Below are 57671 nucleotides of genomic sequence, written 5' to 3'. Positions count from 1 at the left end.
GAAAAGACCCAATGAATCATTGGCTGCTTCAGCAACCTGAAAGGCTTCTTCGGCCCGAATCCTTCCTTCGGTGAACTCTCCAACCTCAGCAAGGCAGCGGATTAGCCAGTGACGGGAGACAACAAAAGGCAGGGTAGCCACGTTAAAGCGCTCATAGATCAGATCTCCTTGGAGGGACTCCACATTCTTCCTGAGAAATTCCATCGCCTGGGGATAGTTACCTAAGTTATAGTAGACTTGCCCCAGGAAGAGGTTCGTTGCAACCTGGAGTCCAAAATCCTGAAAGGTTGTAGCAATTGCGAGGGCGCGTTGGCCGGATTCGGCAGCTTGATCCAGCTTACCCCTCCACCAAAAATAGTGGGTCATGTAGCTAGAGACCCAACCCAACCTTCTCTGATCATCCAAAGTTTTAGCAAGAGTTTCCGCCTCGCGAAGGAAGTTGAGAATCTGTTCATATTTTCCAAGTGGAAAAAGCGCGTTCCGAAGGTCGAACCGGAGGTCGATGGCTTGTTCGAGCATGTCACGACTCTCTGGCAGATGCTGGAGAGCAACCAATGCCTGCTCGAAGCAGGATACTGCCTCCCGGTTGGCTGAGCGGGCAGCCGCTTTGGACCCCGCCTGACGGAAGTAGATCAAGGCTTTATCCCAAACCTCGCCCCGTTGTGCATGATACGCCAGTCGTTCCACGTTCTCATCCAGCCGATCGGATGACCGCGTTTCCAGGGCCCTCAAGATCTGGTTATGAAGTATCCGCCGTCGTTCTTGCAGCAAACTTCCATAGGCCACTTCGTGGGTCAAGGCATGCTTGAACGTGTATTCCAGATCCGGGAAGAGACTGGTCTCGTAGAGGAACTCGGCGGTTTGGAGGTGCAGGAGACCCCGACGCAGCGCTTCCTCCGGTAGCTCCGCAATGGCTTGAAGAAGCCAGAATTCTACATCCTTGCCAATCACAGCCGCACACTGGAGGAGATGCTTCTCCTCAGGGGGTAACCGATCAATCCGGGCGGCCAGCATCGCCTGGACGGTCCCCGGCATCTGAAGGGTTGGAAGCGCCTTCACCAGCCGATAGGCCCCTCTCTCCCCCACCAAAGCCTGGGTCTCTACCAACGTTCGAATACTCTCCTCCAGGAAGAAGGGGTTCCCCTCGGTCCGCTCCATCAAGGATGGTCGGAGGGGTTGCAGACTGGCATCGTTTCCCAGTAGAGCCTGGAGAAGTTCTTCGACGCTCTCAGAAGGTAAGGGATCCAGGCGGAGTTGGGTACAATAGGTCTTGCTCCCCCAACCATGCTGATACTCGGGACGATAGTTGACCAACAACAAAATCCGAGCCGTCGGCAGGCCCTCTATCAAGCTATCCAGGAAGGCTTGGGTCTCGGTATCGATCCAGTGCAGATCCTCAAAGACCAGCAACAGAGGCTGTATCTGGCTTTCCCTCAAAAGAAGGCGTTTGATAGCCTCTAAGGTCCGCTGACGACGTTGGGGAGGATCCAGTTGCTTCCAGGAGGTATCCTCCATCGGCACTCCCAGCAGCGACAGCAAGGCTGGTAAGGTCGGTCTCAACGCTTCATCCAGGGCCAGGATCTTACCCATAACTTTCTCTCGGATCCTTCGGACATCGTCCCGGTCCTCAATCTGAAAATAAGCCTTCAGGAGGTCAATCACCGGCAGGTAAGCCGTGGCTTTCCCATAGGAGACCGAGCTGCTTTCCAACCACAGCCAGCCTTTGGTTCGATGGGAACGGGTAAACTCATAGAACAGGCGGGACTTGCCGATACCGGGTTCTCCCACCAAAGCCACCACCTGACCTTGACCTCTACCTGCCTGCTCCAGAGCCTGTCGGAGGGTCTCCAGCTCCTGCTGTCGTCCCACGAAGCGGGTGAAACCCCGAGCTAAAGACGCTTGCAGACGTCTTCGGACAGGACCTGCACCCACCAGCTCGAACACCTCTACAGGGTCCTGGAGTCCCTTGACAAGAACCAGACCCAGGGATTTGACTTGAATAAAATCCTCGGCCAGCCGAAGGGTATTCATCGTCAGCCGGATCGTTCCAGGAGTGGCCAGTTGCTCCATGCGGGCTGCCAGATGGGTCGTTTGACCGATGGCCGAGTAGTCCATGTGGAGGTCGTTGCCGATGGTCCGCACCACCACTTCACCGCTGTTGAGACCCACCCGGATCTGCACCTCGATCCCGTGCTGGTAACGGACTTCTTCGGTATAGCGGCGGATGGCTTCTTGCATAGTCAGAGCTGCATAGCAGGCCCGGACTGCATGATCCTCATGGGCGAGGGGAGCCCCAAACAGGGCCATGATCCCATCCCCCAGAACCTGGTTCACCGTTCCCTCGTACCGGTGAACTGCCTCCATCATGGCGTGTAGGACCGGGTCCAGAAGCCTTCGAGCCTCTTCGGGATCGAGTCCCGCCAGCAGTTCCATGGAGCCTTTGATGTCGGCGAAGAGGATGGTGATCTGCTTACGTTCTCCTTCCAGGGCAGACCTGGACTGGAGGATCTTCTCAGCCAGGTGTTTCGGGGTGTAACGCTGGATCTGGGGTTCTGGGTGCAGAGGGACCTGACCTGTATCGGTTGTAGGGGCGACCTGGCGGGTTGCCCCTATTGCCAGACCTGCCCCACACTGGCCACAGAATTTGAACCCTGGGGGATTCTCAGCGCCGCACTGGGGACACGAAAGTCTCAGCTTTGTGCCGCACTCTCCACAGAAATTCATCGTGGGGGGATTTTCAAATCCACAACTTTCACAGTGCATAGGGATAATCTCGAAACCAGGGGATGTTTCTTACCCCTGAATTCAGCTTATTCTTTTCGAATAAGGTCCATTGCTTTCCTAGGGCTGACCAGTCTTCCGGTGAGTTGCTGTAAGGATAACCCCTGTTCCCTCATGGATTACTTCTCATCTCATGACTATTTAGGTTTAAGATAGGCCCCCTCCCCTCAAATGGAAACCCTTCCTTAAAAGAATTTTTGGAGCGGTGCCAAAGGGTATTGATTCCCCACCCGAATTTGCCTGTTGATCCCTTTCTTCCGTTGTAACTTCCCAGGTATACCCTTTGCTCTCCTTCCGCCTGCGTAGGGTTATATAAATCCCCTATAGGGGATGATTCACAGGGGCAACAGAGACAAGGCAAAAGTACGATCACCCAGGGGCTGGCGGAGTTTACAGTCGTCCTGAGACATGAATGGCCCAGAGCAGTCGGATTCCGAACAGGAGGGAGAGAATATAGGCGATCCAGCCGAGTATGGAGATACCCCAGATCAGGGGAGGAACCTGGAAACTCATCATAAGAGCGGAACCCAAAAAGAGGGCTGCGGTAATAACTCCAAATACCAGGCGGTTTACAAGCCGTTCCAGGCCTCGATGGTTTAAGTTGAGGTCAAATTCTCCGGTTCGGAGTTTTTGAATAACCTCGACCATGCCAGGTGGAACAGCCTGGACTACCCGCTCCAGGTCCCAATAGAGGCGTTGCATTTTTTGAAACTGGCGTCGGGGGGAGAGGTATCGGGAGAGCATACGCTGCTGGTAAGGTCGGATAACCGTCAGAAGATCAAATTGGGGATTTAATAAACGTCCCGTTCCCTCCATGACAATTAAGGTTTTTAAGAGCATGGCCAGACTGGCCGGAAGCAGGATTTGATGACGGCGAATGACTTCCGTCATCTCACGGAGTGCCTGACCCAGGTTAACCTTGTTGAGGGGTAAATTCCCATAGTAGGTGATAAAATCCAGGACATCGGCTTGAAGAGCGGCTTTATTGAGGTGAGGGGGAGGAGAACCTATTTTGGTAATAACAGAGACCAGCCGATTCCCACTTCCGGTGGCTACGGCCATCAAAAGGTCTTCCACATCTTCTCGCAGTTCATCGTCCAGACGACCGATCATGCCGAAATCAATTAAACCGATCACTCCCCCTTCGAGAATTAAAATATTCCCAGGATGAGGGTCTGCATGATAAAGGCCTTTGGTAAAGATCATTCGCAGAAAAATGTCAACACCCCGGAGCGCGAGCTGGGACAGATCTATTCCCATTTTTTCCAGGGCTTCCCTGTCGGAAAGTTTAACTCCGGAAAGAAATTCCATCGTCAGTACCCGGCTGGTGGTATACTCTGGAAAAACAGCGGGAATATGAACGGTTGGGTCATCGGCAAAGTCCTGGGCGAATAACTCCAGGTATCGAGCTTCTCTTTGAAAATCCAGTTCTCGAAGTAGGGTCCGTCGGAATTCATCGACCGTTGCCCGGGGTCTATAGGGGCGACTTTCTTCTATATATTTTTCGACTAAATCTGCCAAATCTGAAAGAATTTCAAGATCTACCTGGATTTTTTCTTGAATATTCTCTCGTTGTACCTTTACGACGACTTCTTCACCCGACTTCAAAAGAGCTCTATGAACCTGACTGATGGAAGCGGACGCCAAAGGAATCTCATCAAAATATTGGAAGAGATCCTGGATCGGTTGTTTTAGTTCGCTTTCTACAACCCGCCGAACCGATTCCATGGGATCGGGAGGTACCTGATCCTGAAGCAGGGTCAGTTCATCGGATTGAGCCACCCCAACTAAGTCAGGCCGAACACTGAGAATTTGCCCGAGTTTAATAAAGGTAGGCCCTAATTCTGTAAGAGCCATACGGACCTTTACTTCAAAGGGTAATTTCGCGATGTCCGGATTAACTCGCCGGGCCAGAATAGCTTGCGCAAAATCTAAATGGAGCCGATTAACCCATTCGGCCAGGCCATACTTAACCAGAACTCCCAGGATCTCCTGATATCGATGAAGATGATGATACGCTTGACGGATCTCTCTAATTTTCACGTTCCTATCCTCATCCCTGTAATAGAAATTTTAAACTTGTTTAAGAATAACCCTTATTTGCTTAGTTCAGATAATCCTCTAAACTTTTAGCGTCGGCCCGTTTTTTTAATCTAGATTTGGCCCGCTTTTCCAGTTGCCGAACTCTCTCTCGACTGAGATGTAACCGCTCCCCAATTTCCTCTAAGGTTAGAGGCCCTTCGCCATCAATTCCATAACGTAAGCGGAGGATCTTTGCTTCTCTGGGATCTAATTCGTCCAGGAGTCCCCGAAGCTCTTCAATGAAGGTTTGGTTAATAACAACTTCATCGGGAGCCAGATTATTCTTATTGGTTACAAAATTCATGAGGGTGATATTCTCATCCTCGAGGGTCGGGGCATCTAGAGATAAAGGCTTCTTTGAAAATTCCAGGATGGCCCGAACTTCATCTTCTGAGATGTCCATCTTATCCGCAATTTCCTTCGGAGTTGGCTCTTGCCCACCCTTTTCCTGAGAAAGCTCGCTATAAACCTTACCGACTTTCACCAAAAGTCCCCCTTGCTTTAAGGGTAATCGAATTGTACGGCCTTGTTCGGATAAAGCCCGCAAAATAGACTGCCGAATCCACCATACTGCGTAAGAGATAAACTTAACATTTTTCGAAGGGTCAAATCGTTTAGCGGCCTCAATTAACCCTAAATTTCCTTCATTGATTAAATCGGTCAGGGACAAACCACACCCCTGATAACCCTGAGCTACTTTTACCACAAATTTTAAATTCCCCTCTATTAATCGATTCAGAGCTTTCTGATCCCCCTTTTGAATCCTCTCGGCCAGTTCTCGCTCCTCCTCCCGGGTTGTGGTGGGGATTTTCCCGATTTCCTGGAGATAAAGCTTCAAGCTTTTATCCGTGGAAATCCCTGCCGCAAAATTATGCATATTTGAAGGTTTCATAATTATTTTTTTAAGGACGTAGGTATCCTATTTCCTCCTTTCCTAAGGATTTATAACCTTTTCGATCTTCCTTCTGCTTTCATAAAAGCAACGATAAAGAGAAGCGCGAACTATTAATATAAGTAAGGTGGGTTTTTTTGGCAAGGGGGAAAAAATCTTTTAAGCTATTTTATTTTATCCCTTCCCATTCATAAAGGAAAATAGGATCATTTACCCTAAACTGCAAAAAATTATAATATTTTTTAACTTGATAATGTTAGATTACCTGGTTATTCTACTTTCAGGTTCCATAGGGGGTAAATAATACCATTTACCTATTGGAATGGCAGGGAGGGTCGTAGGAATATTAAATGAAGGGTTAAAATCCTGTAGGAATCACCTGTTTATAATTACCCGGCTATCCACAGATGCTCCCCATGGAGCTGAAAAACCCTGCTGTAAGCATAGATTCTTTATTATTTCATTGCCGCTTTAAGTTTAGTTGGAAAAAATATGATGAAAAGTTGGAAAGTCCTTCTTAGCCTCATAATGATCCTTTTACTTGTCTGGTTCTTACAATCCGGAGAATGGAAACGCATTCAAGAAAGGAAAAGTTCGAAAGCTCCGCCTTTATCGGACTTAGATTTTATGAAAAAAACTCCCCAGGAGGGGACCCGGCAGAATACCCAAGAATCCGGAGTACCTCTGGAAAAGATCGAGGATCCGGCCACCGAAATTATTACCCGGGTGTACGAGTTGGTATCCCCTTCGGTTGTGAACATTATAGCTACCACCCTTGAAGTCAATTTCTTCTGGCAGGAAATAATCCCCCAACGGGGGCAGGGTTCCGGATTTATCATAGACCGAAGGGGATATATTCTCACGAATAATCATGTTGTAGCCGATGCTAAGCTTTTGGAAGTTACACTGATCGGAGGAAAGAAATTTAAGGCCACGTTAGTTGGAAGGGATCCCAGCACGGACATAGCCGTAATCAAGATACCGGAATCTGAGGTGCCCAGAGTTGCAGTAATCGGAGATTCCGACAAACTTCGGGTAGGAGAGCGGGTTATTGCCATCGGTAATCCCTTTGGATTGGAACATACGGTAACTTCCGGGATTATCAGTGCTTTAAACCGACAACTCCGCCTCTCCCAAGATTCCGAAATACATCGAATGATCCAGACCGATGCCTCCATCAATCCAGGAAACAGTGGAGGTCCTTTGATTAACGCCAGAGGGGAAGTAATTGGAATTAATACGGCTATTTTTTCTACCAGTGGAGGAGCCATGGGAATAGGATTTGCTATTCCCATTAATACGGCCAAGGAAGTCGCAGCCCAACTAATTATGAATCAGCGGGTGGTGCGACCCTGGATGGGCATTGTGGCTGGATTCGCCTTAACCCCTGAACTGGCTGAAGCCCTGGAGCTCCCGGTTCAAGAAGGGATTATGATCAGTCGGGTATCCCGAGACAGCCCGGCCGATAAAGCAGGACTTAAAGGAGCCAGTCGGGTGGTTATAGTAGGTAACATGAGGCTTCCTATCGGGGGGGATATTATCCTGGAGGTGGCCGGACAGAAAATATCCGGTGTAGAAGATTTAATTCGTACGATCCGGCAGCATAAGGTAGGGGAAACGATTCCTGTAGTTGTTATGCGGGGTAATGAAAAACTAACCGTTAAGGTAACTTTAGAGGAAAGTCCTGAAAATATTGAAGAGAGATAAAAGCCGGAACCAGGAAGAGAGAAGGGTATAAAGACCCGGAGATCCGAGAAAGGTCTCCGGGTCTTTATTCAGGGATTCTTACGAATAACCACATGTCGATTCCGACCCTCCCCTTCTGAAGAACTCTGCAAGCCAAATTTTGAAGCCAGTTGATGCTCGAATCTTCGGATATAACTGTTAGTGGGAGGCAGGTGAAGTTCGGTAAGAGCTAACCCCATAAATTCTATGATTTGCTTTTCTATCTGATCCAGTAATCTATCCTGCGAACTGGTCAAAACATTTAAAAGCCCGGCAGGAGGTTCTTTAGAATAATCAAACGCCGGAAAGTAATAGGGTTGTGATGGTTTTCCTTTTTTTCTCTCCACCAGCCTGTAAAGAATCCGGGGATTTTTCACCTCCGTCTTAGTGTAGGAAATGGAAAGAACCAAATCTCTTTTGTCCTGGATGAATTTATACAAATCTGGAAAATCTGATTCGGACAGATCGATGATCGCAAATTCTGGTTCATCGGTCTCCTTTTTACTCTGAAGTGTGGCTATCTTGTCGGAGACAATTCTATTTTCAAGAAGCTTCTTAAAAATTTCATTCCATCCCTCTGCCTGCACAGTTTACCTCCAAATGATAAAACTAAAATTAGAATGCCTATGCCAAGATAAGATATAAAAAAAGTGGGCCTAAAATTTGTATAGAAAATCTTATACCACGAACTTACACTATCCAGAGGAGAGTTGTCAAGGGGAATAGGGACTCCTGGGGGGAACATTTCAAAAGGAGAAAATTAACTTGACTTTTCATATGGGATAGAATAAAGGGATAGAGAATATCCGATAAGTGTTTAAGAGGGATCATGAAATGTTTACAGTGTCAATTTGATAACCCTCCTACCATGAAATTCTGTGGGGGGTGTGGAGCCAGGTTGGGATTTTTTTGTCCGCAATGTGGCGCTGAGAATCCACCTGCGTTTAAGTTTTGTGGACAATGTGGAACTCCACTGGAAAGTCCGGAGCCACGGAAAGAGAAGGTTTCTACCGAGAAGGACCCCATTTCTCACCTTCGGGAAGTAAAAATCAAGAATTACACTCCCCAACATCTGGCCAATAAAATCCTTACGGCGCGTTCGGCTCTAGAAGGGGAGCGCCGCCAGGTTACAGTCCTCTTTGCAGACATAGCCGGTTTTACGGCCCTTGCCGAGAAGTTGGATCCTGAGGTTGTTCATGAGATTATAGATCATTGCTTTGAGTTCATCACAGCCGAAGTTCATCGCTTCGAAGGAACGATTAACCAATACACTGGAGACGGCGTCATGGCGTTATTCGGTGCCCCTATTGCCCATGAGGATAGTCCACGTCGAGCAGTACATGCGGCACTGAGCATCCAACGGTCTATCCAGGACTTTTCCCAAGAACTTCAAGTACAGCGTGGATTTGGACTGCAAATGCGGATCGGATTGAACACAGGGATTGTAGTTGTAGGAAAGATTGGGGATGATCTTCGTATGGACTACACGGCGGTGGGGGATACGACGAATCTCGCAGCACGACTCCAGCAGATGGCACGCCCCGGAGGCGTATTTATCAGCGAGGTAACCTACAAGCTGGTCTCGAGCTTTTTCGAAACCTTGGATCTAGGCGAGGTTCAAGTAAAGGGGCATACAACTCCGGTAAGGGTTTTTGAGGTTATTCGGGCGCGAAGGCGGCGGACTCATTTTGCAGTGGTTGCAGAGCACGGAGTGACTCCCCTCACCGGGCGGGATTTGGAGTTGGCAACCCTTGAGGATCGATTCCAGCAGGTAAAAGGAGGACAAGGTCAAGTCGTCTTTATTGCCGGAGAGGCCGGCATCGGTAAATCTCGTCTTATCTTTGAACTTCGCCAAAAACTGGTTAAACAGGGTGAGCAGGTCACATGGCTGGAAGGACGATGTATTTCCTTTGGACAATCCATCCCGTTCCTTCCCCTGATGGATCAGCTTCGAGAGAACTTTGGTATTGAAGAGGGGGATGGTGAACCTGAAGTCATTGCTAAAGTAGAACAGGGCATGCGTCGCCTGAAAGAGCTGGAAACGCATATTCCCTATATTCGATATCTACTTTCGGTAGACCCGGGCGATTCGGCTATCCGGTCTATGGATCCCTTAACGCGCCGGAAGAAAATATTCGATGCCCTGCGGGCCCTCATCCTCCGAGGGACTAGCTTCCGCCCCATCGTCCTGGTTTTCGAAGATCTTCACTGGATCGATACCAGCACCGAAGAATATCTAAGTTTCCTCATGGATTCGGTGGCAGGGATCCCCCTGATGCTCATCCTGACCTATCGGGTTGGATATACCCCACCGTTCGGAAGCCGGAGTTTTCATACCACCTTAACACTTCATAATCTGTCAGAGGCGGAGGTACTGGCCATAGCCGGACATGTCCTTGGGACTCAACAGTTCCCGGAAGAGGTCAGGGCAGCCCTCATGGAAAAGACAGAGGGAGTTCCCCTCTTCGTTGAAGAAGTGACTAAAACCCTTCTGGATTTGGGTATCCTAAAACGGGAGAATGGAAGTTATCGCATGGTGAAGGGAATTACAGAGGTGAGCGTACCGGATACCATCCAGGGGATCATCATGGCCCGCTTAGACCGCCTGGGGGAGGATGGGAAACGTATCGTACAGCATGCTTCGGTGATCGGTCGGCAGTTTCTGGTACGTCTCCTGGAACGGATTTCCGGACTTACCAGTCAGCTGGAAGGGCTTCTGTCGGAATTGAAAGCCCTGGAAATCATCTATGAACAGGGATTCCTCACCGAGCCGGCCTATGTTTTCAAACATGCCGTAATTCAAGATGTGGCTTATAACAGTCTCTTAGTCAAGCGGCGGAAGGAACTCCATCGAGCGGTAGGATACGCCATCGAGGAATTATATCAAGACCGTCTGGAAGAGCATTATGAAGAGTTAGTTCATCATTTCTCCCAAGGGGAAGTCTGGGAGAAAGTCTTTCATTATGCCATTAAATCCGGAGGTAAAGCCAAGGTCATCTTCGCCAATCGAGAAGCCATCCATTTTTATACCTTGGCCCTGGAAGTCGCAAACCGATTAACTCTCCCACCGTCAAACGATCGGCTCATTAACTTATATGAGAACCGGGGGCAGGTTTATATCCTTTTGACGAATTACGAATCGGCTGTGGCGGATTTTGAAGCCATGCTGGAGCAGACTCGACACCTGGGGGACCGACATCGGGAAGGAGAAGCTCTTTGCCATTTGGCCCAAGCCCACTGGCTCCGATTCTCAGAAGCGGATCTGGGTCTTGTCCAACAGTACGCCCGGGAGGCCCAGGAAATCGCTCAGGAGACCGGAGATGACTTGATTCTAGCCCGAGGCCTCACCTCCCTCGCCCTTGTCGACCAGGCCCGGGGGCGGCTTTATGAAGGAGACAAAAAGTTCGAAAGATCCCTCGCCATCGCCCGAAATAAAGGTTATAAAGGGATTATGCCGGGTAATCTGGTTTGGATGGGTGCCCACGCCCAATGGCGAGGGGAATTTAGACGGGCTATTGAACTCTGCCAGGAAGGGGAACGTATCGCCCAGGAAGTCCATGACGGTTTTCAAGAACTTGCAGCCCTCTCCTTTCAGTGCCTGGCCCATGCCGGATTAGCGGAGTGGGATCTCGCCCTGGAGTGTCTAAACGAGGGAATGAAAAAAGCCAAGGAACGAAATAACAAGTTCATAATTGCTCGCCTGACCAATAGCCTGGGTTGGTTCTACAGCGAACTGGGAGACGTCGCCAGGGCAGTTGAGTACGATCAGATGGGCTATGAGCTGGGGCGTACCGCCAAAGTTTCCAATGCCGAAATCAGCTCCCTTATTAACCTGGGAATGGATTATATCCGTCTTGAACAACTCGATCGGGCTCGTACTTTAATGGAAGAAACGCTGGATCGGGTAGAACGCGAAGCCTTCGGCTCCCATCGCTGGCGGTGGAAAATCCGACTTTTAGTAGGATTGGGTCAATTGTGGAAGATGAAGCAAGAACCTGAGAAAGCCTTAAAACTCCTGAATCAAGGTCTTAAACTGGCTATAGATACGGGTTCTCGTAAGTATGTGACTGAAGCCAAAGGACTCCAGGGAGAGATCCTTCTGGCAAATGGACAGATAAAAGAAAGTTTCCGTGAACTTCAAGAAGCCTTAACCCTGGCTCAAGAGATGGCTTCCCCAACTCTCATTTGGCGCATTGCCCGATTACTGGGTCGGGCTTATATCCAACGCCATGATACAAATTCCGCCTCTGCCACTTATCAACTGGCCCTTAATACTATCACCACCCTGGCAGACCAGATCAGTAACAGGGAACTCCGGGAGGTTTTTCTTACTTCTTCGGAAGTAGCCTCTATTCGGGAGGATTTTATCCAGCTAGGAAAACAAGGGGCTTAACCTGTAACTTACTTTCCGTTACTCAGATGGAAACCTCAAAAAATGAATGGAAACTTAAGGGTTAAATTCTACCCTTTTCCCTTTCTAAGTCCGGAGATCCTCACCTGAATTTTCACCTTATCTAAAGGGTACAAAATTTGCGATCAAAACTACTTACCGATTACCTATTTCCATTAATGCGGCAAGAGGGAAGGATGGCCCGGTATTATCTAAAACAACTTTGAGATTCTAAGGAGGAAGTGCCATCTCTATTCCATCCCTTACACAGGAGGTTTTAAGAAAATGAAGCGTCTATCTTTCTGGATTTTTTCTCTCTGTATCACCCTGATCTGTATGATTTTCTATGGGAGGATGGCTGCAGAAGAAAAGAAAGACGATAAAAAAGGAAAAGAGCAGGTGATAGAGAAGAAAAATGGGAAGATTAGAAAATCTGACCTGGTTAAAGTCTCCATGGGATTTGAAGCAGGTATTCTGACCGATAAATTGACGTTTCCTACAGGAATCACCTTTGATGATCAGGGACAAATTTACGTAGCTGAGTCTGGAGCCTTCCCGGTGGCCAAACCTAAGGTATTAAAAATTAACCCGGACGGCTCTAAAGAGGAAATCAAAATTACGGGAATCGATCTGGATAATACCTTACTCGGGATTACTTACCACCAGGGTTATCTTTATTTATCTCATCGAGATAAAAACGATCTTGGGGTTATTTCTCGGATAACGTTGGATGGGCAGGGTGAAACGCTTATTGCAGGTCTCCCCAGTCAGGGGGATCATCACACCAGCAAAGTCGTTTTTGACAGGCAAGGACGGATGTACTTCGGACAGGGTACCGTGACCAATTCGGGCGTGGTTGGACCCGACAATGCTCAAAGGATGTGGCTTTCTAAACATCCTCAGGCTCACGATATTCCCTGTAAAGATATTGTTTTGACGGGCCAAAAGTTTACCAGCAGGAACCCCCTGACAAAGAGTCCTTACGATAAAGTAACGACCGGAGCTTTTCAACCCTTTGGTCAGGCTGGAGCCACCCGCATTCCAGGGCAACTAAAGTGTAATGGGGCCATCTATCGGGCTAACGCAGATGGGAGTGGTCTGGAAGTTTATGCCTGGGGATTTCGAAATCCATTTGCCATTGGATTCGACGCAAAAGGCCAGCTTTACGCTACTCAAAACGGCTTTGATTTCCGAGGAAGCCGTCCGATAAATAATGATCCCGACGTACTTCTTAAAGTAGAAGAAGGAAAATGGTACGGATGGCCGGACTTCAGCAGCACCCTCCTACCGATTACCGATCCCAGGTTTGGCGAAGCAGGTAAAATTCCCACCTTTCTCATCGACCATTCGGCCAGTGGGCTTCAAAGTCCTCAAAGGGATAAGAACTTAGTCGCCGTCTTTCCTTTGCATTCCTCAGCCGATCAATTCGACTTTGCGCCGGCAACCGGACCTTTTAGTAAATTCGCAGGGGACATGTTTGTTGCACTATTCGGGGATATGTTGCCCTTTACCCAGAGTACCAATCGGCACAAACAGGAGCATCAGGCCAAACCATCGTATTCAGGTGGTCAAGGAATCCAGGGTGGTCAAGGCCATCCGGCCAATCCAGAAAGCCAGGATCATCGGGATGAACAAAACCTGCAAGAACCTTCCCAAGGACATCCAGAAGATCAGGGTAAACAAAGACACCTGGAAGAAGAGGAATATCCCCATGCAGGATATAGCGTGATTCGGGTGGATTTTAAATCGGAAGAGATGATGCCTTTTGTCTCCAATGCAACCTTTAAACCCGCCTCTAGAAGTAACAGAGAAGGAGGTTTAGAGCGACCTATAGATGTCAAATTCGGACCCGATGGAGCCATGTACATTGTGGATTTTGGTGTACTTCAAATTACCGAACAGGGGATAAACCCTATCCCTCAAACAGGCGTAATCTGGAAGATAACGGCAGTGCAGAAAACAAATCCCTAAATCTCACCCGTCTACACATCTTCGGATAATTACGGGGTTTCTACATAGGGACAGGTTTGAAACCTGCCCCTACTTCGGGTTTTGATACCCGATGGGTATTACGTGCCCACCGTCTGCTGCCTGTTACTCTGCAAGAACAGCTCCAATTTATATATAGCCGTAATGGTGAGCTGATCTAAGATCATCTCTTCCTGAATCATTCTCCGAATCTCGGATAAGGTAAAAAGCTCGATCTGTATATCTTCTCCCCCTTCGGGATGACTGTTTCCTACCACCAGGTTTTCAACCAGGTAAACGTATCCTATTTGACTGCTATAACCAGGAGCTACGTAAAACCGACCCAGAGGAGTCCAGACCCTCCCCGTGATTCCCGTTTCCTCTTCCAGTTCCCGACGAGCCGCTATCTCCGGTCTTTCTCCCGGATCGGCTGTACCGGCTGGAAGATGAAAAGAATACTGCTGAATGGGGTAGCGATACTCCTTGAGAAAATAAATTTCACCGCTATCCTTCCGGGGAATCATAAGAACCGCCGCTCCTCTCTCCAAGACCCCATATACCCCTTCGGTCCCGTCGGGTCGGATAACCCTATCTTCTCGAATACGATACCAGGGATTCTCATAGGCAATTCTGGATCCCAGGGTTCTCCATTTTATACTCATGATCCTACTCCTCCCGCCAAAGACAAAAGTTGCTTCCACTGAACTTCGGTCACCGGCATTACCGAAAGACGCGGCAGTTTAACCAGTTCAAAATCTGCAAACTCAGGCCGGTTTTTTATCTCCACCAAGGATACTGACCGGGGTAACCGTTCCCTGGGTTTTACGTCGACCACCACAAGTTTCTGGTTCTGTCGGGATGGATCTGGATAAGGGTCGGAAATAATCTCGGCAATCCCTACCAAAGCCTTCTCATTTCCGGTATGGTATATAAAAGCTAGATCCCCCTGGCGAATCTGTCGCAGATACTTTAGGGCAAGATTGTTGGAAACCCCATCCCAGATAGTTTTTCCGTCCTTCTCGAGATCGTCGTAAGAATACTCATCAGGTTCTGTTTTTAAAAGCCAGTAATGAGCCAAGGTAACCCTCCTCCCTGGAGATTCAAAAATATAGATGAAATTCAGCCCTTTAAATTTAAAGCCAGTTTAAAAACAGCCTATCACTCGATTCCTACCTTAAAGATAGAACATCCGGGATCGTACGCAAGAAATATGTGAAAAATAGAGAAACCGCTTTGTAAAAGCCTCTCCTTGACGTACGGGTAAAAAAGCCGTACTGTTGTATTATAAACTTTGTTGGTAGGAGTGGGTTTCAAATTTATCGTTCCAATTGATAAAATAATACCGATGAATCAGACGAATTTGCCCCCTGAAAATCAGGATCCCCTTTATACGCCTACATCTTATTCTGAAATCTTACACCAGGCCGAACTTCCAGGACCTAAACAGGCTTTTTACCTGTTTGCTTTTTGTTTGATTTTTGTTGCTATGATCGGAAGTTTACTTCAAATCTGGCATCGCCAGATCGGTCTGATACTCACCGAGATTCTCTATATCTTCCTTCCGACTCTGGTCTATGCAAAAAGTTTACGGCTTAATTTCAGAAAAACCTTTCGACTGACCCCTATAAATTTTAAGACGGCCTGTATAACCGTTTTAATGACAGGAGCAGCCTTTATACTTATAGCCCAATTCGCCATTCTTCAGGAAAAGTTTATCCCTACTCCTCCAGAGTATGCAAGGTTTTTGGAGGAATTTCTGCTAAACTTTAAGGGTTTATCTTTAATTTGGGGTGTTCTTCTTCTGGCAGTTCTTCCGGGAATTTGTGAAGAAATGCTTTTTCGAGGATTTATTCTGAGTGGCTTCTTGAAAGGTTTTCACAGAGAAACAGCCGTAATCCTAACCGGGATCCTTTTTGGAATTATTCATTTAGATATTTATCGATTTATTCCCACCTCCCTATTGGGTATCCTCTTTGGTTATCTTGTTTTAAAGACCGGAAGCATTTTGACCGCTATGCTGGCCCATACAACCAATAATTCTATTATCTTGTTTCTTGCTCAAATAACCCCTCCTGAAGAGGTTCATATGGCGGTTGGAGAGCCAAAACAGATTCCTGTGCTCCTTCTATTAACCGCTGGTATCACCCTTGTGTTGAGTTTTCGTGCAATAGAACGAACCAAGCCAGTCTAGCGGACCTCACTTTAATTGAAAGACACAACGTAAAGAGGTATGAACGTGTATAATACCCGGTAAAAGTAACAGGTATAATAAGCTGGTATTGAAATGGGGTGTAAAGTAAGAATAGCTCCTTCCTTTCCTCCCCGCAGGTGGAGAGAGAAGGGAAGGGCCGCCTGGGTAAGGGCCATGCAGAATCGCTCCTCCCCAGGATACAACCTCTTCAGAGGGAATGGATAAGATACAATTTATTCCATCCAAATGGGTATAAGATCATGGCCATCATCCTTAAAAATATACGAAAAGTTTATAAGAATATCGTCGCAGTCGATGGAATTTCCCTGAATATCGAAGAAGGAACTGTTTTTGGACTGTTAGGACCCAATGGAGCCGGAAAAACTACCCTTGTGAAAATACTTACGACCATCACGACCCCAACTTCGGGAGAAGCTTATATTCATGGGTATGATATTAAAAAAGATTCGATTAAAATTAGAAGGATCATCGGGGTGGTTCCCCAAGAAAACAACTTAGATCGCTACTTAACAGCCCGAGAGAACCTGACCCTCCATGCCAAAATGCAAGGGATGTCCCGATCCGAATATAACGAAAGAGTCGATTATCTACTCAACATGATGGGCCTTTTCCATCGGAGAAACGACTACCCGGACAAATTTTCCGGTGGTATGCAAAGGCGTCTGGTCATTGCAAGGGCCCTGATACATTCTCCGGCCGTGCTTTTTCTAGACGAACCTACCACCGGACTTGATCCCCAATCCAGACGGGCTGTGTGGGAGTATATTCAATCTTTAAAGGAAAAAACAACCATTTTTCTAACCACCCATTATATGGAGGAAGCGGATCAACTCTGCGATCGGATCGTAATTTTAGATCATGGCAAAGCCCTGATAGACGGAACCAGTACCTCCATCAAAGAAACTTTAAAAGGATCAGACCTCTATGAAGTGGAGTTTGAGCCGGACTTCAAGCCAGATGCTTCCCAACGAGAGTTTTTATACTCCCTCAGTGACAATTCCTATGAAGAAAATGGCTCTATTCGGATTAATTTGAAAGACAAAAAGTATTTAAAGTCCCTGATAGAACGTATTGAGATTAAATACATTAGAGGAATCCGTCGTCTTGAACCTACCCTGGAGGATGTCTTTATTCATCTAACAGGGAGAAGTATTCGAGACTGAAGGAATCATGGAGTTGCGCGGTATTTTTCCTATTTGCGAACGAGATTTTATTGTAAGTTGGCGAAATATTTCGTCGGATCTTTTACCGACCATTGTTTCACCCCTGACTTTCTTCCTGGCCTTTGGGTTTGGGTTACAGGGGTACCTGTCCGATATAGAAGGCGTTCCCTATATGACGTTTATGGTGCCCGGGTTGGTCTCCATGACAGCCGTAACCAGTGCCTTTGACCATGGGGCCTGGAGTTTATGGTTCCATCGAATTGTCCAGAAGACTATTAACGAATACCGGGTAAATCCCATCTCCGTTTACGAGATCGTGATTGGCAAAATTCTTTCCGGTTTTCTCCTGGGTGCCATCAAAGGAATGGTGGTTGCCATCATTTTATTGTTCCTGATAAATTTCCAAACCTCTACAGGCTCAGAATCTGCCTTCGGGGAGTTTAAGGATTCTTCCCTTGCTGTCTCCCATCTCCTGTTCTATCTCCTGTTTGTTTTCCTGGGTTCTATGATCTTTTCTTGCGTGGGGACCATGTGTGGAACCGTGATGGACCGACCAGAGGATCTCAATAAAATCCAAGGGGTGGTAATAACTCCTCTGGTCTTCCTGGCAGGCTTATTTTTTCCCCTCTCTTCTTTTCCGCCGGAGGTCCTCCCCTTGATTAAATTGCTCCCTACAACGGCGATTTTCGAGGGTGCACGGCAGGCCCTTCTGCAGGGGAGAGTGGAAAGTCAATATATTCTGGAACTTTTCTCTTCAGCAGCCATAAGTTTTATTTTAGCCGTTATAATTTTTCAAAAATACATCGAAGAATAAGTTAACGATGCGAAGATACCCGATCATATAGGCTACTTTCTATCGGTGTCGCCTCGCATCTCTATAGAGGTTGCTTTTTCCTTATGGCCATTATCACTATTTCTCGATTACTGGCCAGTGGTGGGGAAGATATTGCCAATCGGTTAGCCAAAGAGTTAGGCTTTACTTTGATTGATCAAGGGTTTCTCCGCGAGCAATTCCGGAGTTACGAAGTTCCCGGCCTCCATCTGGATGAGATCGATGAAAAAATTCCGGAAGGAATTCAGAAGGCTGACGATCAGAGAAGACTGTATATAGATTTGGTTCGAACTATTATTGCAGACATGGCCCTGGAAAGGGACATCATCGTTCTGGGTCGGGGTGGAACTTTTCTCTTCAAAGGCTTTTCCAGTGCCCTTCATATCAAAATCCTGGCATCCTGGGAAAGTCGAATAAAACGGCTTTGTGAAAGACTTAATGTGGATGAAGCCAGGGCGGCTTCTCTACTGGAAGAAAGTGATCGTCACCGTCGGGAATATATCCGATACCTGTACGGAGAGGATTGGATGGACTTCAAATTCTATGATTTAATCCTCAATACAGATAGCTGGACGCAGGAAAGTGCAGTTAAATTGATCCTTCAAGCTACCGAGCTGAAGGAAATTAGATTTAAAAAGAAGGAAACCTCGGAGGAATTGGAAAAATTAAGATTTAACAGCAAATTACATCTGGCTAAATTTCTAACCGGAAAAAAACCTTCCCATCGTAAAACGGTTTTTGCAAATCCCAGTGAAGAGGAATTTGCAAGGCTTTTGGATTTTTATCAAATTCGATGGGAGTATGAACCCAAAACCTTCCCTCTGTCGTGGGATGAGCAAGGAAACGTGGTTACAGCCTTTACTCCGGATTTTTATTTACCCGATCTGGATCTTTATATTGAATTAACCACCATGAAGCAACAACTGGTTACCCGAAAGAATCGAAAAATCAGGAAACTTCGAGAGTTATATCCCCATATCAACATTAAGATTTTTTATGAAAAGGACTACCAACAGCTCTTTTATAAATATGGATTGAGTCGAGGGGTAAAAAAAGAGGAAGGCCCCAAGTGATCCTCCAGTCTACCTAGCCTTCCTGAAGAGGAAGAACTCCTGTGGGCTTTTCTCCATTACCGCAACCTTTACTCCCTTTACAGGTTTCAATTTGCGGTAACTTCATCGAAGTTGCCACTTCTTTAGGTCAGCTAGATCAACCTTCCTACCTCTCGGAGCCTTCTACCCATATACTAGGATTTTTTGTTTAATTTGTCAAGATATAATAAAAATTTTTTAACTTTTTTAGAGGAAATTTCTCTTATGCTATCCAACGATATTCAAGAAATTCTTGTATCTACAGATCAAATTCAACGTCGTGTTAAAGAACTGGGCGAAGCCATTTCCCGGGATTACCGGGATAAAGAACCTATCCTGATAAGTATTTTAAAAGGCGCGGTGTTTTTTCTGGCTGATTTGGCCCGGGCCATCTCTATTCATATCTCCCTGGATTTCATGGCCATTTCCAGCTATGGAGATTCTCAAAAAACCTCCGGAGTGGTTCGTATATTAAAAGATTTGGATGAAACGATCACCGGACGCGAGATTCTTATCGTTGAAGATATTATCGATACCGGTCTGACTTTAAGGTATCTCCTCAACAATCTGGAGGCCAGAAAACCGGCCAGTTTAAAAATCTGTACCCTTTTAGATAAGCCATTTCGAAGAATCGTAAAACTTCCTATTGCGTATCAAGGTTTTGAAATTCCGGATAAATTTGTTGTGGGTTATGGATTGGATTATAAACAGAGGTATCGCAATCTTCCTTTTATTGGTGTATTAAAGCCTGAGCTCCTTGAGGATCGTTAGTTCGTTCGTTAATAGCCGTTTCGTCCCTACCGGGAATTTACTCTGGTAATTCATTAAGGCGACCTTCTGAAAATCTACCGCACAGAGCCTGCTATTTCCTGACGAAGGCTTGAATAACACGCTATTTTTGCCTGTTCACTTCCAAAGCGCCTGTGAGGTGCTCCCCGGATACCTTCAAAAAAACATTTTTCTTGAAAGTCTGGTTTTACATTGATACCACCGACCTGTTCGCCTCTGAAAAACTGTGAGATAGAAATCTTTATCAGTTCGTTGCTCGATGGGTACGGTGAACGATGTAAGATCTTCTTCACTTAACGGAACACAGACTGGCCAAAACAGGAACGCCACAAGGACCAGGAGGAAACCGGTTATTCCAGCAAGTATTAGCGATCTCGCCGACACAAACCCATACCGTTCGCCATGAATGGGTTAATCTTCTTGTTAACCCCCTCATGGAGAATTTAAATCCCCTAAGAATAAATACTCCCCCTGACTTACTGATACCCTAAAAAGGGTTTCAGATACCGATTTTGTCACCTGAAAAAACATCTTCATGGTTTAGACGGCTTTCTTCGCCGTCTAAGGGATTTATGGTGTTTGTCAGAGATGACATAATTTACTTAAAGTATGGGAAACTAAACTTTCTCGTTTACTGATTTCCTGTTTCAGGATAGGAAGAATTTGGAGTGTTGCCTCTTCTCCCCGGGCAATAATCTCCTTACCCCGGTGGAGCTCGGATAATCCGATACCATGGACGTCAACCGAAATTACAATATCCGCCTGTTGTCTGGATTCCAGGGCATTTTTCCGGGATACGGTAGAAAGAAGGTGAAAAATAAGGGTTACGAGATTGGTAGGTTCTCCATTACGGATCTCGTTATAATTGACATCGCAGGCAATTACCAGATCGGCTCCCATTTTTCTAACAGCCCGGACCGGAATCTGGCTGACAAAACCCCCATCGATGTAATGACGACCCTGGATCTTAACCGGTCTAAAAATGGCCGGAATACTACAACTTGCCTGGATGGCCGGAAACAGTTCACCTCGATCAAAGATAACTTCCTCTCCTGTCATGAGATCCGTAGCCACTACACTGAAGGGAATACGTAAATCTTCAAATCGGCTCTTGGGACAATTTTTTTCCAAAAATCGGAGCATCCTTTTATTAGAAATAAAACCCCGATTGGGAAGTGCCAGATTGGCGATGTGTTTCCAGGTGAGGGTGGAAGCTATACGTTCTAGATCTTCGACACTGACCCCAGAGGCATAGAGAGCACCCGCTAAACTTCCGCCACTACAACCGGCCATACAATCAATGGGAATTTTCTCTCTTTCTAAAACTTTAAAGATGCCTACATGGGCAATAGAACGTGCAACACCCCCACCCAGTGCGAGGCCAATTTTAACCCTTCGTTTCAGCAAGCTCATACCCAAATGCTCACCCTCCTATCCCTGTGTAAGGTTGAGTGCAAACTAGTTGCCAGCTATTTTAGCTGAGCAGAAAGAATCGCTTTAATCCGTTGTGTTACTTCAGTGACAGGAACTTTTTCAACTTCTCCAGTTTTACGGAATTTAATTTCAACCTTTCCTTCCGATGCGACCAGGTTACCCACCGTAACCCTCAAAGGAATTCCAATAAGGTCAGCATCTTTAAACTTAGCCCCGGGCCTTTCATCCCGATCATCGAGAAGTACTTCGATCCCCTCTGCAAGAAGCTCTTGATAAATTTTTTCGGCTGTTTCCACCATACGAGAGTCTGTCATGTTAACGGGTAAAATCAGGACATGAAAAGGTGCGATGGGGAAAGGCCAGATAATTCCGTTTTCATCATGATTTTGTTCGATGGCAGCCGCTACAGTTCTTCCAACCCCGATTCCATAACAACCCATGATAATGTATTTTTCCTTTCCATCGGCATCCAGGAAAGTAGCTCCCATGGCTTTACTATACTTGGTTCCCAACTTGAATACATGACCGACTTCTATACCCCGGGTAATTTTTAGTCTTCCGGTTTCGCACCGTGGACAAAGATCCCCCTCCATCGCCTGACGAATATCTGCAAACCGATCTACTTTAAAATCCCGATTCAGGTTAACGTTCTTTAGATGTCTATCCGCTTCATTGGCTCCGGTAATGAAATTTGACATTCCTTGAACGGCAAAATCTGCTATAATTTCGATACCCTTGAGTCCTACAGGACCTGCAAATCCTATCGGAGCACCGCTAACTCTTCGAACGGTTTCCTCATCGGCCATTTCCACCACATCGGCTCCCAGAAGATTTTTAAGTTTTACCGGGTTAATTTCATGATCTCCACGAACCAAAACTGCTACCGGTCGCCCATCGACTTGAAATATCAAAGTTTTAACCATTTGATCCGGTTTAGCAGACAGAAAAGTGGTCAGATCCTGGATCGTCTTAACCTGGGGGGTATAAATTTTTTCCAATTCCTTCATTTCAACCCCTTGGGTTTCCCTGGATTCCCGTCGAACTTCGGCTTTCTCCATATTCGCCGCATAGCTACAGGTATCACAACCCACCACAATATCTTCCCCGGTATCGGCCAACACCATAAACTCATGGGAATAGGAACCTCCTATCGGACCTGTATCGGCTTCCACAGCCCGGAAATTGAGATCACACCTCTCAAAAATCCTGCAATAAGCATCGTACATATCCTGGTAGCTCTTGTTGGCCCCCTCTTCATCTTTATCAAAACTGTAAGCATCCTTCATCTCGAACTCTCGACCCCGCATAAGCCCAAACCGGGGCCGAACCTCGTCTCGAAACTTTGTCTGGATCTGGTAAAGGTTAAGGGGAAGCTGGCGATAAGATTTAACCTCTTTACGTACAATATCGGTGATCACTTCTTCATGGGTGGGACCCAGACAAAAATCCCGATCATGTCGGTCTTTAAACCGTAACAGTTCTTTACCATAAAGCTGCCATCGACCCGATTCCTGCCAGATCTCTGCAGGCTGAACTACGGGAAGATAAACCTCCAGCGCTCCCTTCCGGTTCATTTCCTCCCGAATAATCTCCCTAACTTTTTTTAAAGCCCTCAATCCAAAGGGAAGATAGGAATAGACCCCCGCCGCTAATTTTCTAATCATTCCCGCCCTTACCATCAATTGGTGACTGATGACTTCGGCTTCTGCTGGCACCTCCCTTAAAGTAGGTAAAAAATACCTTGACCAACGCATGAAAGAACCTCCTATCTAAAACAGATTAAATGGAAAATTTTCAACCTTCTATAATAAATCTCTAACCTGTTCGGGTCCCTAAGCAAGTTCAAAGATAGAACTTTCCAGGCCGTGTCTAACCCCTTTAATCTCAGGAAAGAGTGTAAACCCGCTTCTCTCAAACTGTCAAGATTTTATCATAACGGTAAAAAACTACCGATCTTGCAACTAAAATTTTAAATAGCTCCCTAACCCCTCGAGGATTCCTGGGTTGGGATAAGATTCAGGGACTTTAAATCGAGGTTATCAAACCCCGGGGGAAGGGTTAAACCCGTTAAGTTCCACCGGAACGACCGGTCCCAGATCCGGTTACACCATGGGAGCTCTCCGGGGACTACTTTAAGTCCAGGATGTTGGAGAAGGCCTGGAAACGAAGGCCCCATTCTGCAAAGGGATAGGATCTGTTTTTAAATTTAATATGGCGATAGAAAATGTCTGTGTTATATTATAATTACAATCATTTAAGCCTGATGGCGGGTTAAGCAGCCTTTTTTATTTAAAAGAAAATAAATTTCTTACTCAATCCCTGATGAATACTTTTAAATCACCCAGTATAGAACTTGAAGAACAGAGACAGGGAATCCTTGAGCTTCTCCATCAAATCATCGAGGATCTCACCAGGGTTTACTTTCTGCCCGGTTATCCAGATTATTTAAAAAAAATGGAGGAGTTATCGGAAATTCGTTCTCGGGATCTGGAAGGTGTGACCTCTATTTTAAGTAACTTTAACATGCCCTTTATCATCGCCTTTGCCGGAGGCTCGAGTTGCGGGAAATCGACGCTGTTTAACACCCTTGCAGGCGAGATCGCAAGTTTGGTCAGCCTTTTAAGACCGACTACTTCGATCCCGGTCCTCTACCACCATCCTTCCCAAACGGCTTATTTTAATCGAAAAGATTTCCTGGAACCGTACGAGAAGATCGTGTCTCAACAGGTCATGTTGCAAGTATTTGAAAATCGGGTCACAAGGTCTTCCAGGGACAAACAAAAATCTCTTCCTAGAAAAATTATCCTGTATCCCTCCCAACGGCCTGACTACCCAGAAGATTTTGCTCTACTGGATACCCCCGATGTGGATACCACCGAGGCTCAAAACAAGGAGGTTGCCCATGACCTGTTCCATATCGCAAGCTTAATCCTGTTTATATTCAGCACAGAAAAGTATGCCGATAACCGCCTCTGGGAGGATGTCCAGTACCTCCAAAGCCTGGGAAAACCTGTCGTCTTTGTCCTTAATAAGCTTACTCCCGAGCATAAAGCCGAGGGACTTATAGAAGATTTCAAGGAACACTTACGGGAAAAGGGAAGGATTCCAAAGATGGACCCTACCGGCTCCCGTTCAAGAATCCAGGGATCCCCTTTAGAAGAAAGGATTTTCTATATAGATCGGGAACAACCCCAAACGGAGAATTATCCTCTACAGCTTTCTCAAAAAGTTAGAGATGAGTTTTACGAATTTTTTAACACTTTTCTGAATCCGGCAGAGAAAAGGAAGTTTAAGTTTCAACTCGTCTCCAGATCCCTGGATCATCTGATTGAGCGGTTAGAAGCCCTGCTTGCCCACCTCCAGGAACAGCAACGGGAACTTCTTAGCCTGGAAAGTCAAATTGAAAAAGATTTTCGCCTTACTACCGAAGCAATGATCAATGAAATTAAACTCGTGGGAGGGCTTAATAACCGTGCGGTTATCAATTTGATTCGAGAAAACCTGGCGAGTCTCATCGGATCCCTGAATGTAGCTCTTTTAAAGGGAGTTAAGACGGTTTGGGAATGGTTTAAGAGCATCTTCGGTAAGGAAGAAAAGACCCTCCAAAGAAGTCGAGATGCCATCGAGCATTTTATCGAGGGGGATTTTGATAAGAAATTCAATATTCTGATGAGCCACCTGGGAGATGTGGAAGACCATGTACAGCGATTGATTAAAGAAAGCTGTATTGGATCCAGTCTGGAAGGAGCAGGGGAGTCTGGAAATGTAGGAGTCTGTAGGTCTGGGAATACAGACACTATTTTCCCCACCTCCCCACCCCCTCTACTTCCACACTCCCATCCTCTCAAACCCCCTCACGCTTCGGACTCAATCTATACCTTGTATAACCAGGAAGTCACCCAATTTAAGAAGTGGTTGGAAGGGGAGGTGCACTCCAAAATACAAGCCCTTCGGGAAGTTGGCTCTGTGTGGATCAATTTGATGGATAGTGTCATTTTAATACTTATTTTACTTCTCTTCATTTATATTGGAGCCAAGGGGGGAACCATCACCGGTGAAGAAGCCGCCGCTGCAGCCGGAATTTCTTGGGTATGGGATTGGCTGGTTACTAAATTTTGGGGAAAAGAAGAACTGGAACGGTTTATGGTTGCCGGAGGGGAAAGATACTTAGATATTTTCAAAAATGTAGTAAACAAACGAAAAGAACGCTATATAAGGTTTATCCAAGAGTATCAAAAAGATTTAGAAAACATCAATCGTTTGGCAGCTCATGTAAGCCTCCTTAAAACAAAGGCCGTACCCTTTATACAACGGCTGGAGGCCGAAAAGGATTAGGCGAAAGGAACCAGATAAGAGGTGAAAGGAAGGCTTACCGGACCTCTCACCTTCCGCCTTCTCGATGCAAAGTAAACTCAAAGACCATCTCAAGGACCTGGTCAACGATCTAGAAAGGTTCGTAAATGAACTGGACTTTATCCGGCCGGATCCTGCCGTTTTGGAACTATTTCGAAAGAAGGTCCGGTCTATTCAAGAGAAGCTGAACGCTCTGGACGAGCCTTTATTTATAGCCCTCATTGGAGGGACCGGGGTTGGCAAATCTGCTTTAATCAATGCCCTTGCCGGGAAAGTTATTTCTAAAAGTTCCGCGAAGCGAGGATTCACGGATCATAAAGTCTTTTTCTGCCATCAGAAACGGATCGATCAGATTTTAAAGTATCCCTTCTTTCATCCTGGCCGGGATGAGATCTCTTCCCACAAAGAATTCTCCCTGGAAGAGGTAGTTCTGGTAGATCTACCGGACATTGATAGCGACGAACCTTCACATCCTCAACAAGTCAATGAAATGATTCCCCATGCCGACATCGTTATCTGGATGGTGGATCATGAAAAGTATAACGATGAGGTCCTCCATGAAAAGTACTTATCGGTTTTAGCCAATTATCAAAAGAGCTTTATTTTTGTTTTTAATCGAATCGATGAGCTCCTGGAAAATAAACCGAATCGCAAACAGGCCCGAGAAAGTTTAGAAAGGATTGTGGATCATTTCCTGGAAGTTTTGAAAGAAGAAGGCTATCCCAACCTACCCCGAAATCGGATATTCCGGATTTCTGCAAAGCGAGCTCTCCAGAGTAAACAAGGAGAAGCAAAGGATTTTAGCGAAAATGAATTCGGTCAACTCGAAAAGTTGATTCGGGATCAGGTCACTTTGAAGCAGATGGGTCAGATAAAGTTTTTAGAGGATATTCATTCCCTTTTCCTCGACTTAAAAACCCTGCTTCATTTTGAAAAGGGATGGGAAATGATCCAGAAATGTCGATACTTATTAACCGAGGCAAGTCTAAAACCCTCCGACAGGCCCCAAACAAGTTCCCCTGACCGGGCTGGGATGGGTTCTCTGGCCAGTATCCCTAAAATTGTAGAGGATCGGGTCGTAGATCCATTATTTACTCGAGATTTTAGGAGAACCCTGGAGGATGTTTTCATGAATCGCATCGATCTCCTCATGGGAGGTCCTCTGGGGTTCATGATCAGTTTTAAATTTCGGTTATTTTCCCCTTTTTATCTCCTACGCCAGATAACCTCCGACTTTAAAGGCTATTTACAAGAATTTGCAGCTACATTTTCCGGACAGGGTCAGGAAAAAGATTTTCAAGATGTCTCTGTTTATTTAGATAAATGGGAGGCCTTGATGGATTTAGGTGCAATTTATCATCGCCTGAATACCCTTCTGCGGGATATTAAAAAAGAATGGGAGAGCGTATTCTCAGAAAGTGGGAGTAGGGGAGTAGGGGGATACGGGAGTGTAGGAACAGGGGAATATGGACGTATGGGAGCGACTTCCCATACGTCCACCCACCCTTATACCTGTACACCTATCCATCCTCCTAACCGGGATCAAATCAAAAAACTTTTAGAGACCGAAAAAGAAAAATTAAAAGCCTCCTTAAAAGAAAGCTATACCCAACTATCCGGATGGGAGAAATGGAGATCTCGACAACACCTGTTTCCTCTGCTGGCTACCCTGGCTGCCGTCGGGATTCCGGCTTTATCCTATATCAGTCGAATCTCCCTTTATGAAATCCATTTAGACGAGATCCTTCTCCACATTCAATCTCTGATTTTTTCTTTAATTTCAGTTCCTCTGCTCAGCTACTTTATAGAAGCTTTGGTCCTAAAACGGAGAATTCGCCATTTGATTCGAAGGGAGCAAGATAAACTTAGAGAACAGGTTCAGAAGGATATTCTCAAATCTTTAGAGGATCATATCCTCCGACCGGTTGAAATACTCCTCACAAAATATGAGACCACCCTCCAGCGGTTAGAGAGCCTTGAAAAAACCTTTCAAGAGATTCGATTCAAGATTTCTACCTGATATCATCCCCTTTCAGGATCGAATCGAGATTTTTTTCGGACTCCCGGAGGATTCTGACCGCTTCATCGGGTCTGTTTCGATCCAAAAGCCGTAGAGCTTCATTCAGGTTACTTTGAGCCTGTTGAATTTGAGGGGCCGTATCCGGGAACCACTGCCGGAGCAGGTCTAATTCAGCTATGACGGATCGAATACGCAGGCTGGCCACCCGGATATTACCTCTTCTGGAATTGAAACCTGCCTTGAGAAGGTTGGTTCTTATGGGGATTAACAGAAATTCGAAGTCTGCCGGGATCCCTGGCATGGCCGGAGGGATCGGTACGATCCGGGGACGGGGAATGGGTAGAGGGATTTGAGGTTTAATGGGTCGGGTTGGAAGGGGAGGAGGGGCCTGGGGTGGAGGGGGCGAGGTCTGTGGCATATTGGGCTGGACAGGACCTGCCTGAACTAACTTATCCCGCAAAATCTCTCCCGAATCAGGATACCTTATCTCCCAAAAATAAGGAAGAATCCCTACAAGGGAGACCAAAACCAGCCTTCTCATGGGAATATTTTCCAAGGAATTTGCCACTAAGTACCTACCAGCATGATTCGTAAATCCATCACGTTGGTATTGGTAGGTCCTGTAAGGATCAAATCCCCAAGGGGTTGAAAAAAGTGATAGGAATCATTTTCCTGGAGGTATTTAAAAGGATCCAGCTTTAACTCTTTGGCTCGCTGCACGGTAGATCCATCGGCGATAGCACCGGCTGCATCGGTGGGGCCATCGGTTCCATCGGTTCCAGCACTCAGTACTACCACGTCTTTTAAACCGGCTATATCTAAAGCGGCAGCCAGCACAAACTCCTGATTTCTTCCACCCAATCCTTCTCCTTTGAGGGTCACGGTAGTTTCCCCTCCCGAGATGATACAGGCGGGAGGAGGAATAGGGTTACCGGAGTTTAAAATCTCTTTGACGATTGCCGTATGAACTTTAGCTACTTCCCGGGTCTCTCCTTCCACAAAGGAGGAGAGAATCAGGGTGTTATAACCCAGTTCTTTAGCTTTTTGGGCGGCTGCTTTAACGGCCAGGAAATTGCTACCGACAATGAGGTTCTGAGTTTTAGCAAAGGCAGGATCACCGGGTTTAGGGGTCTCCGCAATCCGACCGGATAAACCTCCACGAATATGGTTAAGAACAGAGTGAGGGACCCGATCCACCAATTGATACTTCTCAAGAATTCGCCAGCAATCTTGGAAGGTACTTTCATCGGGTACGGTGGGTCCTGAGGCGATGACGTCGAGAGGATCTCCGATGACATCGGAGAGAATCAGACTGATAAGGGTTGCCGGCATAACGATTCGGGCCAGTTGACCTCCTTTAATTTGAGAGATATGCTTTCGCAGTGCGTTTATCTCATTGATGGTAGCTCCACAGGCTAATAGAAGTTTGGTGACCGTTTGCTTTTCCTCCAGGGTGATCCCCGGAACAGGAAGAGGAAGAAGGGCCGAGCCACCTCCAGAAATGAGGCAAATGACCAGGTCTTTGTCTCCGGCCTGACGCGCCAGATCCACAATTTCCTGAGTGCCTCGAACCCCTGCCTCATCGGGAATAGGATGACCTGCTTCATTGAGCCGAATAACCTCCAGATCGGCTAAATGCCCATACTTCACGTTGACAAGCCCGGCCGTAATTCGACCTTTTAGAAGATCTTCAACGGCTCGGGCCATGGAAGCTCCGGCTTTTCCTCCTCCGATTACATACATCCTCTCGTAATCTGAAAGATTGTAAACCTTTTCGCCCACCTGAAGCTTAAGGCCCATCCGTTTGACATGGCGATGAATAGCTTCTAAAGGGTCTGCAGCTTGAAGTCCTGCCTTAAAAATAGCCAGGGCATTTTCTCGTAAGCGTGATGGGATCTTCATACTTCTCTCCTTCGATATAAACTTGACAAATAGAAAGCTTTATTTTATAAGGTTTATCTGAAAGATGCGACTGAGATTTGAATACTTCTAACCTACATAAATGATGAGGTTACCCCATGATGCGACAGATAAACAAAAACCTTTTGTTTTGGATTCTTATCGGGATAACTCCAGGGATTCTTTACGGCTGTGGCTTAAGGGGTCCTCTTCCCTACTCTCCACCTTCGGTTGCTGCTCCCCCGTCTTTATCTTCACTGACCATTACCCCGAATCCGGCCAGTCCTGGACAGATTGTAACCCTGACTACTGATTATACACCTGGTTCTGAGCGAATAACCTCTGGAACGATTCACATCTTTATCACCAACGGGCCTTCTCTTTCTCCTATCTCTTTCAGAGTTAACGGAGCTCCCAAAACCCTCCATATACCTGTCCCTGTCAACTCCTTTACCCCCAGATCCTCACAACTCGAAGTTAATCTCTACGTGAAAGATGCTGGAGGTACCAGCAATATCGTCTCGGCGGTTTTAGATATTCAATGATCGAGATTTAACAATCCAAATCAGCTAACGAAGTACCTTTTTCTAACTAACGGTAAACACGCAGTACTTTGCTCCCTCTCACCCACGGCCCCTTGTGGGAGAGGGGCCGTGGGTGAGGGCAGAACCTAGCAGTTACTGTAAAATTTGACAAAAAAATACTAAAGAGTTCCTGCCTCCCGGTCTCTGGACTTCCTGGTATCTTCCGGCAGCCCTGACCTCAGGTTTTCCTTTAAATGGAGGGCTTTCACAAGTTTTCCTTGAATCCCATCAAATCCACCATTGGACATGCAGAGGATCACATCTCCGGGCCGGACTCTTTCCATCACGTAGGCTATAATTTGATCTGTTCCGCTAATATGCCGGGCGTTTTTACCTTCCTGGGTCAAATCTTCGGCCAGTTGGTCCGGGGAGAAACGAGCTCCCTCCGGAGCCTTCTCAGGAAGATAAACATCGGCTATGATAACAATATCGGCCTCTTTAAAAGCCCGGACATATTCCTTTTGGAAGACATTACGTCGATTGGTAGCACTCCTGGGTTCAAAGATACTCCATAACCGTCTACCGGGGTATCGAGATCTTACTGCTTGAAGGGTTTCTCGAACCGCCGTAGGATGGTGGGCAAAATCGTCCAGAACGATAACATCTCCCACGTTTCCCACCAGCTCTTGACGTCTTCGGACACCTTGAAAAGTCTCTAATCCTTCCTGAATCTCCTTGGCGGAAAGTCCCAATCCGGCAAGGAGTGCCGCCGAACCCAACAGGTTTTGGACATTGTGACGGCCCATGGTACCTGTGAAAAAGTTTCCAAATACCTCTTTTCCGCGATAGATGGTAAATTCGGTTCCCTTTTCAGAGAATTTCAAATCCTCTGCCCTCCATTGGGCCTCTCGGGAGAATCCATAGGTTTCCAAGGGTACCCTCACTTTTTGAACCAGTTCCCGAACCCGAGGATCATCTATGCAGGCTACTAAAAGGCCATCCTGGGGAATTAACCTGATGAATCTTCTAAATTCCTCCCGAATCTGATCTAAATCTTGATAGATATCGGCATGGTCAAATTCCAGACTGGTGATAAGGGCCGAACGGGGTCGATAATGGAGGAACTTAGGGGTTTTATCAAAGAAAGCCGTATCATATTCATCCCCTTCAACCACGAAATATTTTCCCAAACCCAGTTTATAATTACTATGAAAATTTTTGGTGATTCCACCCACCATAAAGGAAGGATCTAGGCCAGCACACTCCAGCGTCCAGGCGATTACAGCAGAGGTGGTGGTTTTTCCATGGGTTCCGGCTACTACAATGGGATGTTTGTCTTTGAGATAGAAGTCGGAGAGGGCCTGGGGAAAAGAAGTATGTTTAAGCCCCCGATCCAACATAGCCTCTACCTCGGGATTACCTCTGGACATGGCATTTCCTACAATGACCAGATCAGGGTGGTGATCCAGGTTGGAAGGCTTAAAGCCCTTAAAGTAGGGAATTCCTAATTTATCCAACTGCGTACTGACCGGTGGATAGACATTATCATCAGATCCCGTAATCTCATATCCCGAACTCTTCAGCATACCAGCCAGCGAACTCATACCTGTACCGCATATGGCAATCATGTGAATCTTTTTAATTTGATCCATTTCTATGGGGGGAAGTAGAGGATAGTAGGCAGTAAATTTTCTGTTCCCTGCCTACAATCCCCTGCTCACCACCTGCTGCACCATGTCATGAACTTCCGGTCGCAGTTTAGCAAATCGTTGATTACTTCGAGAAGGATGCACCCGATTGGATAGTAAGATAACAACCAGATCTTTCTTAAGATCTATCCAAATAGAGGTCCCTGTAAACCCCGTATGACCTACAGACTCCCTAGAGAAGTACGTCCCTGAGGTAGAACCCTGGGAGGCCGGAGTATCCCAACCTAAAGCCCAGGTAGAGTGCTCCGGTAAATGTTGTCGGGTGAAAAATTCTCGGACCCAGGAAGGTGGAATCCAGTCATCCTTTCCTTGATAACAATCCAGCAGCTTCTTCACAAGAAGGTAAATATCTTCAGAGGTTGAAAATAAGCCGGCGTGTCCGGCAATCCCACCCATGGCATAACAATTTTCATCGTGAACTTCCCCGTACAGGACCCTTTGACGCCAGGGGCAATATTCGGTTGCAGCAAATTTCCGAGAGTTTTGCCGAAAGGCTGCCGGCAAAGTTTCCTTTAAATTATTAAAAAAAGTATTTTTCATCCCCAGCGGGAGCCAGATTTCCTGTTGACAAAACTTATCCAACTCCATACCGGTAATTTTTTCAATCAGAGCTCCCAACAGGATGAATCCTGGATCGCTATACTTATAATCCTGTCCGGTTGGATAGACAAGATCCAGGGTTAAGGTTGTTTGGATAGCCTGTTCCTTGGCGGCTTGTGTACAAAGAAATCCCCCGCCTCGTTTCTGGTCTTCCTTCCAAAGGTCCTGGTAAAACCGGTAATAAGCCGGCAAGCCCGATGAATGGGTCAAAAGATGTCGAACGGTTATCGAACTCTTCTCAGAAGTATGAAACTCTTGAAAATATTTGGAAATCGGATCGTGTAAGGAAATCTCCCCCGATTTAAGAAGCAATAAAATAGCCGTTGTGGTAGCCAAAACCTTGGTAAGAGAAGCCACATCAAAGAGGGTTTCCAGGGTCAGTACTTTTTTTTCTGGAATTAGCTGGGCATAGCCGAAGGCTTTATGATAAATGCATTGACTTTTATAAGCTATCAGAAGCGTGATACCCGGGGCTTCTTCCTGATCGGTGGCCTTTTGTAATCGCTCATCTAAGGATTGGAGGGATAGAGGCCGCATTTGGAACAAATAAAGATACGTTTTAGCCTGTTTTTAGGTTTTAAGATTGATGATGAATTCCAAAATCAAATGACGCTTTTACTAAAAAGCCGGATAAATTTATCCGGCTTTTATAGGATTTGAAAGTCCTATTCCTCAGAAATCCTTTTAAGGGAAACGGGGTTTTTGTAAAGGTCAGGGCAGATGTTGGCTTACTTCTTGGGCAATTTTGATAGCAGCCAGGCGAGAAAGGCATCTTCACTACGGGTTTGAATAAAGATACGTCCGGGTCCTGTAAATTCACAAACGACCCCCTCCCCACCACCGAGAATAGTCGGTTTAAGGCCGCCAACCCTTTTAATGGCATAAGTAACTCCGTTGGTAAACGCAACCAGGTGCCCGGTATCTATCAGATATTTTTCACCTTTGGCCAGATTCTTTTCATACATAGCTCCGTAACTGGCTATGAAAAGAGGTCCGTTCCCACTGATTTTGAGCAGGAATTGACTCTCCCGGGAGAAGAAGCTTTTAGATCCATTCCATCTGGTATCGATGGCAATATCTGGAGAGGATCCGATATAAGAGCCGGATTGTACATAAATGGTTTCGTTATAAAGCTCATAACAAAGGATATCTCCTGGGAAAGGAGGTGCAAATGTGATCTCGCCGCTCCCGCCTTCCGCACGAAACGTATTGATAAAGAAATACTCCTCTCCTAAAACAGACCGTTTGAGCATTCCCAGAACGCCTTTTTGCCCTTTGGTCTCCATCACGATGTTATCGGACATACTGACCATCGTACCTGCACCCGCAGAGAGGAATTCACCAGCTTCCAGCTTTACAATCGCCAGGGAATAAGACGGGTGGTACATAATCTCATAATTCATGGCTTTTCTCCTTCAAGAAATCCCTATAAAGCAATCATAAAGTTAAACTTGCAGGAGTAACCCACAGAGTCACCCTTAGAAAGGGCCGCTATGTTGAGTCGAAATCCTGAACAAGCTGAGATACCCACACGAGAAAACGGGCGGCGTAATGATGACGGTCACCGCTTAGATTAGATATGTAAATGTTATCATACCCTAGGATTAAATTTTAAGTCAAGTATTATTTTCCCCCCGATTATGAAAATTCAATGTCTCGAACCCGATGGGGATCGATTTCTGAAAGCCACTTAAGCTCTTCAGGGGTGGGTTCAGGAGTTATATGAAAATCGGGAAGGAATCGGACTTCAAAACCTGTATTTGCAAGGACTTCTTCACGTGAAGCATGGGGATGAATGCTTTCAACCTGGAGGATATTATCCACTTTCTTAAAAATGCATAAAGGGGTGACAACCCGCTCAACCCTCCCATCTGCCGTGATAAAATCACATCGCTCTACAAAAGTTTTACGGTCATGGCGTGTCCTCCAGAGAATGACCCTTTTTACCACCGGCATAATGGAAGCACTTCCTGCACTTCCGGGAAGGCGAATTTTAGGATGTTGGCGAGATCCTATTGCCGTCATATTTGTTCGCCCGTGTTGATCAATTTGAGCTCCTCCTAAAAAGGCAACATCTAAATCGCCCCGGGCTGCCAGATCAAATAGATCCTGTAAACTAAAGATGATGGCCGATCCCTTAAAAAGCTCAGGATGGACCGTAGAGTGAGGAAGCCGTGCTGGTTCTGGATCTATCCCTCCGGTAATATTGATATAAATCAGATCCGGAGCATGGAGCTTCTTGGCCAGGAGAATAGCCACCATGGGAAGAGGGGAAGCCACACCATGAAAAACGGTCTCGCCATTTCTTAATAGACGGGCCATGGAAACGGCCATGATATCCGAAATAGTCCACATATTCGAGTCGAAGAGTAGAAGAATGGGAGAGTTGGAGAAGGGAGAACAACCGTTCTTTTCTCCTTTCTAGCTCCCCTATTCCCTCTGTTAGCTCCCAACAACCTCCATATCCATGGAATAAAGATATTCCTCCAAACGATCCCCATCGGTGGAGAGTTCAAGGTACTGACGAATGTGATCCCCATCATAATCGTAATAGGGATAGCAACTGCAAGGATAAGCGCCCCGGGGAACTTCGACTACGGCTTTTACAAATATACCTGGAATTTGGGTTAATTCGGGTTGGGTACTCAATTCCTGAGAAGATACGATTTGTTCGGTGGAGAGAATAACTCCTCCTGCCGCCTTAGCCATTAAGACATCTTCAAAGGTAGAACCGTAGATCCGTGCATTTCCATAAGGATCACACACCTGTACATGCAAGATAGCCCAATCCGGCTTTAGAGCCGGAACCACATAAACTTCTACCCCTGAATAAGGATCTTGAACCTTTTTAAATCCTGCAGCCTCCGGCAGTTCACTCCCCCAAAGCCCGGCAGTAGGTTGAAAAGGAATCCCGTATGCAGCGGCCCGTAATCCAGATATAACCGTATAACAAGAATTTTCTTTAACCTGGATCTGGCCACTCTCGGCAGCTTTCCTGAAATTAGGTGCCAGACCGAATTCCGCCTCAAATCCAACGAATCCTGCAGAGACGGCTCCCAGACACCCGGCCGCACAGAGCAAATCAATATCATAAGCTCCGGCCGTCTTAATAATCTCCAGATCTTTCTTTTTTTGCCGCGCTATCTCCCGAATGATAGCCGATGGAGACCGATGAAGGCTATTACCCCCAACGGCAATCTTGGATCCATCCCGGATAAGATCTACGGCATCTTTTAAACTCACCTGTTTCGTTTTCAGATGGACTCACCTCCTTATATTCTTAACGAATCGATTAACCTTTACTTATATATAAAATAAGACAAACTCTTCGATTTGCCTGCTTTATATTTAACCGAAGGAGTTTTTTCCTGTCAAGGAGATTTCATCCAGAAGGGCCTGCACCTTGAAGGTCGGCCCTTTCTTCTCTGGATTTAACGAGAGTGGGAGAGAAGTTTTAAAGACCCGGTGGTAATTTAAGCTTAAACCGCTCTGCGGCGGCTCGTAGTTTCTCGATGGTCCCCGGGGGGAGTGGAATCCCATTTTTAATTCGATCCTCATAGACACGTTCCTCCGGTTCTCCCGGTACGAAAATCTCTTCAACCCCTTCCTGTCTTGGTAGACTCTTTATTGCCGCAACCAATCTATCAACATTCTCTTTGTACTCGTTAATATCTGTGAAGTTACCGATATTAATGGCCCCCACAAAGCTATTTTGGATAACCGGGGATCCTTGCGTTTGCTTGAGCAGAATGGCTGTGATTAAAGGATTACCGGCCATCAGGCCCGATAAACATTCGAACATCAAGGCCAGACCGTAACCTTTATATCCTCCGGCTGGCTGCAGGAAAGCAACCTGTTTAGGATCCGTCGTCGGGCGTCCATCTTTGTCCAAACCCCATTCTTTGGGGATGGATTCTCCCTTATCGATGGCCACCAGCAGTTTACCCCAGGCAACCACACTGGTTGCCATATCCAGGGTAATGAATTTACGGGTCTTACCGGGCACTGCAATGGAAATAGGGCTGTTATGGGTCCCTGCCGCTCGGGCCCCAGGAGGGGCCATATTGGGTGGGCTGCTGACTACGGCAATACCGGCCATGTCCTGCGCGGCAGCCATCTGACTGTAGTAACCCATGGCCCCCTGATGGGTTGTGTTGCGAATCAATCCCCAACCTATCCCCACTTCCCGTGCTTTTTCCATGACCTTCTCCATGGTAAAAGTAGTAACAATAGGTCCAAAAGCCCGGTCGGCTTCAACGAATATCGTAGCAGGAGTCTCCTTAATAATCTGAATACGAGGCTTTGGATTCATCACACCTGCATCCACCTGCTTCAAATAAGAAGCAATTAATTGGACGCCATGGGAATCCACACCACGTAGGTTGGCCCATAGGAGCACTTCAGCTTCCTTGGCCGCATCCCCGGGTGGCATCCCCAACCCTTCAAATACCTGGGTCGCAAATTCCTGTAAAGCTTTCCATTCCACACGTACACTCTCCATTTTCTTTTCTCCTTTCTCTTACTCTTATCGATTTTGGGTTTACTGCTCTAGGGTATATCTGGAACCTCCTCTTCGTCAAGGGACATATTCCGGCAAAATCTATAATTCCATCCGGTAAGGTGACTCTAGAGGATCATCTTTGTGGAATCAGAGGGCTTTTTCCTGGAGAAGGGGTAATTCGTCAAATTGTAGAAGGTATAAAAAATTTCTTGATAACCCTAGGCTTTTAACGTATAATAATAAATCTATCAATCCCTTATATAGGAGGATTAAGAGGATAAGATTTAATAAAATAAAAACATAAGGAGGGATGAAAATATTTGACTTTATTAAAAGGTAATATTCAAGAAACCCTATTGGAGAACGGACTTAAGGTTCTGACTCTGGAAAAGCACCACTTACCGGTTGTGTGCAGTATGATCTGGTATAAAGTGGGCTCGGTGAACGAAAGGAAGGGGGAAACCGGTTTATCTCACTTTTTAGAGCATCTCATGTTCAAGGGTACCGACCGATATCGTAAAGGAGAGATCGATCTAAAAACCATGGTCCATGGCGGTCATAATAATGCGTTCACGTCCCATGATTATACCGCTTATTTTTTTAACTTTGCCTCGGATCGGTGGGAAGTGGCTTTGGAAATTGAGGCCAATCGGATGCGGAATTGTCTATTTGACCCCGAAGAATTCGAGCTGGAACGAAAAGTGGTCCTTGAAGAAATGAAAAGAAGTTTAGATTCCCCTTGGGGATTATTAGAAGTGGAGTTGGAAGCCACCATGTTTCGTGTCCATCCCTATCATCATCCCATCATTGGATGGCAAGAGGACATCGAACAAATACCCCGAGAAGCCGTCATTCAGTATTACAATACCTATTATCTGCCTAATAATGCAACCCTCGTCATCGTAGGAGATTTTGACACGGGTAAAACCTTAGAGAAGATTCATCGGCTTTTTGATCCCATCCCTCCGGGCCCTCCGCCTCTTCCTGTTACTTCCCGAGAACCCAAACAGCGTGGGGAACATCGATTCAAAATTGTTCAAGACACCCAGGTGGGACGTTTGGAAATGGGCTATCATACGACTAAAATCGGTCATCCGGACAATTACCCCCTGGATGTACTGGATACCCTATTAAGTTCGGGAAAGAGTTCTCGCCTCTATCAGAGATTAGTCGAAAAAGAGAAATTGGTTAACTTTGTTCGTGCCTCCCATGATGCGCGGAAATATGAAGGTGCCTTCTTTATCTACGCCGAGCTACGACCCGGTAAAAGTCTGGGAAAAGTCGAAAAAATCCTTATGGAGGAGTTAGATCGAATCAAACAGGAAGGTATTCCAGACCATGAGCTGCAACGGGCTAAAAATATCATTTCCGCGGATTTTATTTTTGATCAAGAAACAGCCTATAATCTGGCGAAAGCTCTTGGATATTATGAGACAACCCTTCATTACGATTTCCTGAACACTTATCTGGAAAATATCGAAAAAGTTTCCCAAGAAGATATCGTTCGGGTTGTTAACCAGTATTTCGTGGATGAAAACAAGACGGTAGGCTGGGCCGTTCCGGAGAAAACAAGAAAGAACAGGAGAATAGAGGAATGAAGGATTTCGAACCGAAGAAATGGGTTCTGGCCAACGGATTAACCGTTCTTTTTTTAGAAAACCGATTTTATCCTATTGTTGCCATAGAGGCTTTTGTAGATGCCGGGCAAAAGCATGAACCAGAAGACAAAGCCGGACTCGCTTATCTGGTTGGAACGCTTTTGGACGAGGGGACCAAAAACCGAAGCGGGCTGGAAATTGCCCAAATCATGGATTTCATTGGAGGTAATTTGGAGACTTCCAGTACCGGCGTATTCGCTCAAATCCTGAGCAAAGATGTGGATATTGCTCTGGATATTGTATCGGATATACTGAAAAATGCCCTGTTCGATGAACAAGAGGTAATTAAAGAACGAAATAAACAACTGGCTGCCATCAAAAGTGAACAGGATGATCCCAATATCGTCGCGTATCAGGCTTTTCGAGAACTGGTTTATGGGGATCATCCCTATCATCGCCCCGGAAAAGGATATACGAGAACGGTTAAAACCCTTTGCCGTTCAGATGTAGTGAATTATTATGAGACCTATTTTGTTCCCAATAATACCATCCTGGCCGTTGTGGGGGATTTAAGTGAAGAGGAAGCCCGTGAAAAGATTGAGAAATATTTTGGTGATTGGCCCAGGAAACCTTTAGTAGGAGCCTCTGAGCGGTTATCCTTACGGGCCGTCGGTCCAACCAAACCCCGGGTAAAATATATTTACAAAGAAAAAGAACAGCTCCATATCTATCTGGGGCATTTGGGGATTACCCGGGATAATCCAGACTACTATGCCTTACGGGTTATGGATTATATTTTAGGAACAGGGCCCGGTTTTACCGACCGGATTTCCAGAAAGCTGCGGGATGAGCAAGGACTTGCCTATACGGTTTATGCCCATATTACACCCTCTGCAACCGAGGAACCCGGGGTTTTTACGGCTTACATAGGCACCTCTCCTGAGAATAAAGACAGGGCTATAGAAGGATTTCTTCGAGAGATTGAACTAATCCAGAAGGAGCGGGTATCCGAGGAAGAACTGGAAAATGCCAAGAATTATTTGACTGGAAGTTATGTCTTTAAATTTGAAACCAGCAATCAATTAGCCAGTTATCTTATATCTGCTGAAAAATATCATCTGGGTTTCGATTATCTGCGTAAATACCCCGACCTCATTCGCAGGGTAACTGCAGAGGATATCCAACGGGTTGCCCAGAAATATCTGGATCCGGTTAATTATTCGCTGGTCGTGGTAGGAAAAGTAAAACCTCAGTCAGGTGTAGGAGTGTAGAGGTAAACAAAATCTATAGGCTTACACTTCCACACTCCCACACTCCCATACTTAAGACATCATGCCATACGATTACAATATCTTATTTATTGGAGGTGGTCCAGGAGGGTACGTGGCTGCTATTCGGGCAGCACAACTGGGAGCTAAAACGGCTGTAGTGGAAATGGATGAAATTGGAGGTACCTGTGTCCTGCGCGGATGTATTCCTTCCAAGGCTCTTTTACGGGGAGCCGAATTGGTTGAGATTGCAAGACATGCCAAGGATTACGGTGTAAATGTTGGGGAAATCTCGGTAGATTACGATAAGATGAGCAAACGGAAGGATATAGCCGTAAAAACCCTCTCCGCAGGAGCCCGATCTCTTCTCAAAAGTAATGGAATTGATATTATCCAAGGAAAAGGAAAGTTCCTCTCCACCCATGAAATAGAGGTGACTGAAAAAGCAGGAACCCGCACAACGGTCAGTGCCGAAAAAATTGTTATAGCAACCGGTTCGGTTCCTTCCAGCATCCCGATTCCCGGAATCGACTCAGAAGGAGTTATCAACAGTGATGGGGCCTTTGAACTTAAAGAATTGCCCCAAAGCGTGATTATCATTGGAGGTGGTTACATCGGGGTAGAGTGGGCGACGATTTTTGGTAAGCTAGGGAGTAAAGTAACGGTCATAGAAATGCTCCCCCAAATCATTCCAACGGAAGATGAAGAAATCGCCCTGGGACTTCAGAAGATTATCCAGAAAGACGGGATTGAAGTCTACACCGGTGCCCAGGTTAAGGAGATCGGTAATGGAACGGCGGGTCATAAAATCGTAACGGTTTTAACCAAGGACGGAGAGAAAAAATTTTCGGCCCAGATTGTCCTGGTTGCCGTGGGGCGAAGACCCTTCTCTGAAGATTTGGGCCTTGAAAAAATAGGGGTGGCCCTGGACCGAGGTGCCGTAGTTATTAACGATCGGATGGAAACCAATGTTCCTGGAATTTATGCCATTGGGGATGTTACCCGTAAAATCATGCTGGCCCATGCTGCCTCCCATCAAGGTATAGCGGCCGTAGAAAATGCTTTAGGGGAAGGAGGTCACATGAATTATAATACTGTTCCGCGATGTATCTATACAATCCCCGAAGTCGCCAGTGTCGGTTTGACCGAAAAACAAGCTCGGGAAAAGGTCGGGGAGATTAGAGTTGGAAAATTTCCCTTTGCAGCCAATTCAAAAGCGACCATTCTGGGAGAGCGAGAAGGATTTATTAAAATCATAACCGATGCGAAATACGGGGAGATTTTAGGAGTTCATATGTTGGGTCCCCATGTAACGGATCTGATTGCCGAACCTGTATTAGCCATGAACCTGGAAGCTACCGCCGAAGATATTGCCCATTCCATTCATGCCCATCCGACACTTACCGAAGCTATGGGAGAAGCCGCCCTCGATGTCCTCGGAAAAGTAATCCATATGCCCCCCAAAAAACCTAGGCAGTAAGCAATAGATAAGAAGCAAGAAGCAGGAAATAAACAAGGCAGGGACGGATCTAAAAGATAACTCCAGGGGTATGGGAAGCAAGAAATGAAGATTAAAACTCCTGGCTTCTCGCTTCTGGCTTCTTGCTTCTAACTTCAGTATGACGGCTGAACAATTTTTATTTGAACTGGTAATCATCCTTTTTTTAATTCTCCTCAACGGATTTTTCTCTGCTGCAGAGATTGCTGTTATCTCCAGTCGCAAAAGTAAAATCCTCCAACTGGTCGAAGAAGGTGTCCCATGGGCTAAGATTGTCGATCAACTCAAGCAAGAACCCGATCGCCTTCTAGCTATCGTCCAGATCGGGGTCACGTTAGTCGGAACTATGGCTTCTGTCTTCGGCGGTGCAGCAGCCGTTCAATTCTTACAACCTTTACTTGAAAAGATACCAATTCTTCAAAACTGGAGCCAATCTCTTGCTTTCGGAATCGTGGTGATTACCCTTTCCTATTTGTCCCTGGTCCTAGGGGAACTGGTTCCTAAGTCCATTGCCCTGACCAACCCCGAACGGGTGGCCTCCTGGGTCGTAAAACCTATCGATCTGTTGTCCCGGATCTCCTCGGCCCCGGTTAAGATCCTGACTTTTTCCACAAATATCATCTTGAAAATGTTAGGTGTGGAAGAAAACCCCCAGGCCTCCATTGTTTCGGAGGAAGAAGTTAAGTATATGATTAAGGAAGGAGCCGATCGGGGTGTTTTCGATGAAACTGAACATGAGCTAATCCACAGCGTCTTTGAGTTTGCAGATACTTCCGTTCGGGAAGTCATGGTTCCGAGGGTAAAAATTTATGCCATTGAAGTCAATACACCTTCCCAAGACGTCGTCAAAGCTCTGGTAGAGAGTGGATATTCGCGAATCCCGGTTTATGAGGACACCCTGGATAATATCGTGGGTATCTTATATAACAAGGATGTCATCGAGGTCCTGGCCGAAGGGAAACCGATCGTTTTAAGGGAGCTTGTCCATAAAGCCTACTTAGTCCCCGATACGATTATGATCAGTGATTTGCTGAGTGAACTCCGGCGACGGCGTATGCACATGGCCATCGTTGTCAATGAGTACGGAGAAGTAGCGGGATTGGTTACCCTGGAAGACCTCCTGGAGGAGATTGTAGGCGAAATTCGAGATGAATCGGAAACAGAAGATAAAGGACCTATCGAAGTCCTCAAAGATGGCTCTCTGGTGGTCGATGGGTCTGTAACGATCCGGGATTTACAGTCCGAACAAAATCTGCCTTTCCCGGAATCTCCGGAATATGATACCATCGCCGGGTTTATGCTGTCCAAGCTTCAAAGACTACCCAAGGGCGGTGAAATCGTTACCTATGAAGGATATAAACTAACCGTCGTGGATATGGATTCCAAGCGAATCGCAAAGGTTAAAATCGAAAAATTACCTAAAAAATAAGAAAATAGAAGAAAGGAAGAACGGAAGATGGAGATTATCCCTGCCATTGATTTGCACCAGGGGAAGTGCGTGCGCCTTACCCAGGGGAAGTTAAACCAGGAGACCGTATTTAGTGAAGATCCACCGGCTATGGCGAAACATTGGGAAGACCAGGGCGCCGGGCTTTTACATGTGGTTGATCTGGACGGAGCCTTTAGGGGCGAACCTCAAAATTTGGAAGTTGTTCGTGAAATAGCCGAATCCGTTTCGATACCTATTCAATTGGGCGGAGGACTTCGAACTTTAAAAGCCATCGAACAGGCCCTTATGGCCGGTGCCAGACGGGTTATTCTGGGGACTATAGCCTTTCAACAACCTGACTTTGTCAAAGAAGCCTGCCGGGCTTTCCCGGGAAATATTCTGGTCGGAATCGATGCCCGGGATGGAAAAGTCTCCATCCAAGGCTGGAGGGAAGTAACCGAATTAAAGGCTACCGACCTGGTCCGGCTACTTGAAGACAGCCCCATCGAAGCAATCATTTACACAGATACCCAACGAGATGGGATGCTCACAGGACCCAATTTGAACGGTCTTCGAACTATCGTCCTGGGTAGCCACAAACCTGTTATTGCTTCCGGAGGTATCTCGACCCTGGAAGATATCCAAAGGCTGTTGCCCTTCCAGGATATGGGGGTTATCGGAGCTATTGTCGGAAAAGCTTTATATCTTCATAATTTTAACCTGGCCGAAGCCATTAAACTTGCCAGGGGAAAATAAAAACCAAAAGAATAGAAGGAGGCAAAGGGATAAAAGCCTATCCTGAGCTTTGATGAAGGGGCAAAAAGTAAAAAGGATTCTAAGGAACCTCCTGGTTTGCCTTTTGCCCATGACCTTCAGAATTTAGTATGCTCACCAAACGTATTATCCCCTGCTTGGATGTTAAAGCCGGACGTGTAGTGAAAGGGGTTAAATTCCTTAACCTCAGGGACGCAGGAGATCCGGTGGAAATTGCAAAAATCTATGATCAACAGGGAGCCGATGAACTGACCTTTTTGGATATCACTGCCTCCTACGAAAAGAGAGAGATCATGATCGACGTGGTACGAAGAACGGCCGCGGAAGTATTCATGCCCCTTACTGTAGGGGGGGGAATTAAAAAAGTAGAGGATATCCGCAATCTCCTGAGAGCCGGAGCCGACAAAGTCTCTATCAATACAGCGGCCGTCTTAACCCCCGAGATCATTCGAGAAGGGGCTGAACGGTTTGGTTCTCAATGTATCGTCGTGGCTATCGATGCCAGACGCCGTACCTCCCCTCCCACCAGATCCTCTGAACCGACGGAAAGTTGGGAAGTTTATATTCACGGTGGAAGAACTCCTGCAGGGCTCGATGTTCTGGAATGGGCTTGCCAGGTTGAAGAACTCGGAGCTGGTGAGATCCTTTTAACCAGTATGGATCAAGACGGAACCAAACAGGGTTACGATATCCCCTTAACCCGGGCGGTATCTGAAGCCGTTCGTATTCCGGTAATTGCCTCGGGGGGAGTCGGAAATCTCCAACATCTCTACGAAGGACTGACCGCAGGAAAAGCCGATGCAGTTCTGGCTGCTTCTATTTTTCACTTCCGGGAATATACTATCCCGGAGGCTAAGGCCTACCTCCACCAACGGGGGGTTCACGTAAGAATCTAACATTGAGTAGGGGTGGGAGGCCTCCCACCCTTACTCCTTTACCGTCTTTTCCATCTCCTGGAGATAAAGCAAGGTTCCGCCCACAACAGAAATCGGAATACAAATAAAATTGAGCAGAGGAACCAGAAGAATCAGAAAAACGCCCAGGCCGAATCCAAGGGTCAGCTCCTTGTAATCCCAGATAATCCTGAGTTTCTGCCGGAAAGAGTAACGCCTACGACTCAACGGATAGCTCAAAAACTCGAAAGCCAGAAATATCCATATCCATAAGGTATTTAATCCTGTCCCAAGCCCGGGAACAAAATTAAGAAAAAACATACCAAATCCCACAAAAGCAAAAAAGGTTATCTCTTTGAGATTCTCGATCAAATCTAATGAAACGCGACGAAGACGATGAAAAACACCAGGAAAAAAATTCCCACGCCTTTCCTCAAAATCTTTAATCCTCCCCAAAAGGATCTGTTCGGTTTTTTCTGAAAGTACTTCGTTGAAAGGCGCTGCAACAAGGGTTCCGACTATTGTAAAAGTAAAAACAATGATCAAAATCAGTAACAACCCCAATAACCCCAGGGACAGGTAGAATAATAAAGACCAGTACCAGGCTTCTCCCCGGTGGGTGATCTGATTGAGAAAAATCTCTCCATAATGCCAGCTTAAATACCCTACCAGGCTAAACACAAGGACGTTAATGATAAAGGGAATCAGAACATACTTTAGCAGGATAGGATGGGCTTTAATAAACGTAGCTCCCCGAAGGACATACGTAAGTCCGCGAACAAAATGAAACATATCTCCTCATGGGCCTTCACAATTTCTCGGTAAAACAGTCAAATACCTACTTTCTAGAAGAGATTTTAGATGCCAGGAGGAGTTCTGTCAAGGAAGTGCCTCCAACCCGGAGGATCATCAAAACAAAAAACTTGACATTTGTCAAAATCTTCCCCTATAGTGGTGGGACTAAAACGGAGGGATAAACTAAAAAATTTAGGAATAGGGTAGGAGTAGGGGTAGGAGGCCTCCCACCCCTACTCCTACCCGAAGGATCATCTTGAAATCAGGAACAAACAGATGACTGCAGGACAAAGTGAAGGATATTTTCGAACCTTAATGGAAAGTATCCTGGATATTGTTATCGTCTTAAATAAAGACGAAACGATCTTCTATGTAAATCCTTCCATTGAGCGGGTATTGGGGTATAAACCCGAAGAGGTCATCGGGCGGAATGTCTTTGACTTCATTCACTTTAAGGATATAGCCCGTGTTAAAGATGCTTTCCATCAGGTAATCCAGGATTCGGATCATGCAATTTCCTGGGAATTTTGTTTTCATCACAAAAATGGGTCCTGGCGGATACTTGAAGCCATGGGGAGAAATCTCTCTAATAAGAATCCTGCAGTCTCGGGGATTATCGCCAGTTGTCGTGATATTACCGAACGTAAACAAGCCGAGGAAAAGATGTATCAGCAAAATGAGTATCTGATTACGCTCCATGAGACGACCCTGGCCGAGCGTAAGCGAGTGGAAGAGGAACTGAGAAAGGCCCATGACAATTTGGAAATAAGGGTTAAGGAACGTACAACCGAGCTTGCCAAAGTTAATGAAGAGTTACGAGCTGAAATCTTAGAGCGCAAGCGTATAGAAGAAGCCTTACGGATCCTGGAAAAAGCAGTTGAAACCATCCAATTGGGGGTTACCATTACCAATCCAGAGGGAAAAATTCTTTATACAAATCCCGCCGAAGCAACCATGCACGGTTATACGGTAGAAGAACTGATAGGTAAGAACGCCAGAATCTTTGCCCCTTCTGAGTTCTGGAAGCCCATGGGACCGGAACAGGTAAAACAGAGGAAACACTGGAGACGCGAAACGGTTAACGTACGAAAAGATGGGAGCATTTTCCCGGTCCAACTGGTATCGGATTTAGTCAGGGATGCTTTAGGAAACCCCATTGCCATCTTTACCATTTGCGAAGATATTACCGAGCGTAAGCAGGCAGAGGAAGAATTGAAAACCTTTGCTGCAAAGTTGGAGCAAAAAACCCGGGAACTCCACGAAGCCCTTGAAAAAGAAAAAGAACTTGGAGAACTGAAATCCCGATTTGTTTCCATGGCCTCCCATGAATTCCGTACCCCTTTGGCCTCTATTCTGGCCGCCAGTGATATCCTCAAACGTTACGGGGATAAAATGACCCCCGAACAAAAAATGGAACGCTTGAATAAAATCCAAGCTGAAATCAAGCATATGACCCGACTGTTGGAGGATATCCTCGTCCTCGGTAAAGGAGAAGCCGGGAAATTGGAATTCAATCCCCTCTCACTGAACCTGAGAAAATTCTGCCAGGACCTTGTCCATGAGGTTGAAATAACAACCCAAACCCGGCATGCATTTATCTTTTCTTATCAGGTACCCTACGAAGAAGCCCTTCTGGATGAAAAACTCATGCGACATATTATCACCAACTTGCTCTCCAATGCAGTTAAATATTCGCCCGCAGGGGGTTCCATCTATTTCACCGTATCAGGTGAAAAGGATGCGATTATCTTCCAGGTCAAAGATCAAGGTATCGGAATTCCTGAAGAAGACCAAAAACGGTTATTTGAACCCTTTCACCGGGCTAAGAATGTCGGGAACATTTCCGGTACCGGACTCGGTCTGGCCATTATTAAAAAAGCCGTCGATTTACATGGTGGGACGATCCGTGTGGATAGTAAAGTAGGCCTTGGTACAACCTTTACTATTACCATCCCGGTCGATGAAAGGAATTAATAGCCATGAAAAGGATTCTTGTCATTGAGGATACGCAATCTGTGCGTGAGGAGATTATTACCATCCTTGGTTTTGAGGGTTTTAAGACCCTAGAGGCAGAAAACGGTTTGACCGGGATCCAATTGGCCCGAAAGTATCTCCCTGACTTGATTATCTGCGATGTGATGATGCCAGGACTCGATGGCTATGGCGTACTCACTGAATTACGAAAAGATTCCACGACCGCCCTTATTCCGTTCATTTTTTTAACAGCCAAAGCGTCCAGGGAAGATATACGCCAGGGAATGAATATCGGTGCAGATGATTATCTGACCAAGCCCTTTACCGCCGAGGAGCTGATCACGGCGATTAAAACCCGACTGGAAAGGCAGACCACCGTGGCCAAACATTATATTGGTGAAATTAAACTGGCCGAACAACAACTCAGTCATTTTATGGATTGGACCAAACAACAGCTTAACCAGGCTACCTATTACCACAGTCTAACCGGACTGCCCAATCAACTCCTCCTGTACGAGCGATTGGCCCAAATCATCCAGACAAATCGTAGTGGACGGTTGATCGGAGTTTTGGTAATCAATCTGGACCGCTTTAAAAACATCAACTATGCCCTAGGCCGCGATACGGGCGATCTGTTGCTCAAGACGATCGCCGAGCGACTGAAGAGCTCCTTGAAAGAAAGTGATCTGGTATTTCACCTGCAAGGAGATGAATTTGCCATCCTTCTACCGGACCTTGCCCATAAGCAAGTTGCCGTTGCAGCCGCCTTAAAACTTCTCCAAACCATTAAACAACCCATTTCACTGCAGGGTTATCAGCTCCATATCACAGCCAGTATCGGAATTAGTTTATATCCCATCCATAGCGAGGAGGTAAAAACCCTCGTCACCTGTGCTGAAACTGCTATGGATTACGCCAAAGAACAGGGACGTAATACCTATCAATTCTATGATGTAGCCACTAAGACCCGGATTTTCGATAACTTAACATTGGAAAATAACCTGTACCAGGCCCTTAAACACAATGAACTGGTCCTTTACTACCAACCCTGGGTAGATCTCAAAACCGGTCAGATCGGTGGAATGGAAGCCTTGATACGCTGGCAACATCCGGAGTTAGGAGTAATTCCTGCAGATAAGTTTATCCCCCTGGCCGAAGAAACGGGACTGATTGTTCCCATTGGAGAATGGGTACTGCAAAAGGCTTGCACCCAAAACAAGGCCTGGCAAAAGATGGGTTTTATACCTCTCTGTGTAGCCGTGAATTTCTCAGGGCGAACCCTGCAACAACAAAATCTGGTTCAAATGATCCATGAAGAACTAGAGAAAATTGGACTTGAACCCCACTATTTAGAACTGGAACTTACCGAAAGTGTTGTGGTAAAAACTCTTGAGGCTAACTCTACTATCCTGAATGAATTAAAAGCCTTAGGAATAGGAATTGCCATTGACGATTTCGGCACGGGGTATTCCTCCCTGACCTATTTGAAAAGCCTGCCGGTGAATGCCCTCAAAATCGATCAATCTTTTGTACGGAATATAACCACCAATTCCAACGATGCCGCCATTGCCATGGCCATTATTCGGATGGCCCACAGCCTCGGCCTTCAGGTTATTGCCGAAGGAGTCGAAACAAAAGAACAGGTAGATTTTTTGCACTCGCAGGGATGCGATGGGATCCAGGGCTACTTTTTTAGTAAACCCTTATCTACAGAAGAATTCACCCAATTTTTACAAGAACAACGACGGCTGATTATCACGACAACTTTCCGGGTAGAATAACCCTATTTTCAGGCTGATCTCCTCCAGAAGCTGGGGGGCCTCCACCCCGAGAAACTTATCCCTCTCCTGGAATTCCCTACCCCCTTATGGATTAAGATGAAATGCCCGATATGACTGCTTTCCTTTAGGGAGATATTTTTAAATTCTCTAGAAAAATTTATTAACGTTTATTAATTATATTGAAAATTATAAAAAACTAATATTAATTGTGGGGTAAGAGTTATAGAACAGGATGATTTCAAGGATCAGATCCATCAAAAGGAAGTCATCAAAACGAGTCTGGAACCAAAGATCGGAAACTCCCCTGAGTCTGGACAAGGGAGGTTCAAACTCTTGACTTTAGAGTTTCCGGAGTCTATCTTAGGACTTTATAAACTGGTTTTCCAGGCTCATTTTCCGGGGTGGAGGGAGATATGTTTAAGCCGTCTAATCCAAGATCTATTAAGCAATTATCTACATCGGAAGACGCGGGTCTACAAAAACGCACCGGGGTTCGGGCAAAAAGAACCGAAGGATCTCCCGGCAGAAAGCTAAAGATCCGCTGGGTAAGGGGTACGGAGGCTCAAAGTGCCCAAAGAACCCGACGGGGTCCTTCTTCACTAAAGGCTCCGGTTTCAGAGTCCTTAGCGGGATCACCTACAGAAGCTGCAGAGAGGTTCTTATCCCAAAATCGCGAACTTTTGGGCCTTGCCGATGAGCCGGGTGAATTAAAGATGAAGGACTGCGTGGAGAGTAAAGGGGCTACCCATATTCGCTTTCAGCAGACCTACGAAGGATTGCCCGTCCATGGTGGGGAAGTCTCCGTCCATTTAGACCATCTTAACCGGGTCCAGATGGTCAACGGAGAATACCTTTCCAAGGTTAGCTTACCCCGGCGGGTTCGAGGAGCAGGTCCCATTACCAAAGCAGAAGCCATTGAAGCAGCAATCCAGGATTTAGGTCCGGATACGACCCTCAAGGGAAGTGCTTCGGCCGAAATGATTATCTATCCGGTACAGAACCAATATGTGAAAGCCTATAAGGTAACCTTTCCTGCCAGTAAACCGCTGGGTGATTGGGTCTATTTCGTCAATGCCGAGAACGGGAAAGTAATAGACAGTTATAATGCCATGCGGTTTGAAGCACCCCGAGGAAGTATCTATAATTCCAGCCCCAAACACGGTGAGGTTCAGATTGTTGAGCTGAATCGTCTGGACAATTCAGGGAAGTTACAAGGATCCTTTGTCAAAGTGGAGAATGCCCTGGGTGAGGAAGCCCGCTCCACAAACGGGGAGTTCATTTATGAACCCGATAATCCCCATTTTGATGAAGTTATGGCCTACTTCCATGTGGATAAAGTCCATGTTTACTTTACTAATTTAGGCTTTAAGGCCTCAGACGATCCTATTCAAGCCAACGTTCATGTACCTGACCCGGAGACTAAGGACCCCGATTATGATAATGCCTATTTTAGCCCTGAGACCCATCAGATTTACTTTGGGCATGGAAAAAAAATGAATGATCTGGCCAAAGAATCGGCGGTTATTTATCATGAATATACCCATTCCCTCATCGAACATATTCGGCCCGAAATAGAAGGGGCTGAAGGAGCGGCTTTACATGAAGGGTATGCAGATTATTTTGCCTGCTCCATAACCGATGATCCCCTCATCGGCGAGTATGCCGTCCAGAAGCTTGGCTTAAAAGCTTTCAGAGATCTCACCAGTAACAAAAAGTATCCAGATGATTATAAAGAAGGGGATGAAAATGCCCATGAGAATGGAGAAATATGGGGTGCAAGTTGTTGGGACTTACGGGAGTTATTGGGAGCACGGGTTGCCGATTTACTCGTTTATGAGAGTCTTCACTACCTGCCCAAAACCCCTAAATTTGAAGATGCTTATGAAGGAATCCGTCAGGCGGATACCGCGCTTTACAACGGAACCCATCTTCCTCAGATCGAAAATTTGTTTTCCCATCGAGGAATCGCCAGTACGACCCCTACCCCACAACCCCCTGAGATCAAGGAACAAAAACTCTTCATTCGCAGTAACCAGGCCTGGACCAGTACCGGCATTACCGTTAAGAAAGGACAAGAAATCTCTATTGCAGCCACGGGTAAAATCATTTATGATGATAAAGGGAACTCTTGCGGCCCCGATGGAGCTTCCTGGACGGATACCCGAGATAAGGAAGATCCCCTTTATACAAAACCCCACGCCGGTTTGATTGCCCGGGTCGGCGTTACCGGTACTCCTTTTTTCGTTGGCAGTAAATTCAAAGCCAAAATGAATGTTGAGGGAACCTTATATTTAGGAATCAATGACGCCTGGTACAAAGGCAACAGTGGACAGTTTTCGGTAACCATTAAATACTAATCTATGGTCCGTTGTTTGTTACCGCCCTCTGGGAAAAACTTGGGTTGTTTAGTGAGAACTATACCGGTTACAAACAACGGGCAACGGCAACAGAGAAAAATAAACTATGCGTGTGTGTGAAATTTGTGGAAAAGGCCCCGCCTACGGTCATACCATCAGCCATGCCCATAATGTGACCAAGCGAAGATGGAATCCGAATCTGCAACGGGTAAGGGTCAAGATAAACGGAACCCACAAACGTATTCGGGTTTGTACACGATGTATACGAAGTGGTCGGATTCAGAAGGTGGTTTCTTAACCCATACCCTGGGTTGTTCAAGATCCGGGGATCACCGCCCGATGGGATGGGTTGATAACCTATCCATGGGTCGCGGGATCAACCCCATCTCCTTCAACGACTGCTTTGTAAAGTTACCTTTGATCTGTAAAAGCCGTCCTTGCAGGCCCTTGGAAGGGCTTGCAAGGATACAGTTCCTGTTGTTTTAGCCACATTAAACCTGGAAGGTTATCCATGTTATGTCTTCAACGGAAATTATCATCCGAGGAGCCAGGGAGCATAATCTCAAAAACATTGACCTCACGATACCTCGGGACAAGTTGGTGGTCATTACAGGGCTAAGCGGCTCCGGGAAATCTTCTTTAGCCTTCGATACCCTCTATGCCGAAGGGCAACGACGGTATGTAGAGTCCCTTTCCTCCTATGCCAGGCAATTCCTGGAACAGATGGAAAAACCTGAAGTAGAATCCATCGAAGGATTATCCCCGGCCATCTCCATCGAGCAGAAGACGGTCAGCAAAAATCCTCGATCAACCGTTGCCACCACCACAGAGATTTACGATTATCTCCGTCTGCTTTTTTCCAGAGTAGGTACCCCTCACTGCTGGCAATGTGGGCGAGAGATTACTTCCCAGACGGTTCAACAGATGGTAGATCGCATTCTGGAATTACCTTCCGGAACCAAGGTCCAAATCCTGGCTCCTATAGTTCGAGGTCGAAAAGGAGAATATCGTCAAATTTTTGAAACTCTTCGAAAGGAAGGATATATTCGGGTTCGGGTAGACGGGACCATTCGAGAACTGGAAGAGAAGATAGAGCTGGACAAAAACAAGAAGCATGACATCGAGGTAGTGGTAGATCGCCTGGTTATCCGAGAAGGAATCGCACAACGGACCGCAGATTCCCTGGAAACGGCCTTGAAGCTGGCCGATGGAATTGTCTTGGTTAACGTCTTGGGAGGTCAGGATCTGCTCTTTAGCGAAAAACTGGCCTGTATTGACTGCGGAATCAGTTATCCGGAGATGGCTCCCCGTATGTTTTCCTTTAACAGTCCCTATGGAGCCTGCCCGGACTGCGATGGTCTTGGGATCAAGATGGAACTGGATCCGGATTTACTGATACCGGATAAAACAAAATCCCTTCGGCAAGGAGCCATTGCCCCATGGGAAGGAAGCAGCTCGACCTATTTGTATCAAATGCTAGACGCCCTGGCCCATCATTACCATTTCAGCCTGGACACCCCTTTTCAGGATCTTCCCGAGCAGGTTCAGCAAGTGATCCTCTACGGCTCCGGAGAGGAAGAAATTCTGTTTACCTACCAGAGCGATCATCGTAAGTATTCTTACCGGGCGAAATACGAAGGAATCATCGGGGAGATGATGCGGCGCTACAAAGAAACTTCATCGGATTATTCTCGGGAAAGCATCGAAGTCTACATGAGTACGCGCCTGTGTACTACCTGTGGAGGGAACCGACTAAAAAAAGAGAGCCTTTCCATCAAGATCAACGGAATGGCTATTTCAGACTTTACCCGACTTTCCATCAAAGAAGCATGGGATACCCTTTCCAGATTATCCTTCACGCCCCAGCAAATGAAAATTGCGGAGCCCATCCTGAAGGAAATTCGAAATCGATTGGGATTTCTTATGAAAGTAGGCCTGGCCTACCTGACCCTGGATCGACCGTCGGCCACCCTGTCCGGGGGAGAGGGTCAACGCATTCGCCTGGCAACTCAAATCGGCTCCGGCCTGGTCGGTGTCCTCTATATCCTGGACGAACCGAGCATTGGACTACACCAGCGAGATAACCAAAAGCTTTTGGAAACCTTAAAAGATTTAAAGGAATTAGGGAATACGGTCCTGGTGGTAGAACACGACGAAGAAACCATCCTGGCTGCGGACTATGTCATAGATCTTGGACCCGGAGCGGGTAAACAGGGGGGCTATGTGGTAGCCTGCGGAACCCCGGCAGACATCATGGCCAATCCCAATTCTCTGACGGGTCGTTACCTCAAGGGAGAGTTATCCATTCCCATTCCTAAAACCAGGCGCCCGGTCAGAACGGGTAATGGACAAGAGCCCGAGGGAAAGATAAAAGGCAAAAGACGGAAGGCAGGAAGGGAAGGGCAACCGACCCTGGACCCTGAACTGCAGACCCCCCCTCAGGGACAATGGTTGACCATCGTCGGAGCTCGAGAGCATAATCTTAAAAATATAACGGTGGAAATTCCGTTGGGGGTTATAACGTGCATCACCGGGGTTTCTGGGTCCGGGAAAAGTACCCTCATCACAGAGATTTTGTATAAAGAATTGGCCCATCGGTTTTACCGGACCAAGGAACGAGGAGGAGAACACGACAAAATCTTAGGATGGGAGTATATCAACAAAGTGATCGATATTGATCAGAGTCCGATCGGCCGAACGCCGCGATCGAATCCGGCGACCTACACAGGAGCTTTCAGCCTGATTCGGGAACTCTTCGCCCAAGTTCCCGAGGCCCGTATGCGGGGATATAAACCGGGACGGTTTAGTTTTAACGTCAAGGGAGGCCGATGCGAAGCCTGTCAGGGAGATGGGGTTATCAAAATCGAAATGCATTTCCTTCCCGATGTCTATGTAACCTGTGAGGTTTGTAAAGGTCAGCGATACAATCGGGAGACTTTGGAGATCAAATACAAAGGAAAGACCATTGCCGACGTGCTGGATATGACCGTTGCCGAAGCCCTGGATTTTCTGGAGAATATCCCGGGAATTCGAAAAAAATTACAGACCCTCTACGATGTGGGATTGGACTATATTCACTTAGGGCAACCGGCCACCACCCTCTCAGGGGGAGAAGCCCAGCGTATCAAACTTGCCAAGGAATTAAGCCGACAGGATACCGGCCGTACCCTTTATATTCTAGACGAACCTACGACGGGTCTTCATTTTGAGGATATCAAGAAGTTACTGGGAGTCCTCAATCGCCTGGCCGATGCCGGCAATACCATAGTAATTATCGAACACAACCTGGAAGTGATCAAAAGTGCCGACTATATTATCGACCTTGGCCCGGAAGGGGGAGATGAAGGGGGATATGTAATAGCCACGGGAACCCCAGAAGAGGTAGCCAAGGTTGAAAAATCCTACACCGGGCAGTTTTTAAGGAAAATTCTCTAATTTGTCTGGGATTGACAGTAGGAAAGTGGGATGGGAAGATCCCGAGATTATTGGATCCCGGCTCCCCTCCCACTGCCTTCCCAGGACCAACTCTAGCCCATACCCCATGCCGAAAGATATCCTCATCGCAAATCAAGACGGAATCATTCTCCTTACCTTTAATCGCCCGACCAAAATGAATGCCCTGAGCATGAATCTCTGCACAGAAGTCTTAGAAGTACTGGAATCCCTCAAGAACGATTCCACGGCTCGGGTCTTGATCATTACCGGAGCCGGAGACAAAGCATTCTCAGCCGGTGCGGATCTTCAAGAACGAAAAACCATGACCCTGGATCAGGTGAAACAGCATAACCGAAAGATATTTGGAATAGCCTTTGAGTTAGAGAATCTGCCTATTCCGGTTATCGCTGCCATAAACGGTTATGCCCTCGCCGGAGGCTTAGAAGTCTGTCTGGCCTGCGATCTGCGGATCGCCTCCGAACAGGCTCAGATGGGTTTACCTGAAACCACCCTGGGCATCATTCCAGCCGGTGGAGGGACCCAACGGCTTCCCAGACTTATCGGAAAGACCCGAGCAAAGGAGCTTATCTTTACAGGACGACGCATAAGTGCTGCCGAGGCAGAACGTATCGGGTTGGTTAATAAAGTGGTTCCGCAAGATTTACTCAGGAAAGAAGTTTTGGAACTGGCTCAGGTTATTAAAGGAAATGCCCCTCTGGCCATTCGAGGCGCTAAACTGGCTATCAATACAGGATGTGAAGCCGATATACAGACGGGTTTTATCCTGGAAAGACAAATTCAATATAGCCTCTATGCCAGTAAGGATTGGCAAGAAGGATTAACCGCTTTTAATGAAAAGAGGAAACCCATCTACCGTGGAGAATAGCTTTCAGGGTTGATCCAGTCCCGGATAATTTCCAGGAGTTGTTTCTCCCAGTCTTGAGAGGTATCCAGGATGCTCACATAGGCCTGTTCGAACTCCGTAAAGGGTTCTGCCATCCTTTGTTGGTAGGCCAGCAGGGAAGCTTTAGCTTCAGAAATGTCTTGAGTACGAGCCTGAAGGCGCTGACGAAGTACTCCCAAAGGAGCCGTACAATAAAAAATCCTGAGGGGAATTCCGTAAGTTTTAGCCTGGCTGATGACCGCAGATCTATATTCTTGACGATCATACTTCGCATCCAGTACAACCGTTAATCCCTGTCGGGCCAGAAAAATACCCAATTCCAACATACGGGCATAGGTTTGGCGGGTCATTTCCGGCGTATATATGCCGGTTTCATATTCTCCTGAAGCCGTTCCCTTTTCATAAAGGGGAATTCCGGCTATGTGTTTACGAATGGCATCGGAGCGAAGGTGGATGGCTCCGGTTTTCTGAGCTAACCAACGGGCTACCGTGGTTTTACCTGAACCAGAGAGACCGGACATCAAAACCAGGGAACCCGGTCGAGGTTGGGTGTAGGACCAGGCTAATTTACAGTAAGCTGCCGCACGCCGTTGAGCCTGCTCCTTTTCTTCAGGAGGAATGTCCGGATCGTCCAGTAAAAATGAGGAAACCTCAGCCCGAATAGAAGCCCGCAAACTGCAATAGAACGGTAATAGTACGGCTCCCCAGTAGTCTCCGGTATGTTCTAAATAAGTATTGAGAAAGACATTGGCCAGATCCCTGCGACCTTGAAAATCTAGATCCATCACCATAAAGGCAATTTCATACATCCCATCGATGTTACGGAATTTCTCATTGAACTCAATACAATCAAAAATCTGGATCTGGTCTTCATAGAGACAAACATTATTCAAATGTAGGTCTCCATGGCACTCTCGAATTTTCCCCTGTTCCTGGCGTTGACGGAACCAATCTACATGCTCACCGAGAAATCGATCCATAAAAGCCCGGGTTTGTTGAAATTGACTTGAAGTCTGGATACGATCCAGGTAAGGAATCAGAGCCGTATAGTTCTCTTCCACAACGGCACGAATCATCTCTGGAGAGCCAAATCGCCCAACTTCCTCATCGGTACGTGCAGAAAGATGGAAGGAGGCTACACATTCTCCCAAAGCTCGCATATGGTCGGCTGACAGCTTTCCCTTCGCCAACATACGGCTAAATAAAGCGTCCTGGGAAAATTGGCGCATTTGTACCGTATATTCTACAATATCTGCCATGGAAGATTCCAGAGTTGGGAGCAAACGGAATGGAACGGGATGTTGGTGGGGAACTGCGGCAATGGGCAAAACCGCCAGATAAAGCTGAGGAGACAATCGTCGATTCAACCTCAGTTCCTCCTGACAAAAATGTCGGCGTTGCTCCAAAGTTGAAAAATCTAGAAAGCCAAAATTAACAGGTTTCTTGATTTTATAGGCATACTCCCCCGTTAATAACACATAGGAGATATGCGTTTGAATCAGTTGAATGGGTTCAACGACCGGATGAAAATAAAACTCCGGTTGTAACATGCATTGAATTAAAGGAGGAAACATTTCTCTTTTACTTTACCATTTTTTATCCTTTTTATCAAAGGATAAACAGGAGAAATTAAGCATTTTTTTGCAGGGTTATATTCTTCTCCTCATTGGGAAAAAACCCTCCAAATGGTTCAATAGTAGCTATCAAAAGTAGGGTTTTAATTTTCTTGTTTTTTATTCCATAAAGTTGATAGAAACTGTTGACAAAAATTATAAACAGATAATACATTGGTAATGTTCTCATTTTAAATAAAATTTGTTCTTTGACATAGGAGCAGGTTGATGGGAGGGATCAACCGGAGTCAACCTGAGAGTTTCAAAGTTTTAAGAAGTAATTACGGAGAGTTTGATCCTGGCTCAGAACGAACGCTTGCGGCGTGCCTAACACATGCAAGTCGAGCGAGAACGGGAGGCAACTCCCTAGTAAAGCGGCAGACGGGT

The 57671-nt window shown here is 46.3% G+C and carries 41 protein-coding genes and 1 rRNA gene (1 of these 42 running past the window's edge); 24 read left to right on the top strand and 18 right to left on the bottom strand.

All coding sequences use genetic code 11. The features are described from left to right. The 3 genes from VNM22_14065 to VNM22_14055 form a co-directional block, all read right to left on the bottom strand. A protein-coding gene (locus VNM22_14065) for an adenylate/guanylate cyclase domain-containing protein (protein HWP48285.1) crosses the window boundary here: on the bottom strand, positions 1-2763 show its 5' portion. The gene continues 636 nt to the left of window position 1, outside the view; the window shows 2763 of its 3399 coding nt (coding positions 1-2763); the start codon lies at positions 2761-2763; its stop codon lies off the left edge, out of view. Between the two features lie 408 nt (positions 2764-3171). Beyond that, positions 3172-4824, bottom strand: coding sequence for an AarF/UbiB family protein (locus tag VNM22_14060; GenBank protein HWP48284.1), 1653 nt, complete (start codon positions 4822-4824; stop codon positions 3172-3174). A gap of 61 nt (positions 4825-4885) precedes the next feature. Continuing rightward, on the bottom strand, positions 4886-5755 hold the full coding sequence (locus tag VNM22_14055) for an RNA polymerase sigma factor RpoD/SigA (GenBank protein HWP48283.1): 870 nt from the start codon (positions 5753-5755) through the stop codon (positions 4886-4888). Between the two features lie 627 nt (positions 5756-6382). Here VNM22_14055 and VNM22_14050 point away from each other — a divergent pair. Then, a complete protein-coding gene (locus VNM22_14050) occupies positions 6383-7462 on the top strand; it encodes a trypsin-like peptidase domain-containing protein (GenBank protein HWP48282.1) in 1080 nt (359 codons plus the stop codon). A gap of 68 nt (positions 7463-7530) precedes the next feature. Here the strand turns inward: VNM22_14050 and VNM22_14045 are convergent, their stop codons facing one another. Beyond that, positions 7531-8067 carry a R3H domain-containing nucleic acid-binding protein gene (locus tag VNM22_14045; protein ID HWP48281.1) on the bottom strand — a complete coding sequence of 179 codons (537 nt, stop codon included), beginning with the start codon at positions 8065-8067 and terminating at the stop codon, positions 7531-7533. Between the two features lie 242 nt (positions 8068-8309). Between VNM22_14045 and VNM22_14040 the strand changes: the two genes are divergently transcribed. Beyond that, positions 8310-11873, top strand: coding sequence for an adenylate/guanylate cyclase domain-containing protein (locus VNM22_14040; GenBank protein HWP48280.1), 3564 nt, complete (start codon positions 8310-8312; stop codon positions 11871-11873). Between the two features lie 282 nt (positions 11874-12155). Continuing rightward, positions 12156-13841 (top strand): hypothetical protein, encoded by a 1686-nt coding sequence (locus VNM22_14035; protein ID HWP48279.1) that lies wholly within the window; start codon positions 12156-12158, stop codon positions 13839-13841. A 98-nt stretch (positions 13842-13939) separates the two neighbouring features. On the opposite strand, the gene VNM22_14030 is transcribed toward VNM22_14035, so the two are convergent. Together VNM22_14030 and VNM22_14025 are read right to left on the bottom strand one after the other, a co-directional pair. After that, on the bottom strand, positions 13940-14500 hold the full coding sequence (locus VNM22_14030; GenBank protein ID HWP48278.1) for an NUDIX hydrolase: 561 nt from the start codon (positions 14498-14500) through the stop codon (positions 13940-13942). Next, positions 14497-14916 carry an EVE domain-containing protein gene (locus tag VNM22_14025; GenBank protein HWP48277.1) on the bottom strand — a complete coding sequence of 140 codons (420 nt, stop codon included), beginning with the start codon at positions 14914-14916 and terminating at the stop codon, positions 14497-14499. The genes VNM22_14030 and VNM22_14025 overlap by 4 nt, the downstream gene beginning before the upstream one ends. Before the next feature lie 267 nt (positions 14917-15183). Between VNM22_14025 and VNM22_14020 the strand changes: the two genes are divergently transcribed. The 5 genes from VNM22_14020 (at position 15184) to hpt (ending at position 19907) form a co-directional block, all read left to right on the top strand. Then, positions 15184-16029 (top strand): type II CAAX endopeptidase family protein, encoded by an 846-nt coding sequence (locus VNM22_14020; GenBank protein ID HWP48276.1) that lies wholly within the window; start codon positions 15184-15186, stop codon positions 16027-16029. Positions 16030-16289: 260 nt separating this feature from the next. Further along, positions 16290-17213, top strand: coding sequence for an ATP-binding cassette domain-containing protein (locus tag VNM22_14015; protein ID HWP48275.1), 924 nt, complete (start codon positions 16290-16292; stop codon positions 17211-17213). 7 nt (positions 17214-17220) lie between these two features. Beyond that, positions 17221-18027 (top strand): ABC transporter permease, encoded by an 807-nt coding sequence (locus tag VNM22_14010; protein HWP48274.1) that lies wholly within the window; start codon positions 17221-17223, stop codon positions 18025-18027. Between the two features lie 83 nt (positions 18028-18110). Then, on the top strand, positions 18111-19118 hold the full coding sequence (locus tag VNM22_14005) for a cytidylate kinase family protein (GenBank protein ID HWP48273.1): 1008 nt from the start codon (positions 18111-18113) through the stop codon (positions 19116-19118). A 243-nt stretch (positions 19119-19361) separates the two neighbouring features. After that, a complete protein-coding gene (gene hpt / locus VNM22_14000; protein ID HWP48272.1) occupies positions 19362-19907 on the top strand; it encodes a hypoxanthine phosphoribosyltransferase in 546 nt (181 codons plus the stop codon). A gap of 600 nt (positions 19908-20507) precedes the next feature. On the opposite strand, the gene VNM22_13995 is transcribed toward hpt, so the two are convergent. After that, the gene (locus tag VNM22_13995) at positions 20508-21338 is read right to left on the bottom strand and encodes a patatin-like phospholipase family protein (protein ID HWP48271.1); all 831 of its coding nucleotides are present in this window, start codon (positions 21336-21338) and stop codon (positions 20508-20510) included. Positions 21339-21394: 56 nt separating this feature from the next. Continuing rightward, positions 21395-23113: a proline--tRNA ligase gene (locus tag VNM22_13990; GenBank protein HWP48270.1), complete on the bottom strand. Its 1719-nt coding sequence runs from the start codon at positions 23111-23113 to the stop codon at positions 21395-21397. 568 nt (positions 23114-23681) lie between these two features. Between VNM22_13990 and VNM22_13985 the strand changes: the two genes are divergently transcribed. Together VNM22_13985 and VNM22_13980 are read left to right on the top strand one after the other, a co-directional pair. Beyond that, on the top strand, positions 23682-25694 hold the full coding sequence (locus VNM22_13985) for a dynamin family protein (protein ID HWP48269.1): 2013 nt from the start codon (positions 23682-23684) through the stop codon (positions 25692-25694). A gap of 64 nt (positions 25695-25758) precedes the next feature. Next, on the top strand, positions 25759-27732 hold the full coding sequence (locus tag VNM22_13980) for a GTPase (GenBank protein ID HWP48268.1): 1974 nt from the start codon (positions 25759-25761) through the stop codon (positions 27730-27732). On the opposite strand, the gene VNM22_13975 is transcribed toward VNM22_13980, so the two are convergent. Next, positions 27725-28273 (bottom strand): hypothetical protein, encoded by a 549-nt coding sequence (locus VNM22_13975; GenBank protein ID HWP48267.1) that lies wholly within the window; start codon positions 28271-28273, stop codon positions 27725-27727. The genes VNM22_13980 and VNM22_13975 overlap by 8 nt on opposite strands. A gap of 26 nt (positions 28274-28299) precedes the next feature. Next, positions 28300-29634, bottom strand: coding sequence for a glycerate kinase (locus VNM22_13970; GenBank protein HWP48266.1), 1335 nt, complete (start codon positions 29632-29634; stop codon positions 28300-28302). 116 nt (positions 29635-29750) lie between these two features. Here VNM22_13970 and VNM22_13965 point away from each other — a divergent pair, with 116 nt between their 5' ends. Next, a complete protein-coding gene (locus VNM22_13965) occupies positions 29751-30176 on the top strand; it encodes a hypothetical protein (GenBank protein ID HWP48265.1) in 426 nt (141 codons plus the stop codon). A 158-nt stretch (positions 30177-30334) separates the two neighbouring features. Here VNM22_13965 and mpl read toward each other — a convergent pair whose 3' ends face one another. The 6 genes from mpl to VNM22_13935 all read right to left on the bottom strand — a co-directional run bounded on the left by mpl (position 30335) and on the right by VNM22_13935 (position 36965). After that, positions 30335-31783: a UDP-N-acetylmuramate:L-alanyl-gamma-D-glutamyl-meso-diaminopimelate ligase gene (gene mpl / locus VNM22_13960; protein HWP48264.1), complete on the bottom strand. Its 1449-nt coding sequence runs from the start codon at positions 31781-31783 to the stop codon at positions 30335-30337. 75 nt (positions 31784-31858) lie between these two features. Continuing rightward, entirely contained in the window at positions 31859-33001 is a 1143-nt protein-coding gene (locus tag VNM22_13955) for a serine hydrolase (GenBank protein ID HWP48263.1), read from the bottom strand. A gap of 191 nt (positions 33002-33192) precedes the next feature. Beyond that, on the bottom strand, positions 33193-33867 hold the full coding sequence (locus tag VNM22_13950) for a TIGR00266 family protein (GenBank protein HWP48262.1): 675 nt from the start codon (positions 33865-33867) through the stop codon (positions 33193-33195). A gap of 235 nt (positions 33868-34102) precedes the next feature. Beyond that, on the bottom strand, positions 34103-34819 hold the full coding sequence (locus VNM22_13945; GenBank protein HWP48261.1) for a CoA-transferase: 717 nt from the start codon (positions 34817-34819) through the stop codon (positions 34103-34105). An 87-nt stretch (positions 34820-34906) separates the two neighbouring features. Then, on the bottom strand, positions 34907-35707 hold the full coding sequence (locus VNM22_13940) for a CoA transferase (GenBank protein ID HWP48260.1): 801 nt from the start codon (positions 35705-35707) through the stop codon (positions 34907-34909). 211 nt (positions 35708-35918) lie between these two features. Continuing rightward, positions 35919-36965 carry an Ldh family oxidoreductase gene (locus VNM22_13935; protein HWP48259.1) on the bottom strand — a complete coding sequence of 349 codons (1047 nt, stop codon included), beginning with the start codon at positions 36963-36965 and terminating at the stop codon, positions 35919-35921. A gap of 320 nt (positions 36966-37285) precedes the next feature. On the opposite strand from VNM22_13935, the gene VNM22_13930 reads away from it, so the two are divergent. From VNM22_13930 to hisF, 6 genes are all read left to right on the top strand, one after another. Then, the gene (locus tag VNM22_13930) at positions 37286-38563 is read left to right on the top strand and encodes a pitrilysin family protein (protein ID HWP48258.1); all 1278 of its coding nucleotides are present in this window, start codon (positions 37286-37288) and stop codon (positions 38561-38563) included. After that, positions 38560-39834, top strand: coding sequence for a pitrilysin family protein (locus tag VNM22_13925; GenBank protein ID HWP48257.1), 1275 nt, complete (start codon positions 38560-38562; stop codon positions 39832-39834). Before VNM22_13930 ends, VNM22_13925 begins: the two co-directional genes overlap by 4 nt. Positions 39835-39895: 61 nt before the next feature. Continuing rightward, a complete protein-coding gene (lpdA, locus tag VNM22_13920) occupies positions 39896-41311 on the top strand; it encodes a dihydrolipoyl dehydrogenase (GenBank protein HWP48256.1) in 1416 nt (471 codons plus the stop codon). Positions 41312-41450: 139 nt separating this feature from the next. After that, positions 41451-42758 carry a hemolysin family protein gene (locus VNM22_13915; protein ID HWP48255.1) on the top strand — a complete coding sequence of 436 codons (1308 nt, stop codon included), beginning with the start codon at positions 41451-41453 and terminating at the stop codon, positions 42756-42758. A gap of 27 nt (positions 42759-42785) precedes the next feature. Continuing rightward, the gene (gene hisA / locus VNM22_13910) at positions 42786-43514 is read left to right on the top strand and encodes a 1-(5-phosphoribosyl)-5-[(5-phosphoribosylamino)methylideneamino]imidazole-4-carboxamide isomerase (GenBank protein HWP48254.1); all 729 of its coding nucleotides are present in this window, start codon (positions 42786-42788) and stop codon (positions 43512-43514) included. A gap of 128 nt (positions 43515-43642) precedes the next feature. Further along, a complete protein-coding gene (hisF, locus tag VNM22_13905; protein ID HWP48253.1) occupies positions 43643-44428 on the top strand; it encodes an imidazole glycerol phosphate synthase subunit HisF in 786 nt (261 codons plus the stop codon). A 30-nt stretch (positions 44429-44458) separates the two neighbouring features. Here the strand turns inward: hisF and VNM22_13900 are convergent, their stop codons facing one another. After that, the gene (locus tag VNM22_13900; GenBank protein ID HWP48252.1) at positions 44459-45217 is read right to left on the bottom strand and encodes an EI24 domain-containing protein; all 759 of its coding nucleotides are present in this window, start codon (positions 45215-45217) and stop codon (positions 44459-44461) included. 279 nt (positions 45218-45496) lie between these two features. Here VNM22_13900 and VNM22_13895 point away from each other — a divergent pair, with 279 nt between their 5' ends. The 6 genes from VNM22_13895 to VNM22_13870 all read left to right on the top strand — a co-directional run bounded on the left by VNM22_13895 (position 45497) and on the right by VNM22_13870 (position 55653). Further along, positions 45497-47194: a PAS domain S-box protein gene (locus VNM22_13895; protein ID HWP48251.1), complete on the top strand. Its 1698-nt coding sequence runs from the start codon at positions 45497-45499 to the stop codon at positions 47192-47194. Between the two features lie 5 nt (positions 47195-47199). Further along, the gene (locus VNM22_13890; GenBank protein ID HWP48250.1) at positions 47200-48975 is read left to right on the top strand and encodes an EAL domain-containing protein; all 1776 of its coding nucleotides are present in this window, start codon (positions 47200-47202) and stop codon (positions 48973-48975) included. A 413-nt stretch (positions 48976-49388) separates the two neighbouring features. Further along, entirely contained in the window at positions 49389-51332 is a 1944-nt protein-coding gene (locus VNM22_13885; GenBank protein HWP48249.1) for a LecA/PA-IL family lectin, read from the top strand. 106 nt (positions 51333-51438) lie between these two features. Further along, entirely contained in the window at positions 51439-51630 is a 192-nt protein-coding gene (rpmB, locus tag VNM22_13880) for a 50S ribosomal protein L28 (protein ID HWP48248.1), read from the top strand. Positions 51631-51848: 218 nt separating this feature from the next. Next, positions 51849-54767 (top strand): excinuclease ABC subunit UvrA, encoded by a 2919-nt coding sequence (gene uvrA / locus VNM22_13875; protein ID HWP48247.1) that lies wholly within the window; start codon positions 51849-51851, stop codon positions 54765-54767. A 106-nt stretch (positions 54768-54873) separates the two neighbouring features. After that, the gene (locus VNM22_13870; protein ID HWP48246.1) at positions 54874-55653 is read left to right on the top strand and encodes an enoyl-CoA hydratase-related protein; all 780 of its coding nucleotides are present in this window, start codon (positions 54874-54876) and stop codon (positions 55651-55653) included. Here VNM22_13870 and VNM22_13865 read toward each other — a convergent pair. After that, on the bottom strand, positions 55638-57245 hold the full coding sequence (locus VNM22_13865) for an AAA family ATPase (protein HWP48245.1): 1608 nt from the start codon (positions 57243-57245) through the stop codon (positions 55638-55640). The genes VNM22_13870 and VNM22_13865 overlap by 16 nt on opposite strands. Positions 57246-57564: 319 nt before the next feature. Between VNM22_13865 and VNM22_13860 the strand changes: the two genes are divergently transcribed. Beyond that, positions 57565-57671 (top strand): 16S ribosomal RNA (locus tag VNM22_13860); the annotation flags it as partial.

The sequence above is a fragment of the Candidatus Limnocylindrales bacterium genome, assembly GCA_035559535.1.
GTDB lineage: Bacteria > Moduliflexota > Moduliflexia > Moduliflexales > JAUQPW01 > JAUQPW01.
The sequence above is the reverse complement of the archived record's forward strand: the minus strand, read 5'-3'. Positions and strand labels throughout refer to the sequence as shown.

Excerpts from the sequence above, each read along its gene's own strand:
- VNM22_13980 (HWP48268.1), top strand. The coding sequence starts at position 25,759 with ATGCAAAGTAAACTCAAAGACCATCTCAAGGACCTGGTCAACGATCTA.
- mpl (HWP48264.1), bottom strand. The coding sequence starts at position 31,783 with ATGATTGCCATATGCGGTACAGGTATGAGTTCGCTGGCTGGTATGCTG.
- uvrA (HWP48247.1), top strand. The coding sequence starts at position 51,849 with ATGTCTTCAACGGAAATTATCATCCGAGGAGCCAGGGAGCATAATCTC.
- lpdA (HWP48256.1), top strand. The coding sequence starts at position 39,896 with ATGCCATACGATTACAATATCTTATTTATTGGAGGTGGTCCAGGAGGG.
- VNM22_13895 (HWP48251.1), top strand. The coding sequence starts at position 45,497 with ATGACTGCAGGACAAAGTGAAGGATATTTTCGAACCTTAATGGAAAGT.
- VNM22_13915 (HWP48255.1), top strand. The coding sequence starts at position 41,451 with ATGACGGCTGAACAATTTTTATTTGAACTGGTAATCATCCTTTTTTTA.
- VNM22_14035 (HWP48279.1), top strand. The coding sequence starts at position 12,156 with ATGAAGCGTCTATCTTTCTGGATTTTTTCTCTCTGTATCACCCTGATC.
- VNM22_14030 (HWP48278.1), bottom strand. The coding sequence starts at position 14,500 with ATGAGTATAAAATGGAGAACCCTGGGATCCAGAATTGCCTATGAGAAT.
- VNM22_13935 (HWP48259.1), bottom strand. The coding sequence starts at position 36,965 with ATGGAGAGTGTACGTGTGGAATGGAAAGCTTTACAGGAATTTGCGACC.
- VNM22_13985 (HWP48269.1), top strand. The coding sequence starts at position 23,682 with ATGAATACTTTTAAATCACCCAGTATAGAACTTGAAGAACAGAGACAG.
- rpmB (HWP48248.1), top strand. The coding sequence starts at position 51,439 with ATGCGTGTGTGTGAAATTTGTGGAAAAGGCCCCGCCTACGGTCATACC.
- VNM22_14005 (HWP48273.1), top strand. The coding sequence starts at position 18,111 with ATGGCCATTATCACTATTTCTCGATTACTGGCCAGTGGTGGGGAAGAT.
- VNM22_14010 (HWP48274.1), top strand. The coding sequence starts at position 17,221 with ATGGAGTTGCGCGGTATTTTTCCTATTTGCGAACGAGATTTTATTGTA.
- VNM22_13945 (HWP48261.1), bottom strand. The coding sequence starts at position 34,819 with ATGTGGACTATTTCGGATATCATGGCCGTTTCCATGGCCCGTCTATTA.
- VNM22_14050 (HWP48282.1), top strand. The coding sequence starts at position 6,383 with ATGAAAAAAACTCCCCAGGAGGGGACCCGGCAGAATACCCAAGAATCC.
- VNM22_13925 (HWP48257.1), top strand. The coding sequence starts at position 38,560 with ATGAAGGATTTCGAACCGAAGAAATGGGTTCTGGCCAACGGATTAACC.
- VNM22_13885 (HWP48249.1), top strand. The coding sequence starts at position 49,389 with ATGTTTAAGCCGTCTAATCCAAGATCTATTAAGCAATTATCTACATCG.
- VNM22_14020 (HWP48276.1), top strand. The coding sequence starts at position 15,184 with ATGAATCAGACGAATTTGCCCCCTGAAAATCAGGATCCCCTTTATACG.
- hisA (HWP48254.1), top strand. The coding sequence starts at position 42,786 with ATGGAGATTATCCCTGCCATTGATTTGCACCAGGGGAAGTGCGTGCGC.
- VNM22_13950 (HWP48262.1), bottom strand. The coding sequence starts at position 33,867 with ATGAATTATGAGATTATGTACCACCCGTCTTATTCCCTGGCGATTGTA.
- VNM22_14040 (HWP48280.1), top strand. The coding sequence starts at position 8,310 with ATGAAATGTTTACAGTGTCAATTTGATAACCCTCCTACCATGAAATTC.
- VNM22_13965 (HWP48265.1), top strand. The coding sequence starts at position 29,751 with ATGATGCGACAGATAAACAAAAACCTTTTGTTTTGGATTCTTATCGGG.
- hpt (HWP48272.1), top strand. The coding sequence starts at position 19,362 with ATGCTATCCAACGATATTCAAGAAATTCTTGTATCTACAGATCAAATT.
- hisF (HWP48253.1), top strand. The coding sequence starts at position 43,643 with ATGCTCACCAAACGTATTATCCCCTGCTTGGATGTTAAAGCCGGACGT.
- VNM22_13975 (HWP48267.1), bottom strand. The coding sequence starts at position 28,273 with ATGAGAAGGCTGGTTTTGGTCTCCCTTGTAGGGATTCTTCCTTATTTT.
- VNM22_13890 (HWP48250.1), top strand. The coding sequence starts at position 47,200 with ATGAAAAGGATTCTTGTCATTGAGGATACGCAATCTGTGCGTGAGGAG.
- VNM22_14015 (HWP48275.1), top strand. The coding sequence starts at position 16,290 with ATGGCCATCATCCTTAAAAATATACGAAAAGTTTATAAGAATATCGTC.
- VNM22_13970 (HWP48266.1), bottom strand. The coding sequence starts at position 29,634 with ATGAAGATCCCATCACGCTTACGAGAAAATGCCCTGGCTATTTTTAAG.
- VNM22_13955 (HWP48263.1), bottom strand. The coding sequence starts at position 33,001 with ATGCGGCCTCTATCCCTCCAATCCTTAGATGAGCGATTACAAAAGGCC.
- VNM22_13995 (HWP48271.1), bottom strand. The coding sequence starts at position 21,338 with ATGAGCTTGCTGAAACGAAGGGTTAAAATTGGCCTCGCACTGGGTGGG.
- VNM22_13900 (HWP48252.1), bottom strand. The coding sequence starts at position 45,217 with ATGTTTCATTTTGTTCGCGGACTTACGTATGTCCTTCGGGGAGCTACG.
- VNM22_13865 (HWP48245.1), bottom strand. The coding sequence starts at position 57,245 with ATGTTTCCTCCTTTAATTCAATGCATGTTACAACCGGAGTTTTATTTT.
- VNM22_13870 (HWP48246.1), top strand. The coding sequence starts at position 54,874 with ATGCCGAAAGATATCCTCATCGCAAATCAAGACGGAATCATTCTCCTT.
- VNM22_14055 (HWP48283.1), bottom strand. The coding sequence starts at position 5,755 with ATGAAACCTTCAAATATGCATAATTTTGCGGCAGGGATTTCCACGGAT.
- VNM22_13990 (HWP48270.1), bottom strand. The coding sequence starts at position 23,113 with ATGCGTTGGTCAAGGTATTTTTTACCTACTTTAAGGGAGGTGCCAGCA.